General features: G+C 68.8%; 47 protein-coding genes and 7 pseudogenes (1 of these 54 only partly in view). 23 read left to right on the forward strand and 31 right to left on the reverse strand.

The genetic code is table 11. The features are described from left to right. The first annotated feature begins 96 nt into the window (after window positions 1–96). From ltrA to NF20_RS25930, 6 genes and pseudogenes are all read left to right on the forward strand, one after another. The gene (gene ltrA, locus NF20_RS03295; protein ID WP_007168383.1) at window positions 97–1545 is read left to right on the forward strand and encodes a group II intron reverse transcriptase/maturase; all 1449 of its coding nucleotides are present in this window, start codon (window positions 97–99) and stop codon (window positions 1543–1545) included. A gap of 107 nt (window positions 1546–1652) precedes the next feature. Then, window positions 1653–2129 (forward strand): annotated as a pseudogene (locus tag NF20_RS25920) (IS3 family transposase); the annotation flags it as partial. Between the two features lie 4 nt (window positions 2130–2133). Next, window positions 2134–2388, forward strand: coding sequence for a hypothetical protein (locus tag NF20_RS03305; RefSeq protein WP_076221078.1), 255 nt, complete (start codon window positions 2134–2136; stop codon window positions 2386–2388). Window positions 2389–2726: 338 nt separating this feature from the next. Next, window positions 2727–3020 carry a hypothetical protein gene (locus tag NF20_RS03310; protein WP_033711214.1) on the forward strand — a complete coding sequence of 98 codons (294 nt, stop codon included), beginning with the start codon at window positions 2727–2729 and terminating at the stop codon, window positions 3018–3020. Further along, the gene (locus NF20_RS25925; RefSeq protein ID WP_076221080.1) at window positions 3021–4112 is read left to right on the forward strand and encodes a hypothetical protein; all 1092 of its coding nucleotides are present in this window, start codon (window positions 3021–3023) and stop codon (window positions 4110–4112) included. After that, a complete protein-coding gene (locus tag NF20_RS25930; protein ID WP_076221082.1) occupies window positions 4076–4546 on the forward strand; it encodes a hypothetical protein in 471 nt (156 codons plus the stop codon). Before NF20_RS25925 ends, NF20_RS25930 begins: the two co-directional genes overlap by 37 nt. 147 nt (window positions 4547–4693) lie before the next feature. Here NF20_RS25930 and NF20_RS03315 read toward each other — a convergent pair whose 3' ends face one another. The 9 genes and pseudogenes from NF20_RS03315 to NF20_RS03355 form a co-directional block, all read right to left on the reverse strand. After that, window positions 4694–4906, reverse strand: a complete 213-nt coding sequence (locus NF20_RS03315; RefSeq protein ID WP_033711216.1) for a hypothetical protein — start codon at window positions 4904–4906, stop codon at window positions 4694–4696. Window positions 4907–5045: 139 nt separating this feature from the next. Beyond that, entirely contained in the window at window positions 5046–5270 is a 225-nt protein-coding gene (locus NF20_RS27960; RefSeq protein WP_033711218.1) for a hypothetical protein, read from the reverse strand. Then, window positions 5254–5828: pseudogene (locus tag NF20_RS03325) on the reverse strand (DUF222 domain-containing protein). Before NF20_RS03325 ends, NF20_RS27960 begins: the two are co-directional and overlap by 17 nt. Beyond that, a pseudogene (locus tag NF20_RS03330) lies at window positions 5749–6810 on the reverse strand (M24 family metallopeptidase). The pseudogenes NF20_RS03325 and NF20_RS03330 overlap by 80 nt, the downstream one beginning before the upstream one ends. Beyond that, the gene (locus NF20_RS03335; protein ID WP_033711221.1) at window positions 6810–7895 is read right to left on the reverse strand and encodes an IS630 family transposase; all 1086 of its coding nucleotides are present in this window, start codon (window positions 7893–7895) and stop codon (window positions 6810–6812) included. Before NF20_RS03335 ends, NF20_RS03330 begins: the two are co-directional and overlap by 1 nt. Window positions 7896–8024: 129 nt before the next feature. Beyond that, on the reverse strand, window positions 8025–9254 hold the full coding sequence (locus tag NF20_RS03340; RefSeq protein ID WP_023861711.1) for a M24 family metallopeptidase: 1230 nt from the start codon (window positions 9252–9254) through the stop codon (window positions 8025–8027). 70 nt (window positions 9255–9324) lie between these two features. Continuing rightward, window positions 9325–10273, reverse strand: a pseudogene (locus tag NF20_RS03345) (SDR family oxidoreductase). Continuing rightward, window positions 10267–11496, reverse strand: a complete 1230-nt coding sequence (locus NF20_RS03350; protein ID WP_033711225.1) for a cytochrome P450 — start codon at window positions 11494–11496, stop codon at window positions 10267–10269. Before NF20_RS03350 ends, NF20_RS03345 begins: the two are co-directional and overlap by 7 nt. Continuing rightward, window positions 11493–12227 (reverse strand): TetR family transcriptional regulator, encoded by a 735-nt coding sequence (locus NF20_RS03355; RefSeq protein ID WP_023871318.1) that lies wholly within the window; start codon window positions 12225–12227, stop codon window positions 11493–11495. Before NF20_RS03355 ends, NF20_RS03350 begins: the two co-directional genes overlap by 4 nt. A gap of 184 nt (window positions 12228–12411) precedes the next feature. Here NF20_RS03355 and NF20_RS03360 point away from each other — a divergent pair, with 184 nt between their 5' ends. Next, window positions 12412–12888: a nitroreductase family deazaflavin-dependent oxidoreductase gene (locus NF20_RS03360; RefSeq protein ID WP_019733502.1), complete on the forward strand. Its 477-nt coding sequence runs from the start codon at window positions 12412–12414 to the stop codon at window positions 12886–12888. 11 nt (window positions 12889–12899) lie between these two features. Here the strand turns inward: NF20_RS03360 and NF20_RS03365 are convergent, their stop codons facing one another. The 3 genes from NF20_RS03365 to NF20_RS03375 form a co-directional block, all read right to left on the reverse strand. Further along, window positions 12900–13391 (reverse strand): DUF2231 domain-containing protein, encoded by a 492-nt coding sequence (locus NF20_RS03365; protein ID WP_019733501.1) that lies wholly within the window; start codon window positions 13389–13391, stop codon window positions 12900–12902. A 25-nt stretch (window positions 13392–13416) separates the two neighbouring features. Then, window positions 13417–14052 carry a hypothetical protein gene (locus NF20_RS03370; RefSeq protein ID WP_031348006.1) on the reverse strand — a complete coding sequence of 212 codons (636 nt, stop codon included), beginning with the start codon at window positions 14050–14052 and terminating at the stop codon, window positions 13417–13419. Between the two features lie 126 nt (window positions 14053–14178). After that, entirely contained in the window at window positions 14179–14988 is an 810-nt protein-coding gene (locus tag NF20_RS03375; RefSeq protein ID WP_019733499.1) for a SigB/SigF/SigG family RNA polymerase sigma factor, read from the reverse strand. 730 nt (window positions 14989–15718) lie between these two features. On the opposite strand from NF20_RS03375, the gene NF20_RS03380 reads away from it, so the two are divergent. Continuing rightward, window positions 15719–16618 (forward strand): SDR family NAD(P)-dependent oxidoreductase, encoded by a 900-nt coding sequence (locus NF20_RS03380; protein ID WP_023861708.1) that lies wholly within the window; start codon window positions 15719–15721, stop codon window positions 16616–16618. A gap of 33 nt (window positions 16619–16651) precedes the next feature. On the opposite strand, the gene NF20_RS03385 is transcribed toward NF20_RS03380, so the two are convergent. Both NF20_RS03385 and NF20_RS03390 read right to left on the reverse strand, forming a co-directional pair. Further along, window positions 16652–17299 carry a cutinase family protein gene (locus tag NF20_RS03385; RefSeq protein ID WP_031345033.1) on the reverse strand — a complete coding sequence of 216 codons (648 nt, stop codon included), beginning with the start codon at window positions 17297–17299 and terminating at the stop codon, window positions 16652–16654. A 223-nt stretch (window positions 17300–17522) separates the two neighbouring features. Beyond that, complete coding sequence (locus tag NF20_RS03390; RefSeq protein ID WP_009977106.1) at window positions 17523–18197, reverse strand: TetR/AcrR family transcriptional regulator; 675 nt, start codon at window positions 18195–18197, stop codon at window positions 17523–17525. A 184-nt stretch (window positions 18198–18381) separates the two neighbouring features. Here NF20_RS03390 and NF20_RS03395 point away from each other — a divergent pair, with 184 nt between their 5' ends. Further along, window positions 18382–20148, forward strand: a complete 1767-nt coding sequence (locus NF20_RS03395; RefSeq protein ID WP_033711230.1) for an N-acyl-D-amino-acid deacylase family protein — start codon at window positions 18382–18384, stop codon at window positions 20146–20148. A 36-nt stretch (window positions 20149–20184) separates the two neighbouring features. Here NF20_RS03395 and NF20_RS03400 read toward each other — a convergent pair whose 3' ends face one another. Further along, a complete protein-coding gene (locus NF20_RS03400) occupies window positions 20185–20790 on the reverse strand; it encodes a TetR/AcrR family transcriptional regulator (protein ID WP_023899889.1) in 606 nt (201 codons plus the stop codon). A 96-nt stretch (window positions 20791–20886) separates the two neighbouring features. On the opposite strand from NF20_RS03400, the gene NF20_RS03405 reads away from it, so the two are divergent. Next, complete coding sequence (locus NF20_RS03405; RefSeq protein WP_019734396.1) at window positions 20887–21462, forward strand: SAM-dependent methyltransferase; 576 nt, start codon at window positions 20887–20889, stop codon at window positions 21460–21462. 8 nt (window positions 21463–21470) lie between these two features. Here NF20_RS03405 and NF20_RS03410 read toward each other — a convergent pair. Then, window positions 21471–22836, reverse strand: a pseudogene (locus tag NF20_RS03410) (DEAD/DEAH box helicase). A 356-nt stretch (window positions 22837–23192) separates the two neighbouring features. Here NF20_RS03410 and NF20_RS03415 point away from each other — a divergent pair. Then, complete coding sequence (locus tag NF20_RS03415; protein WP_003877871.1) at window positions 23193–24044, forward strand: enoyl-CoA hydratase-related protein; 852 nt, start codon at window positions 23193–23195, stop codon at window positions 24042–24044. A gap of 32 nt (window positions 24045–24076) precedes the next feature. On the opposite strand, the gene NF20_RS03420 is transcribed toward NF20_RS03415, so the two are convergent. The 8 genes from NF20_RS03420 to NF20_RS03455 are packed head-to-tail and all read right to left on the reverse strand — an operon-like array spanning window position 24077 to window position 32800. Further along, window positions 24077–25822, reverse strand: a complete 1746-nt coding sequence (locus NF20_RS03420) for an FAD-binding protein (RefSeq protein ID WP_033712519.1) — start codon at window positions 25820–25822, stop codon at window positions 24077–24079. Next, window positions 25819–27204, reverse strand: coding sequence for an aromatic ring-hydroxylating oxygenase subunit alpha (locus NF20_RS03425; protein ID WP_023861700.1), 1386 nt, complete (start codon window positions 27202–27204; stop codon window positions 25819–25821). The genes NF20_RS03420 and NF20_RS03425 overlap by 4 nt, the downstream gene beginning before the upstream one ends. An 18-nt stretch (window positions 27205–27222) precedes the next feature. Then, complete coding sequence (locus tag NF20_RS03430; protein ID WP_033712518.1) at window positions 27223–28746, reverse strand: acyl-CoA synthetase; 1524 nt, start codon at window positions 28744–28746, stop codon at window positions 27223–27225. A 9-nt stretch (window positions 28747–28755) separates the two neighbouring features. Next, window positions 28756–29628 (reverse strand): enoyl-CoA hydratase-related protein, encoded by an 873-nt coding sequence (locus NF20_RS03435; RefSeq protein WP_033712516.1) that lies wholly within the window; start codon window positions 29626–29628, stop codon window positions 28756–28758. 51 nt (window positions 29629–29679) lie between these two features. Next, complete coding sequence (locus NF20_RS03440) at window positions 29680–29916, reverse strand: biotin/lipoyl-containing protein (RefSeq protein ID WP_023861697.1); 237 nt, start codon at window positions 29914–29916, stop codon at window positions 29680–29682. Further along, on the reverse strand, window positions 29909–30919 hold the full coding sequence (locus NF20_RS03445) for an alpha-ketoacid dehydrogenase subunit beta (RefSeq protein ID WP_023869267.1): 1011 nt from the start codon (window positions 30917–30919) through the stop codon (window positions 29909–29911). Before NF20_RS03445 ends, NF20_RS03440 begins: the two co-directional genes overlap by 8 nt. 11 nt (window positions 30920–30930) lie before the next feature. After that, the gene (locus NF20_RS03450) at window positions 30931–31923 is read right to left on the reverse strand and encodes a thiamine pyrophosphate-dependent dehydrogenase E1 component subunit alpha (protein ID WP_033712514.1); all 993 of its coding nucleotides are present in this window, start codon (window positions 31921–31923) and stop codon (window positions 30931–30933) included. Window positions 31924–31927: 4 nt separating this feature from the next. Beyond that, a complete protein-coding gene (locus tag NF20_RS03455; RefSeq protein ID WP_019732374.1) occupies window positions 31928–32800 on the reverse strand; it encodes a mycofactocin-coupled SDR family oxidoreductase in 873 nt (290 codons plus the stop codon). Window positions 32801–33062: 262 nt separating this feature from the next. Here NF20_RS03455 and NF20_RS03460 point away from each other — a divergent pair, with 262 nt between their 5' ends. Then, window positions 33063–34295 carry a CaiB/BaiF CoA transferase family protein gene (locus tag NF20_RS03460; protein ID WP_033712513.1) on the forward strand — a complete coding sequence of 411 codons (1233 nt, stop codon included), beginning with the start codon at window positions 33063–33065 and terminating at the stop codon, window positions 34293–34295. A gap of 286 nt (window positions 34296–34581) precedes the next feature. Beyond that, window positions 34582–34869 carry an ANTAR domain-containing protein gene (locus NF20_RS03465; RefSeq protein WP_003876458.1) on the forward strand — a complete coding sequence of 96 codons (288 nt, stop codon included), beginning with the start codon at window positions 34582–34584 and terminating at the stop codon, window positions 34867–34869. A gap of 231 nt (window positions 34870–35100) precedes the next feature. On the opposite strand, the gene NF20_RS03470 is transcribed toward NF20_RS03465, so the two are convergent. Next, on the reverse strand, window positions 35101–36954 hold the full coding sequence (locus NF20_RS03470) for a DUF4407 domain-containing protein (RefSeq protein ID WP_033712511.1): 1854 nt from the start codon (window positions 36952–36954) through the stop codon (window positions 35101–35103). 231 nt (window positions 36955–37185) lie between these two features. Between NF20_RS03470 and NF20_RS03475 the strand changes: the two genes are divergently transcribed. Together NF20_RS03475 and NF20_RS03480 are read left to right on the forward strand one after the other, a co-directional pair. Beyond that, on the forward strand, window positions 37186–37746 hold the full coding sequence (locus NF20_RS03475) for a hypothetical protein (protein WP_003876460.1): 561 nt from the start codon (window positions 37186–37188) through the stop codon (window positions 37744–37746). A gap of 73 nt (window positions 37747–37819) precedes the next feature. Further along, window positions 37820–38275, forward strand: a complete 456-nt coding sequence (locus NF20_RS03480; RefSeq protein ID WP_023861693.1) for an SRPBCC family protein — start codon at window positions 37820–37822, stop codon at window positions 38273–38275. Here NF20_RS03480 and NF20_RS03485 read toward each other — a convergent pair. From NF20_RS03485 to malQ, 5 genes are all read right to left on the reverse strand, one after another. Continuing rightward, on the reverse strand, window positions 38256–38546 hold the full coding sequence (locus NF20_RS03485; protein ID WP_023861692.1) for a hypothetical protein: 291 nt from the start codon (window positions 38544–38546) through the stop codon (window positions 38256–38258). The two genes, NF20_RS03480 and NF20_RS03485, sit on opposite strands and share 20 nt — an antisense overlap. A 112-nt stretch (window positions 38547–38658) precedes the next feature. Then, entirely contained in the window at window positions 38659–40401 is a 1743-nt protein-coding gene (locus NF20_RS03490; RefSeq protein ID WP_033712510.1) for a molybdopterin-dependent oxidoreductase, read from the reverse strand. 346 nt (window positions 40402–40747) lie between these two features. Next, window positions 40748–41218, reverse strand: a complete 471-nt coding sequence (locus tag NF20_RS03495) for a nuclear transport factor 2 family protein (RefSeq protein WP_033712509.1) — start codon at window positions 41216–41218, stop codon at window positions 40748–40750. Further along, a complete protein-coding gene (locus NF20_RS03500) occupies window positions 41215–42108 on the reverse strand; it encodes an LLM class F420-dependent oxidoreductase (RefSeq protein WP_033712508.1) in 894 nt (297 codons plus the stop codon). The genes NF20_RS03495 and NF20_RS03500 overlap by 4 nt, the downstream gene beginning before the upstream one ends. Before the next feature lie 25 nt (window positions 42109–42133). Beyond that, the gene (malQ, locus tag NF20_RS03505; protein ID WP_033712507.1) at window positions 42134–44275 is read right to left on the reverse strand and encodes a 4-alpha-glucanotransferase; all 2142 of its coding nucleotides are present in this window, start codon (window positions 44273–44275) and stop codon (window positions 42134–42136) included. A 426-nt stretch (window positions 44276–44701) separates the two neighbouring features. Here malQ and eccB point away from each other — a divergent pair, with 426 nt between their 5' ends. Both eccB and NF20_RS03515 read left to right on the forward strand, forming a co-directional pair. After that, the gene (gene eccB / locus NF20_RS03510) at window positions 44702–46219 is read left to right on the forward strand and encodes a type VII secretion protein EccB (protein WP_003876467.1); all 1518 of its coding nucleotides are present in this window, start codon (window positions 44702–44704) and stop codon (window positions 46217–46219) included. Continuing rightward, the gene (locus tag NF20_RS03515; RefSeq protein WP_003877884.1) at window positions 46216–50385 is read left to right on the forward strand and encodes a type VII secretion protein EccC; all 4170 of its coding nucleotides are present in this window, start codon (window positions 46216–46218) and stop codon (window positions 50383–50385) included. The genes eccB and NF20_RS03515 overlap by 4 nt, the downstream gene beginning before the upstream one ends. A 43-nt stretch (window positions 50386–50428) precedes the next feature. Here NF20_RS03515 and NF20_RS03520 read toward each other — a convergent pair whose 3' ends face one another. Continuing rightward, window positions 50429–51592, reverse strand: a complete 1164-nt coding sequence (locus tag NF20_RS03520) for a cytochrome P450 (RefSeq protein WP_019732454.1) — start codon at window positions 51590–51592, stop codon at window positions 50429–50431. A gap of 271 nt (window positions 51593–51863) precedes the next feature. Here NF20_RS03520 and NF20_RS03525 point away from each other — a divergent pair, with 271 nt between their 5' ends. From NF20_RS03525 to NF20_RS27965, 6 genes and pseudogenes are all read left to right on the forward strand, one after another. Then, window positions 51864–52058 carry a ferredoxin gene (locus NF20_RS03525; RefSeq protein ID WP_003876470.1) on the forward strand — a complete coding sequence of 65 codons (195 nt, stop codon included), beginning with the start codon at window positions 51864–51866 and terminating at the stop codon, window positions 52056–52058. 507 nt (window positions 52059–52565) lie between these two features. Continuing rightward, on the forward strand, window positions 52566–53786 hold the full coding sequence (locus tag NF20_RS03530) for a PPE family protein (RefSeq protein ID WP_372585585.1): 1221 nt from the start codon (window positions 52566–52568) through the stop codon (window positions 53784–53786). A 122-nt stretch (window positions 53787–53908) separates the two neighbouring features. Continuing rightward, a pseudogene (locus tag NF20_RS03535) lies at window positions 53909–54004 on the forward strand (PE family protein); the annotation flags it as partial. A 7-nt stretch (window positions 54005–54011) separates the two neighbouring features. Continuing rightward, window positions 54012–55235, forward strand: coding sequence for a PPE family protein (locus tag NF20_RS03540; RefSeq protein WP_033717210.1), 1224 nt, complete (start codon window positions 54012–54014; stop codon window positions 55233–55235). A gap of 521 nt (window positions 55236–55756) precedes the next feature. Further along, the gene (locus NF20_RS03545; protein WP_033717212.1) at window positions 55757–57016 is read left to right on the forward strand and encodes a PPE family protein; all 1260 of its coding nucleotides are present in this window, start codon (window positions 55757–55759) and stop codon (window positions 57014–57016) included. A 330-nt stretch (window positions 57017–57346) separates the two neighbouring features. Then, window positions 57347–57671: pseudogene (locus tag NF20_RS27965) on the forward strand (PPE family protein) (it continues 894 nt past the right edge of the window).

The following is a 57671-nucleotide window of genomic DNA, read 5'->3' on the forward strand; positions in this document are numbered from 1 at the left end:
CGGAGGAGCCGTAGTAGTCCGAGGCCGGGAAAGCCGGTCGCATGGCAAAGGGCTCCAGCGGGTTCGCGGCGAGTACGCAGACTGTGGAGGTCACTTGTGAATACGAGTGCTTTGTGGCCCGACCCGGACACGGCCGAGCTGCGGGTACGCAGGATGCAACGCAAACTGCACCATTGGGCGGTTGATGAAAGCGACCGCTGTTTCGATGATTTGTACAACCTCGTTTATGACCCCGCATTCCTCACCCTCGCGTGGGAGCGGGTGCGGACGAACAAGGGTGCGCGCTCAGCCGGTGCCGATGGGACCGCACCGCGGTCTGTCGGTGCGGCAGAGGCGGTCGGACTGCTTCAGCGGCTCCGCGAGGAACTCAAGGAGCGGATATTCCGGCCGGATCCGGTGCGGGAGGTGATGATCCCGAAGGCGAACGGCAAGCTCCGCCGCCTGGGTATCGCGACCGTCGCCGACCGGGTCGTGCAAGCTTCGCTGAAGCTGGTGCTGGAGCCCATTTTCGAGGCGGACTTTCATCCGTGCGCATATGGGTTCCGGCCGGGCAGGCGAGCCCAGGACGCCATCGCTGAGATCCATCACCTCGCCAGCGGCTCACGGGCCTATCACTGGGTTTTCGAGGGAGACATCACGGCGTGCTTCGATGAAATCTCGCATTCGGCCCTTATGGGCCGGGTGCGGCGACGTGTCGGGGACAAACGCGTTCTGGCCCTGGTGAAGTCGTTCCTCAAAGCCGGGATTCTCTCGAAAGATCTCGGCTACCGGGACACCATCACCGGCACTCCGCAAGGCGGAATCCTCTCACCACTGCTCAGCAATGTCGCCCTGTCCGTTCTCGACGAGCACTTCGCCGCGAAGTGGAAGGCGCTCGGCCCGGAATGGACACGTGCCAAGCATCGACGCGCCGGAGTTCCGACCATGAAAATCGTCCGCTACGCAGACGATTTCTGTGTCATGGTCCACGGCACTCGCGCTGATGCCGAAGCGCTTTGGGACGAGATCGCAGCAGTGCTCGCGCCGATGGGCCTGCGCCTGTCGGTCGAGAAGAGCAGGATCTGCCACGTCGACGAGGGGTTCGAGTTCCTCGGCTTCCGCATCCAACGGCAGATCAAAAGGGGCACGACCAAGCACTACGTCTACACCTGGCCGTCGAAGAAGGCACTTATGTCCATCACCGACAAAGTCAGGAATCTGACGCGGCGACACAAACATCGAACGCTCGCTGATCTGCTGCGCCAACTCAACCCCGTCCTGCGGGGATGGTGCAATTACTTCCAGCACGGGGTGTCCAAACGCACCTTCGACTACCTCGACCACTTCACATGGTGGCGGGTGGTGACTTGGATGCGCAAACGGCACCACGGGCTGGCGTGGGGCGTCTTCCATCGACGGTTCCTGCCCAATTGGCAAATCCGCGAAGGCAAGACGGCGATGTTTCGGCCGCAGAAGGTAGAGGTCACCCGATACCGCTACCGGGGCACGAAAATCATCACCCCTTGGACAGCGAGGCCGACGGACATCACTGCACCAGTGGCCTGAATCCGTGGAGAGCCCGTTGCGGAGAAATTCGCTCGGCGGGTTCGGAGGGCGGGCCGGGGAAACGGATCGGTAGAAATGCCGACACCGCGCCCCGGTCCGACCCCTACACCTACTTGCGTACCGGTCAGGGCTGGCTGTACTTGTGCGCGGTACGGGACGGCTGTAGCCGGCGGGTGATCGGCTGGGCCATCGATGAGCACCTGCGTACTGACCTGGTTGAGTCGGCGCTGTCGATGGCAGTCGCGCTGCGTGGCGAGCTGGCCGAGCAAGTCATCTTCCATGCCGACCGTGGCTGCCAGTACACCTCGGCACAGCTGGCGCGGTTCGCTCACCGGCACAATATGGCCCGCTCGGTCGGGCGCACCGGGGTGTGTTGGGACAATGCTGCAGCCGAATCATTTTGGGCCACACTAAAAGTCGAGTTCTACGACCGCCACCTATGGCCCAGTCGAGCTACGGCCAAGATCGCCGTCGGAGACTGGATCGAACGGGTCTACAACCGACGCCGCCGTCACTCGGCCCTCGGTATGATCAGCCCCGTCGACTACGAGAATAGATTCACTCAGACGGCACAAGCCGCCTAACCCTGTGTCCACCAAACGGGGTCAAGCCCAGGCCGGACTCGCGCGAGCTGTCTTGCAACGGCACGACTTCGCGGCCGGCGAGGCCCGCTACGACGTGTACGCAAGCGTCGGTGTCGACCTCGGGTCGTGCGGTGACCACGCCAGGCTGTTCGACGCGGCGTCGGTCCTCATGCAGTCCGGCAACGCGCTGCGCTCCGCGCAACGCCGCCAGGCGATCGACGCGGCCAAGCAGCGCCACCCCGCAGGGCGTGCACTGTGAGCCGCCGTAGCTGGCCCGAACGCATCGCCGCAGCGGTTGCAGTGACCGCCGCAGTGACCTTCTGCGCGGCCGTCTATGTCGCTGCGGCGGTCGGTCTCGCCGCCGGCGCGATAACCGCTGTCCTGTTCGGCGCTGTGCTGCTGGGCCAGTACTCGGGGAGCGGAACCGATGATCCGCTGGTGGCTGGCCGGCGTCGCCGCGATGGCCGCCGTTTGTGTGGTGGCGCCGGCCGCTGCCGCCGCCCCCCGCCCGCTACCGCCGGCGCCGCCCCGGGGTACGTGTCGCCAGCCGCCTTGTGCATAGCAATCCACCTGTGACCCGCATAAACTCAGGCGGTTATGGGGCAAGGTTCAATGCAGGTTCTCCCGCCCGAGCTGGTAGCTACAGCCGGCCAGTGGGAAGCGCTCACCTCCCAGCTCGTGGGGGCGCCGCCGTCGCCGGGGCAACCGTTCCAGGCCACGACGGCGGCCGTGAACGCCGTCAACGCGGCGATCGGTGTCACCGCAGCGGCCTTCACCGCGCGGACGCAGGAAACGGTCGGCGGGGTCACGACCGCGGCCGACGGATACACGGCGCAGGAGGCCACCTCGGCGGCCGACATGTCCAACATCGCCGGAGTGACGGTGGTGTAGATGCCAGCAACCCTGTCGCAAATCCAGGCGTGGAGCACCGAGCACCTCATCGACGCGGCCGCCTTCTGGACGCAAACCGCCGATCGCTGGGAAGACGCCTTCCTCACCATGCGTAACCAGGCGCAATCCATCACCTGGCACGGCGCCGGCGGCGACGCGCTGCGGCAACGCACCGGAGCCGACCTATCTGTCGTCAGTGGCAAAGCCGACCTGCTACGGCAGGCAGCTGGGATAGCCCGTAACGGCGCCAGCGACATCAGCGCGGCCCAACGGCGAGTCCTGTACGGCGTCGAAGACGCCCAGAACGCGGGATTCACTGTCGGAGAAGACCTTTCGGTCACCGATACCCGCAGCACCAGCCCGACAGAACGCGCCGCACGCCAAGCCCAGGCCGAAGCGTTCGCCGCTGACCTCCGGTTGCGCGCCGAGCAACTCGACGCGGCGGACACCAAGGTCTCAGGCCAACTCACCGCCGCTACCGCTGGTCTCAGCGGCGGCGGCTTTGCGCCGACACCGGGCTCCGGCCACGCCACACCGGCCGACAACCGCACCACGCCGGGATCGAACCGCAACAACGGCGCGAAGTTAGTCGATTACTTCAAACAAGACGGAGGACCGCAGCCGCAACCCGCGGGACCGCAGCCGCAGCCGCAACCCGCGGGACCGCAGCCCAGCTTCTTGGACCAGTACAAGCAAGCTCTGACGTCACCCGGCCAGCAAGCGCAGCCGTCTGCCACACCTATGCCGGCATTCGGTCCGCGACCAGACTCCGGTCCTCAGCCAGCGCCAGGACCGATGCCTAGCGTGCCGCCTCAACCGAGCTTCGGGCAGTGTGTAGGGGGTCAGGTGAAAGCTAACGTCGGCAAGGACATGGTTAAAGGCGGATTCGAGACAGGCATCAAGGGTGCGATCGTCGGTGCGGCAGGTGGCGGAATAGCCACTCCCGAGTTCGCCGGCGCAGGGGCGTTGCCCGGGGCCGTCCTCGGCTTTGTCGGCGGGTTCGCGAAGGGGGTAGAGGAAGCCCCTGTCAAAGCGGCCCTAGAAGGCGCAGCCGAATGCGCCGATGTACCGATACCGGGGTGGATGAAGTGATTAACATGAAACGGGCCGTGCTCATTCTGCCGCTGTATGTCGCCGCGCTTACTGCCGTCGACATGGTGTTCCATTCAACTCGCCTCAACCCCAGCAAGTCTGTTCCAGTCTGGATAGTCGTCGGTTTTATTGCCTCTGCAATAGCCGTAGTTGCCGTAGGGATCTGGTACTTCACTCAACGGGCTAGCGGCAAGATTTCACAGAAACGCGAGCACGCTTACATAGCGCTTCTCGTCGGCGTAATGGCGTCCCTTTTCGCCGGCGACGTACTGGGTAGCATGGCATCACTTCTTTTAGGCGGCAGGTCGGTGTGGGCCATGGCGCCAAGCTATGCACTCTCATACGTCGTCTTATTGTGGGCGATAGCGTGGACGTCGAAAGCGCTGGATAGTCGCGCTGGCAACGCAGATGACCGCAGCGGCACCCCACGCTAAACACTTCACTTCCAGCGGAACCCGCTGCTCCCGCCTACGCGCACGATCACCGGCCGCTGCTGTTCCAGCGCCGTGACCCGCGCCTGACGGCGGCCAGGGCCGCCGCACCGACCCGCCACCGCAGCCGCCACAACCACCGCAGAATGGTCATACCTTAAGGTATTCGACCATTTTGGAGCCGTCGTCCGGCTCGAATATGACGGTGTCATCGGGCCGCAGCACCGCGACGTAGAAACAGGTGGCGTTCCGCGCATTCTCGGTATTGCGTGTCCCGACCATGCCGCGGACAGCCTCCGGGAGCATCCACCCGGGCACGTCCGTCGGTTCGCCCGCGCGCAGCGCGTCGAGGATCCGCTGCAACGGGTATGGGTAGTCGGCGGAGTCAACCGACCACCCGGCGATGCGCTCGGCGTGGAGGCGGGCGTCCCCCCGACCGCCGCGCGGACAGCCTGGTAAACGCCGCCTTGGCGGTTGTTTCCATCGCTCACCACAACAGGCATCAGGCCGTCCCCTTCCGTCCGCGGTACACGCCTTCCCAGCGCTTCTGGCCAGCCGCCACGTGCTGCGGCGACTTCAGCGGCGCAAACTCCTCGAGCTGCAACCACTTTAGGTGCTCGGAAACCTTGTCGTCTTGCAGCCGACGCTCAGCCAGGTATTTCACGATCAGCGAACCATTGCCCTCGCCGGCGCGCTCAGCCTCGATCCGCTCATCGAGCAGCTGCACGGCGTCGGCAGCTCGGCAGGCAGCGTCGATGTGCTGTTGCTCGCGTTCGTCCCACCGGATGGTTTCGCCGCGCTTGACGCTTTCGCGGGCCAGCGCGGCGGCGAGCGCGGCGCGTAGCTGTTCCCCTGCTGTCATCCCTCACCAACTGGTGGCAGAACTTGCGGATCACCGCCACCTGCTCGAGACCCAACCACCCCGCGCGTTGCGCGGCCGCGGTGGCCGCCAGCAGCGGAGGCAACGGCTCGCCGGTCAACCCGACGCGGGGCCCAGGTCAGCGGCGGTGTGTACCCGCCGGGCGGCCTCGGCGCGGCTGATCAGGGTGGCCTCGGCGATCGCATGCGAAAGCCGGCCACCCAACTCCGCCGGGCTGGCTTGCCGCGCAACATGATTGATCAGCTGATGCTCGGGGACAGGCAGGCGTCGGCGCACCGTCTCGCAACGCTGCAACAACGATAGACACTCGCGCGGTGTCAACGCGTCAAAACTCAACTCGCCCAGGCGGTCGACCGCAGCATCCAGCGCATCGAAGACCTCGACGATCTCTTCCCTGCACCCCACCCTCGGTGATGTGGACGGTGTCGCGGCGGAACACCGCGCCGATCCCGCGCTGCCACACGTAGCCGGTGATCGCCAACACCATGCCGGCCTCCAGCCGATCCCGTTCTCCTCAGGCCGCCAGTGTTTCGGACACCACCGGCGGATCGAAACCGAGGCCCAGCCCGTGCGCCACCGGCATCGGCGGTACCGGCTCATCGACAGCGCGATAGGCGGCGAGCAGATCACCGGTGGACGCACCGGGGCGGCAGGCGGCAAGCATCCTGTCGTACAACGCATTCGACCGGCCGAACAGCGCGCGAACCTGACCGCCGACCGTATCACCGGCCGGCCAGGTGCGGCCCACCTCGGCCACATAACCGTCGGCCAGCGCCCCGGCGGCGAACGCCACCAGGTCACCCGGGCGCACCTCGCCCGAAAAGGCCCGCCGCCACAGCCGTTCCCGCGACGTCACCCACGCGGCATCCTGGGTGGCCGGCGTGCTGACCCCACCCGCGGCCATCGCCCCCATCATGGCCCCGGCCAGCGTCCGCTCCGCCACGCCCGGCGCCAATTCGGCCAGCGCAGCAGCCAATCCGTGCTCGGCGACGCGCAGCGCCGCACCCATCGCGGTGATTTCGTCGGGCGTCTTGATGCGCAGCGCCGCACGCATCGCCGGCTCGGCGTCCACGAGTTCGGCATTGGGGAACGCCTCGGGCAGCAAGGCGGCGAAAGTCGGTGTGAGCGCGTCGGTTCCGACCCGCCGCGCCGATTCGGCGCCCTCGACCTTCCTGAGCACGTCGATCAGCGTCACCGGATTCCAGGCCAGGCCGTACAGGTGATCGTGGTCGATCTCCTCCGGGACACCCTCGTCGTCGGTGCTGTTCAGATAGATGTCCCCGGTGGCGCGCACCAGCACGCACATCGGGCCGAACGGTCGCGTTCCGGCTATCCAGAGCTGCGGCGCGCCGGTGACGTACCGGACGTTGGCCTGCCGGCCGAGCACTAGTGTTGTGAGTCGTTAATCCGCTTGCAGTAGTTGGCGATGGATTCCAGGATTTGATCGGCGGTCTTGGTCCAGACGTAGGGGCGCGGGTTGTCGTTCCAGGTTTGGATCCAGGTGCGGATGTCGGTGTTGAGTTGGCGCACCGAGGTGTGGGTGCCGCGGCGTAGTTTTTTGGTGGTCAGTTCGGCGAACCAGCGTTCGACGAGGTTGAGCCAGCTGGAGCTGGTCGGGGTGAAGTGCAAGACGAAGCGTGGGTGCGCGGTCAGCCAGCGTTTGACCTGCGGTGTTTTGTGGGTGGAGGCGTTGTCCAGTACGACGTGGCAATCCAGGTCGGCGGGGACATGAGCGTCGATCTTTTTCAGGAAGGCCAGAAATTCTTGGGCGCGGTGGCGCGAGTGCAGGGCGCCGATGACCTGGCCGGTGGCCAGATCCAGGGCGGCATACAGGCTTGAGGTGCCATGGCGGACGTAGTCGTGGCTGGCGCGCGCCGGGGTGCCGGGCAGCATCGGGAACACCGGTGCGGTGCGGTTAAGCGCCTGGATCTGGGTTTTCTCATCCACGCACAACACCACCGCGCGCTCGGGCGGATTCAGATACAACCCGACGACGTCACGGACCTTCTGGACGAACAGCGGATCCTTGGACAGCTTCCACGAATCCTGTTTGTGCGGAGCCAATCCGAACGCCCGCCACACCCGCGAGACCATCGACTGGCTCAACCCCAGATGCTCGGCCATCGAGCGCGTCGACCAGTGCGTGGCATCAGGCGGTGTGGTCTCGAGCGTCGCGGTGATCAACGCTTCAATCCGCTCATCACCGACCACCCGGGGCCGGCCCGGGCGCGGCTGGTCGAGCAGCCCCTCGATGCGGTCAGCGGCAAAGCGATTACGCCACTTGGTCACCATCCCCCGCGTGATACCCAGATCACGTGCTATCGCGGTGTTACTCGAATCCCCTTCGCAGGCAAGCACAATGCGTGAACGCAGGGCCAACGCCTGGGCGCTCTTCGGACGTCGCGCCCACCCCTGCAACTGTTCACGCTCGTCATCGGTCAACACCACAGGCACAGCAATCGGACTCGGCACAGCCCAAGTCTACCCAGTGATCGCGGATTAACAACTCACGACACCAGCATGTCGAGGCCGTGCTCATCCATCGCCGCCAGCGCCCGTTGCCGGCGTGCCAACCGCAGCGCCGGGGCATCGGGCAGAACCTCAGTCGCCATAGGGCGCATAGGGGTAGTCGGTGATCGGCAGGTAGCCGTCCTCGGTGATCACCACGATCTCCTCACTGCGATAGCCTCCGGTCCCGTCCTCCCACACCACGGGTTCCAGCACCAGAACCATGCCCGGGGGAAAGACGAAGTTGTCGTCGAACTCCTCACCGAGATCCGTGCCGATCATCGGGGCTTCGGCGGGATAGGTGCCGATGCCGTGGCCCAGATAGAAATGCGGCAGCCACGGTTTGCGCCCGCCGTTCGCGGCGATCGCCGCACGCGCCAGATCACCCGACGTGACACCGGCTTTGGTCACCGCCAGCACGGCGTCCAGGATGTCGCGCCAGCGGTGGAACTGGTCCTGTTGCCGCGGCGTGGGCTCCCGGCCGACCACCCAGGTCCGGCCGAAGTCTGAACAGTATCCGGCGTAGGTGATGCTGATGTCGGTCCACAACACATCGCCGGCGGCCAGTTCCCGCTCGGTGGGCAGCAGCGGAAGCGCCAGGTCGCCATGCGTCGTCCATACCCCGGCTTCCCGCGAACTCGGCATCACCTGCCAGATCGCCTCCAGCATGTTGGTGGTGGCGCCCAGTTCGAATGCGCGGCGGACGAAGGTGGCCGAAAGGTCGATCTGCCGTACCCCCGGCCGCAGCGCCCGCTGCACGTCGACGATGGCCTCTTCGGTGATCCGGGCGGCCCGGCGCAGACACGACAGCTCGTCGCGGGTCTTCACCAGTTGCGCGGCGCCGAGCACCGTCGCCGCATCCGTCGGCGGGCCGGACGGAAACAGGGTGGCCGCGGCCCGGCGCATCGCCCCGGTGAGTTCGTCGACGGCGATGCGCCCCCGTGGCGGGACGAGATCGGCCAGCGTCCGCGCGAAATCCTGGACGCCGTGGTCGAATTCGAGATAGGCGGATCCGTGCAGGTGGTCGTCGGGTACCGGTGATTCCGCGGATGCGCCGCTGCGGAACGGCATGAACAGGTGCGGATGCTCGTCGTCGGCGAGCACGACGGCGACCGGGCGCTCCACGTGGGACAGGCCCGCATCCAGCAACGGCCAGCTGGCTCCCGTCGCATATCCCACGTAGCCGTTCATCAGCAGGATCAACGCGTCGACGCCGTGGTCGGCCATCGCGCCGCGCAACCGGGCCCCGGTCTCGGCGCGCATCCGCGCCCAGTCCGGCTCGTCGGGGATGTCGATCACCGATCCGCGCGCTGAGGCCGTCACGCTGAAATCCCCAGGAATTGCTTTCGCCCCGGCATCAACACCATCGTCCCTTCGTGGTCGTTGCTGCGGTTCAGCCGGGATAGTCGACGCCGCTGAGCTGTTCGGAGAGCCGCCACAACCGCGCCATCTCGGGCTCGCTGCGCGCCAGCGGCGGCACGCGCGCGAAAGTCACGCCGCCCCTGGCGGTTTCGTAGAACCCGCGCGGGCCATAGTAGCGAGCGCCCTGCGCATCCGGTGACACCGCGGCATACAGCGTCGGCTTGACGGCCTCGTCGATGTCGAGCCACATGAACGGCAGCAGCCGCCACGTCAGCCGGGTGAGGCGAGCCTGCAATGTCGGCGCGCTGCGGCCGTAGGAGGCGCCGCTGAGCAGATTGGTCTTGGCCAGTCCGGGGTGCGCGGCGTTGGACATCAGACCCCAACCGCCGAGCCGGCTGCGCCGGTCCAGCTCCACGGCGAACATCAGCTGTGCCAGTTTGGCCACCCCGTAGCTGTACATGGGTTGGTAGACGTGTTCGGCGTTCACGTCGGCGAAGTCGAGTTTGCGCTGGGTGGCGGCGATACTGCTGACGGTGACCACCCGGGCGGAGTCCGCGGCGCGCAGCAGCGCCAGCAGCCGTCCCGTCAACGCGAAGTGCCCGAGATGGTTTGTGCCGAACTGTAATTCGAATCCGTCGCTGGTCTGCTGCCGCCGGGGCGGGGCCATCACGCCGGCGTTGTTTGATCAAGATGTCGATCGGACGCCCCTCGGCGGTCAGCTGTTCACCCAGCGCGGCCACGCTGCGCAGCGACGACAGGTCCAGCTGGCGGATCGTGAACTTGGCCTGGGGGACCTCCCGCCGGATCGCGGCCACCGCCTGGTCGCCCTTGGCCGGGTCGCGGACCGCCAGCACCACCTCGGCGCCCGCGGCCGCAAGCCGCTTGGCCAGCCCGAACCCCAAGCCGCTGTTGGCCCCCGTCACGACGGCGAATTTGCCTCGCAGATCGGGGATTTCGAGGGTCAGGTTGGGCTTCACCATGTCACGGGCAGCTCGTAGAGGCCGTAGGCCAGTGCGTCGTGTTTGAACGGCAGTTCGTCCAGCGGCGCGGCGAGGCGCAGTGTGGGGACGCGGCGCAGCAACGTGGGCAGGACGATCTGCAGTTCCATCCGGGCCAGCTGCTGACCCACGCATTGGTGGCGACCGTAACCGAACCCGACGTGGGGCCCGTCTTCGCGGCGCAGGTCCAGCCGGTCCGGGTTGGGGAATTGGCGGGCATCCCAATTCGCGGGAGCGACGTCGAGGATGATGCCCTCGCCGGCCCGGATCGTCTCACCGCCGATCTCGATGTCCTCGATGGCGATGCGCCGCTGCCCGGTCTGGATGATGCTCAGGTAGCGCATCAGCTCTTCGACCGCGGTGGCGATGACCTTGGGGTCGTCGGTGTCGCACAACAGCGCACGCTGGTCGGGATGCTCGAGCAACGCCGCCACACTGAGGCTGATCATGTTCGCGGTGGTCTCATGGCCCGCGATCAGCACGCCGGTGGCCAGCTGCGCGGCCTCGCGCACGCTGATCTCTTCGGCGTTGACCCGCTCCGCCAGGTCGGACACCAAATCCTCTGAGGGACTTTGCATTTTGGCCCGGACCAGGTTGGCCAGATACTTCGCCAACGAGGCCGCGCCCTGAGCGGTGTCCTCCTCGGTCGCGTACCGGCCCATGCCGCGCTGGGCTTGGGTCTGGAAGAACTCCGCGTCCTCGTACGGCACCCCCAGCAGTTCGCTGATGACCAGCGAGGGGACCGGCAGCGAGACGGTGCTGACGATGTCGCCCGGGTTCGGACCCCTCAGCAGCGCGTCGATGTGGTCATCGGTGATCTTCTGCACCGCCGGCCGCAGCGCCTCCACCCGCTTGAAGGTGAACGGTTTGGACAGCATCCGGCGAAACCTGGTGTGCTCCTCGGCGTCGGAGGTGAACACCGAACGCGGCCGCTTGTGCACCGTGGCGAGCATGCCCTCGTTCCAGTGCGGATAACCGGGCAGGCGGTCGTCCACACTGGTGCGCGCATCGGCGAACAACGCGCGGATCGCCTGGTAGCCGTGGACCAGCCACGGGGTGCTGCCGGCCCAGATCCGCACCCTGCTCAGCTGCTTGTCGGCGTTGAGCTGCAACACCTTCGGTGGCGGGGCGAACGGGCAGCCCGGGGCCCGCGTCATCGGGAAGTCCGGAATGTCGGTGTCGGCGTCGGTCGACGGCTGCGTCATCGTGCTCCTCGGTGATCGGTCTGCCCGGTGGCCGGTGCCGTGGTCTGCCCCGTGGGACCGGCCGCGGCCGCCACGTGCACCGGCGCTCGCCACAGCCCGACGATGGCGTCGATCAGCCCTTCCGCGGCGACCGGCCACGCCGACCGGGACCGCGGCCCGTGTTCGGCCAGCGCGCCCTCGTGCTCGGCGCAGGTGTGCATGAGAAGGTTGCGCACCATGACCGTGCGCTCGGCCCGCACCCGCCGGGGCAGCTCGGGAAGGCAGCGGTTGATGCCGTCGAGGGTGCGCACCAGCAACGGCGAACTCAGCGCGTCCTTGGTGACCACGTGGCGGTAGCTGGGATCGGCCATGGCCTGGGCGGCGAACCGGGCATACCAGCTGGGGGTGCCCAGCGCGGACAGGTGGTCGGTCAGCGGGCGCACCAGCGTGCCCACCCAGTCGCGCAGCTCGGTGGAATCGCCGACGGCGGCCAACATCTGCGCGCGCAGCTTCTCGATCGGCTGGCGGTGCTTGCCCTCGATGGCCCGGAGCAGATCGACCCGGGTGCCGAAGTGGTAGCAGGCGGCGGCGTTGTTGCCCTGCCCGGCGGCTTCGCTGATCTGCCGGTTCGACACGGCGTACATCCCGCGCTCGGCGAACAACACCTCGGCGGCCGACAGGATGGCCTCTCGGGTGCCCGTCGATCTGTCGGAACGAGCGATGCGCTCGGCGGTCATCGCCTCAGTGAACACCCACCCTCGTGTTAAATCAAGCAATTTATTTACCGTCGCACCGCGGGCGAGGGCAGGCGTCGCACCGCGGGCGACGCCAGGCGGACCCGGGTGGGGCCGGGCTGCCTCGGTCAAAGGTGGGCGCGTCGACGGCATTTCATCGCGCTGACGCCTGCAGGCGGCTCACGGCGAATACAGTCGTGGCATGAATTCGCTGCAGCGGTTGGCCCGCAGCCGGGCGGTCTACCGCCTGCTGATGGGCTGCGGGCGGCCGATCGTCGAGGGTCTGGAGGCGCTGCTGCGGTTCGCCACGAAGGGGCGGCTGGGAGTGCTCGACCTCGCCGGTCTGCCGAATGTGCGGATCACCGTCTCGGGACGCAAGACCGGTCTCGCCCGAAGCGCGACGGTGCAGTACGTCCCTTTTCGTGACGGTCTGTTGTTGGTCGGTTCGAACTGGGGACGCCGGCGGCACCCGTCGTGGTCGGCGAATCTCGAAGCGGCACAACGGGTCACGGTGCGCAGGCGGGGGCATCGTTTCGTCGCGGCGGTGCAGCTGCTCAGTGGACAAGAGCGCGACGCGGCCTGGGCCGCCGCGCTGGCGCACTGGCCGAATTACGGTCTGGCCCAAGAACTCGCGGGTGCGCGGCGATTTCGGCTGTTTCTGCTCACCCCGACCGGCTGATCCGGGGACCGTTATCCCGGGTGCGCCTTTTTCAGGTGCGCTATCTCGCCGCCCCAAACCGATTGGGCCCCAGCGTCACCCACCCGGTAGATCTGGACCATCGAGGCGATGCCGATGCCCAGCGCCAGGACCGCGACGACGCCGCGGGTCAGCAGACGCCGCTTGTCCGACCGGCGTTCGATCAGGCCCAGCAGTGCCAGCACGATCGCGACCGCCAGCAGGGCGGCGGAAAAGTAGGTCATCGCACTGCCCAGGGTGGCGTGCTCCTGCAGGATGGGGCTGGGGTTGGCCCGCTGGTCGTACAGCCATCCCCCGGCGTCGATGGTGATCGGCGTCAGCGCCATCGTGACCACGGCCAGGATCAGCGTCAGCAGCATCAGCTGCCCGCGCCGCGCCGCCGGCCAGAGCCCGCACACGATGTCCAGCAGCGCCGTCAGCGGCACCAGCACCAGCACGAAATGCACCAGCAGCGCATGGGCCGGCATCCCGTTGATGACGTTCACGTCGCGCCCCCTCCGCAGCCGCGAGCTAGCCGCCCAGCCCCTTCTTGATGGCCGCGTCCTGCTTCTGGCCGACGTCGTTGACGAATTCGGGCGGGGCCAGCGTGTCGGTGGGACCGTCGAACTCCAGCGTCGCCAGCGCCTTGCCCTCGGTGAACAGCAGTACCACCACACCCTTGCTGCGGTCGGGTGCGTTACCCATCAGCATCGTGCCGCCGCTGCCGATGTTGGACGGCTGCGTGCTGGGGTCTTTGACCACGGCGCCCTGCTGGCCCTTCGCCGCGTTCAACGCGTTGGTCGCGGCGCCGGGGTCGTCGTAGATGCCGATGGTGATCTTGATGGCGTGGCTGCCGTCCTCGTCTTTGAAGGTGGTGGACACGCCGGGCTGGCCGTTGGGGTTGTCGGTCGGTGGAGCGCCGGTGAAGGGGACCGGCGCGTTGATGTCGCTCGCCTGGATGAGCAGCTTGGCGTACTCGTTGGGCGTCGCCGGCGCCGGCGACGAGGGCGGTGCCGCGGCGGGGCTGGTGGCCGAGGTCGACGAGGTGGCGGATCCGGTCTTCGACGTCGAAGGCTGCGACCTGTTGTTGCTGCCGCACCCGGCGACCGACACGGCCAGCGCCGTCGTCGCCGCCACCCCCGCGATCACCGCACGTGAAGTCCTCATCGCATCGAGCTCCCTTCCAGGCTTCCTGGCGACCTTCCCGGCGACACAGTCGGGTTCGTCTTCCGCATCGCACAGTACAGTGCTCCGCGGCAGCGAATGCCGCGGAGCACTCCTGGTATGAACGGTTTACTCGAGTTGGTCGCGCAGGCAGCGCAGGGTGTTTGCCAGGATGCGGGAGACCTGCATCTGCGAGACGCCGATCCGCTCGGCTATCTGGCTCTGCGTCATGGATTCGAAGAACCGCATCCGCAACACCTCGCGTTCGCGGTGCGGCAGGGTGGCGACCAGGACCCGCAGCGCTTCCCGGTTGGTGATGTGCTCGATCTGCGGGTCGATGTCGCCCACCGAGTCGGCCACCGAGCGCGGCGTCCCGGAACTGTCCGCACCCTGCGGCGCATCCAACGAGTCGAGGCGATAGGCGTCGCCGGCGACCAGGCATTCGACGATCTCTTCCCGCGGAACCTCGAGCACCTGCGACAGCTCGCCGGCGTTCGGCGCCCGGCCGAGCTGCTGGGCGAGGTCGGCGGTCGTCCTGCTGATCTGCACGTGCAACTCGCGCAGCCGCCGGGGCACCCGCATCCCCCAGCTGTAGTCACGGAAATAGCGGCGGACCTCGCCCATCATGGTGGGCACGGCGAACCCGATGAAGCTGGGGCCCTTCGCCGGATCGAAGCGGTTGACGGCGTTCATCAGCCCCAGCCGCGCGACCTGGACCAAGTCGTCGAGACCCTCGCCGCGGCGGGCGAAATGGCTGGCCACGTGATCGGCCAGGGGCAGGCATCGGGCCACGATGCGCTCACGCTGACGGCAGTACTCGTGCGATTCCGCGGGCATCCGGCGCAGTTCCAGGAACATCTCGACGACGTCTTCGTACGAATCGTCGGATTGGGTGGTGGGCCGGGCAGTTGTAGGTGTCGGAGCGATTGCGTTGGTCATAGGCTGGCGCACCTCTTCACTCGACGAATCGGGTAAACAACTGCGCGGGAACAAGTTTGCATTGCTGACTCACTCCTCGAGTCGTGCAGCGGGACCTCGCAGCGATGCGCACGGTCGCCTCCACTGCATCCTTATCCGCCGGACGGTCGATTACCCGTCGCACGGACTAGCAGGAAGGTGACTCGGATCGTGGATCGCCGGAGCCATACCAAGCTCAGTAGCCGTGCGGCTGACTGGGCCGCTTTTAGCTAAACGGCGACGCGTCCATAACGGACTTCAGTGGCGACTATACGCCCCATCGCCGCACCCGGCGATCGCTCACGGCAGCAGATTGCGGGCTTTTCTTAACAGTTTCCGACGTGTATCAGCGCCGGCCCAGCAAGGCCCGGGGATGGCCCGGCGGCCGCGTCACCAGTGCTCCGTGCCGTCCGGATTGGCCGTGAGCAAACAGCGTCGCAGCCTGGTGTGGGGTCCCGACGGCCCTCGGTGACCCGTTTCACGCCGGTGTGCGCGGGGGCGTATCCGTTCGGATTTTCGGCGCGGCCGCGCACCCGGCAGTCGCGTAGGTGCCCGACCATCCGGTTGGCCGGCAGCGCCGGTTCTCATTTTCGCGACGGCTGGGTACTGTTCGGCTAATGTTCGACATCCCTGCCGGGCGGCTCGCCGGCATCCAATCGCGAAAATCATTCGCGCGCAAGGTTTTACCTCGCCCGCAAGCCGGCGCTGGGCGGTGGCCGCGGTGAGCGGCGCCGACGCGTTACTGTCCGGGCGCGGCGCGGTGGTGTCGGGCGGCAGCCGCGGCATCGGGCGCGCGGTCGCCGAACTGCTGGCCGGCCTGGGCGCCGGGGTGGTCGTCAACGGCCGCGACCCGCAGGCCGTGCAGGAGACGGTTGCGGCGATCACCGCGGCCGGGGGGCGGGCCACCGCGGTGGTGGGCGCCGCCGACGACGAGCGCATCGCCCGAAGCCTCGTCGACGAGTGCATCGGCGCGTTCGGGCGGCTGGACGCCTTGATCAACTGCGCCGGCATCGCCGAACCCGCGGGCTCGTCGATCCTGAACATCACCGCCGACGAATTCGACCACCTCATCGGCGCCCACCTGGGCACCGCTTTCCACACCTGCCGGGCGGCCGCCCCGGTCATGGTCGAGCAGCGGCACGGGTCCATCGTCAACACCAGCTCGGTGGCGTTCCTGGGCGACTACGGCGGGACCGGCTACCCGGCGGGCAAGGGTGCCGTCAACGCTCTGACCATGGCCATCGCCGCCGAATTGAAGGCCTACGGCGTCCGGGCCAACGTGGTGTGTCCCGGCGCCCGGACACGGCTGTCCACCGGCGCCGACTACGAACGACACATCGAGGACCTGCACCGTCGCGGGCTGCTCGACGACATGACCAAGCAGGCCTCGCTGGACAGCGCCCCGCCCGCCTTCGTGGCGCCGGTCTACGGTTACCTCGTCAGCGACTTGGCGCGCGACGTCACGGGCCAGATCCTTGTCGCCGCAGGCGGTTTCGTGGGCAGCTTCGACCGTCAAACACCGCGCCTGCTGGGCTACCGCGATCATCATCGGGCCGGGCCGTGGTCGATCGAGGAGGTGCACACGATGATCGGCGCGGCGGCGACGCCATGACCCGCCGGATCCGGACGTGCCGACGATTGCGGCCTACACCCGGCCGGCGGTGAAGTCGACCGCCTGATCGACCATTCCCGCCTCGACGTACTGCCGATGCGCGGCCGGGTTCACCGCCCCGGAACAGATCGGGTCGCCCGGCACGCACAATTCGATGGTCTTGGCGGCATACAGCGGCCCGATGGTGACCGGCGGCTCGTTGATGATGCTCATGAACTGCGCCGACGGCTTGCCGAACAGGGCAACGGCCGCCACGTGGTTGGCGACGGCCGCCGGCATCGGCTGCAGCGACTGCACCAGCTGGACCCCGTCCGGCACCGCACTTTCGGTGACGAAGCCCATCACCGCGGCGCCCTGGGAGTAGCCGCCCAGCACCATCTTGGTCCGGGGGCAATTCGCGGCCATCTGCTGAACGTGGGCGCCGGCATCGCTGATGCCGTCGGCGGCGGTGGGGAAGTCGGTGGTGGCGGGGTAGTTGACCGGGTAGACGCCCACGGACTTCGCGCCGAGGCGCGACCGCAGCGTGTCGACGAAGCTCTGGCCGATCCGTCCGACGCCGGGAGGTTCGGAGGTGCCGCGAGCGAACACCACCTCGACGTCAGGGCACGAATCCGCGGCCGCCGGCGCGGCCGGACCGACGAGCGCCGGACCGAGGAGCAGCGCCGAAAACGGCGACAGCACAGCACAACTCAAGCCAGCGAGGAGACGCGCCTTCACATCGCGATCCTGCCACAGCACGGCCGCCGGCGCGCGCCGGGCGATCGTGCTGTGACGAAGACAACCACCGGCCGGCCTCGCGGGCACCCGGGACGGACATATTGGTGCACATGTATGGTCACCGCGCCGGGGCCTTGGGGGCCTTGGGGGCCTTGGGGGCCTGGGCCTGGAATGCCGGCGTGGGTGCTCAGGACGCTTTCGACGCCCGCCGGCGGGGGCGTTGCTGCGGCTCGGCGGCGCCCAGCGCGTCCATCGCGCGGAGCAACTGCGGGTAGGCGATCGCCGGCCCGATCCAGCGGGTCAGGTAGCGCCGCAGATCCGCGCCGGTGCGCGGCGGACGGCCCGGGTCCGTGAGGAAGGAATGCAGCACCCGCAACGAGAACTCGTTCAGCTCTTCCAGCCCGGCTTCGTCGAAACCGTAACTCTCCCAGTCGATGTCGTAACGGTGTAGCATGGATCGGCCGAACGCCAACGCGGTGTCGGAGATGATCGACACCTTCTGGCCGCCGCGGTGGCGCTGGTTGAGGACGAACTCGACCTGGTGGTCGGAGGCCAGCTCCTCGACGGCGAACGCCATCCCCTCGGTGATCGCCACCACCGGATCGGTCACGCCGTCGAGATGGGCCGCCATCCGGTCCAGGAAGCCGTCGGCCGACCGCATCGCCGAGGCCACCAACAACGCCTGCGTCCCCGGGAAGTAGCGGTAGACCGTCTGCCGGGTCACGCCCAGTGCCCGCGCCACGTCGGCGATCCGCAACGCCGACCCGCGTTCGGCGATGATCCGGTCGGCGGCGTCGAGGATGCGCTCGATCGCCTCCGCATCGGATGCCGGCGTGTTTCCCGCCCAGCCATGACTGCGCATGATTACCCGATGGCAAACTCGTAGCCGGTGATCCCCACAGCTGGATCTTAGCCTCCGTCACCGCCGGATCGTCGCTGGCTAACCCACGCGTCGGGGCGCCCGCAACCCGGCAAGACACTATCCCCATTGTGTATGATCACTGCGAATCTCTTCCGGCGTGCCGGCTGGACAGAAAGGCCGACCGATGGGCTACGACACCGTGATCACCAACGGGCGCTGGTTCGACGGGACGGGCGGACCGTCGGCAATGCGGGACATCGGCGTGCGCGACGGCCGCGTCGTCACGATCGCCGCGGGGCCGCTGGACACCGCCGGCGCGACCGTCATCGACGCCTCCGGCCAATGGGTGATCCCCGGCATCATCGACATCCACACCCACTACGACGTCGAAATACTTTGTGAGCCGGAGCTTTCCGAGTCGTTGCGGCACGGTGTGACCACGGTGCTGCTGGGCTCGTGCTCGCTGTCGACGGTCTACCTGGACAACGTCGACGCGGGTGACATCTTCGGCCGGGTGGAGGCGATCCCGCGGCGCTACGTCATCGAGCACCTAAAGGCGGCCCGGTCCTGGACCAACCCCAAGGAGTACGTGGCCGAACTCGAACGGCGCAATCTGGGCCCGAACGTCGCGGCGTTCATCGGGCATTCGGACATGCGCGCCGCCACCATGGGACTGGACCGGGCGACCCGCAAGGACGTCCGGCCGTCCGCGGCCGAACTGGCCCGGATGGAGACGATGCTCAACGAGGCACTCGACGAGGGGTTCGTCGGGATGTCCTCGCAGCAGCTGTTGTTCGACAAGCTCGACGGCGAGGTGTGCCGGTCGCGCACCCTGCCCTCGACCTACGCCGCGCCGCGCGAGCTGCGCCGGCTGAACTCGATCCTGCGGCGGCGCGACAAGATCCTGCAGTCGGGGCCGGACATCACGAATCCGCTGTCGGTGCTGTCGCAGCTGATGACGTCCCTCGGGATCGGCCGGCCGCGGCTGAAGACCAGCCTGCTGTCGGCGGCCGACATCAAGGCCATACCGTTCGTGATCCACGTGATGGACCGGCTCGCCCGGGTCGTCAATGCCCTTGGCGGCGACTTCCGCTGGCAGCACCTGCCGGTGCCGTTCGAGGTGTACGCGGACGGGATTTCGCTGGTGGTGTTCGAGGAGTTCGGTTCCGGCGCCGCGGCCCTGCACCTGCAGACCGAGATCGAGCGCAATCGGCTGATGCGGGACGAAGGATACCGGCGCCGGTTCCGCAAGGACTACGACAGCAGATTCGGGCCCCGGGTGTGGCACCGCGACTTCTTCGACGCCGAGATCGTGGCCTGCCCCGAGCAGGCCGTCGTCGGCAAGTCGTTCGGGCAGGTCGGCCTGGAGCGCGGCGCCCTTCACCCGGTCGACGCGTTCCTGGACCTGGTCGTCGAGCACGGCGAGCGGCTGCGCTGGCGCACCACGATCTCCAACCATCGCCCCGAGGTGCTGCGGAAGATGGCCCAGAGCCCCACCGTTCAGATGGGGTTCTCCGACGCCGGGGCGCACCTGCGCAACATGGCGTTCTACAACTCCGGGCTGCGGCTGCTGCGGCACGCGCACGACGCCCAGAAAGCCGGTAAGCCCTTCATCTCCATGGAGCACGCCGTGCACCGGCTCACCGGCGAACTCGGGCGGTGGTACGGCATCGACGCCGGCACCCTGCGCGTGGGCGACCGCGCCGACATCGTCGTCATCGATCCCGCCAGACTCGACGAGTCGCTCGACCGCTATGCCGAGCATCCGGTTGCGTCCTACGGCGGGTTGTCGCGGATGGTGAACCGCAACGACGACACGGTCACCGCGGTGCTGGTGGCCGGGAAGCTCGCGTTCGGCTCCGGTCGGGCCGCGCCGCAGCTGGGCAAGCAGCGATACGGTCAGTTCCTTCGCGCCGGCCGGCCGTCGCGCACCCTGGTCAGCACCGGCTAGCGCGAACCAGCCTGCAGGACAGTCGATTTCGTGTGTTCATGACGCCCGCGCGGCGCCCAGGATGAGGCCGACGGCCTCGTCGAGCTGTCCGGAGATCTCGGCGAAGCTGACGAACCGGGCTGTCATCAGCGCACCCGAGAAGGTCATCTGCAGGGTGGACTTGACGGCGCGCGGCCAGCCCGGCCCCAACGCGGCCGCGATCCGCCGGGACACCTCCTCGCCGATCTGCTCCCGCAGCGGCTTGACCGCCGGATCGTCGGCCATCAGCGCCGCACCGCAGGCGGCGGTCAACTCCGGCTCATCGGCGACCACCACCGCCATGTCCCGCAGCGTCGCGCTGACCCTGCTCTGGGCCGTCTCGTTGACGTCGGTGTGCACCGGCAGGTCGCGCAGAAAGCGCAGGTACACCGCCGCCACCAGGGCGCTCTTCGACGGAAAGTAGGTGTAGGCGCTGGCCGGTGATACCCCGGCGCGGGTCGCCACGGCGCGCATCGTCAAGCCGGCGTAGGACGATTCCCGCAACTCCTGCAACCCGGCGTCGAGCACTTTGCGGATCGTCTGTCCGGGCCGGCGGTCGGATCGACGCGCCGGTCCGGTGGGGGCGCCGCCGGCGATGACCGGCGATGACGCATCTTCGGGCACCCGTCGAGTGTAGGAATGAGCCCGCCGCCGACAGCGAGTGCCGTCCGGTCAGCACGCGGCGGCCGGGCCTAGAGTGGCTGGGCGGAGGAGATGCGGATGGGCGAAGCCGACCGGCATCGCTGGGACGAGCGGTACGCGGCGAACGGCCCGCCGCCGCTGAGTTCGGTTGCGCCGCCCGGTGTTTTCGCGCGCCACGCGGACGTGTTCCCGGCCGCAGGGCGGGCGCTGGACCTGGCCTGCGGGCAGGGGACCTCGGCGGTGTGGTTGGCGTTGCGCGGGCTGCGCGTGCTGGGCCTGGACGTCTCGCCGGTGGCGATCGGCCAGGCGCGGGACCTGGCCCGGCGCGCCGGGGTGGGCGAGCGGTGCCGCTTCGACGTCGCCGATCTCGACCGCGGGCTGCCGGTAGGGCCACCCGCCGACGTCATCGTCTGCTGCAAGTTCCGCGACCGCCGCCTCGACCGGGCCATCGTCGAACGGCTGGCGCCGGGCGGGCTGCTGGCCATCGCCGTGCTCAGCGAGGTGGGAGCCGGCCCGGGCCCGTTCCGCGCGGCGCCCGGCGAACTCACCGCCGCGTTCGCCGATCTGGAGCCGATCGCCGCCGGAGAGGCGGACGGCCAGGCGTGGCTGCTGGCCCGGGCCTGTCAATCCGAGCCGATGGTTGAGAGGCGTTGAGCCGCAGCCTATCCCGCGCTGCCCTGGGCGCGGCTGGCGCGGCGACGGTCGGGTCGCCGGCCGGTGCGGCGGCCGGTGCGGGACGGCGGCGTGCGCCGCGGTCGTCCTCGCCGACCGGCCGCTGCGCCGGCGCCGTTGTCCCGCGGCAGCCGGCCGATGCGGCCCGGCCGGGTGCGACGGCACACCGGCGGCCGCGGGCGGCTTCGGGGGCGCGATCGGGCCGACGAGTGCGTGCACCGCCTCCGAGCCGGCGGTCACCCGCTGGGGTGCGACGTCGATACCGGCCTTGCGCATCAGCGCCCGGGTGTGTTCGCGCTGCTCGGGCAGCACCACCGTGACGACGTCGCCGGCGCTGCCGGCCCGCGCGGTGCGCCCGGACCGGTGCAGATAGGACTTGTGCTCGCTGGGCGGGTCGATGTGCACGACGAGCTCGACCTCGTCGACGTGCACGCCGCGCGCCGCGATGTCCGTCGCGACCAGCACCCGGGCGCTGCCGGCGGCGAACATGGCCAGGTTGCGCTCCCGCGCGGGCTGGGACAGGTTGCCGTGTAGGTCGACCGAGGGAACCCCCGATTCGGTGAGTTGCCTGGCGAGCTTGCGCGCTTGATGTTTGGTGCGCAGGAACAGGATTCGGCGCCCGGTGCCCGAAGCGAGCCGGTGCACCAACTCCTTCTTCGCCTGCACGCTGTCGACATGGAACACATGATGGGTCATCTCGGACACGGGCGAATTGGCCTCGTCGACGGAGTGCAGCACCGCGTCGCGGAGGAACCGGGTGACCAGCTTGTCCACCCCGTTGTCCAGCGTCGCCGAAAACAGCAGCCGCTGGCCATCATTGGGCGTGGCGGCCAGAATCCGGGTGACGCCGGGCAGAAAGCCGAGATCGGCCATGTGATCCGCCTCGTCGATCACGGTCACCCGCACCGCCTCCAGGGTGATCAAACGCTGCCGCATCAGATCCTCGAGCCGGCCGGGGCAGGCCACCACGATGTCCACTCCGGCCTTCAGCGCGGCCACCTGGCGGTGTTGCGAGACGCCGCCGAAGATCGTGCTGACCCGCAGGCCAGCCGCCGCCGCCAACGGCTCGAGCGTCGCGGTGATCTGCGTCGCCAGCTCCCGGGTGGGTGCCAGCACCAAACCCGTTGGCCGGGCGGGACGGCGGTTTCCGGTGGACAGCCGGCCGACGAGCGGAATCGAGAACGCGAGCGTCTTGCCGCTGCCGGTTTTCCCGCGGCCCAGCACATCTCGCCCGGCAAGGGTGTCGGGCAGGGTTTCGGCCTGGATGGGGAACGGGCTCGTGATACCGCGCGCCGTCAGCGCATCCACGATCCGGGCGGGCACGCCGAGATCGGCAAAAGTCTTGGGGGTGGTCACTTTTCGGTGCCTTTCAGGCAGCGCCGGGTGGGAGACGAGGACGTCCCGCGGACCGGCGCGAGGTGGCGAGATTGCCGGCTGGCAAAATCGATCGCCGCGAGACAAGCCAGTGCGGGATGCACGGATCATCCGGGTGCCGGGCGCGGTCTACGGCGCCGGCACCGGTGGGATGAGAAACTTTCCACGACGGGTTGGCGGTTCATGTCAGTGTTCATGACTGTGCTCGTGACAGTGACGCCAACGTTGCGACCAGCCTAGCCTATCGCCGCCCCGGACCGCTAAACGGCCGCAACCCGAGCACGGTGAGCAGCGCAAAGCCGATTTCGGCCGGGCCGGTCTCCGGTAATGTCTGCCTGATGGAGCGGCGCGTCCTGGAAGCGGTCATCTACGAGCGGGAACCGCCGATCGCGCGGATCGTGCTCAATCGGGTCGACAAGGCCAACACCAAGGACGCGGTGCTGGTCACCGAGGTCGACGACTGCCTGCACGAGGCCGACCGGGACAAGGACATCAAGGTCGTCATCATCAAGGCCAACGGCAAGGGATTCTGCGGCGGCCACGTGGCCCGGTGGGGCCCGGACGAAAACCCGTATCCCGATTTCGGGGAGACCTTCGAAGACCTCTACAAGGGCACCGCCGACCTGTTCTTGTGGCCGACGCTGTATCTGTGGGAGTTTCCCAAGCCGACCATCTCCCAAATCCACGGCTACTGCATGGGCGGTGGAATCTATCTCGGCTTGCTGACCGACTTCTGCGTCGCCTCCGAGGACGCGTATTTCCAGATGCCCCTTGCCCAGAGCCTCGGCGAGCCCGGCGGGCACACCATGATCGAGCCCTGGCTGATGATGAACTGGCACCGCACCATGGACTGGTTGCTGCTGGCGCCGACGCTTTCCGCGCAACAGGCCCTCGACTGGGGGCTGCTAAACAAGGTGGTGGCGCGCGACGACCTCGAGGACACCGTCGAGGAGATGGCCCGCAAGATCGCCCGGATCCCGTTGACCACACTGATGGCGGTCAAGAACAACGTGAAGCGGGCGTGGGAGTTGATGGGCATGCGGGTGCACCTGCAGGTCAGCCACATCCTGACCAACATGGTCGGCGCCGCCTCCGACGTGCAGGCGCGCCGGGCCGAGCTGATGCGGTCGGGCATGAAGCCGCGCGAATTCGTCGACAAGCCGGACGAAAAGGGTTCTCCGCCAACGTGAAGTTAGTTTCACGCTCGCGACCGAGCGTGAAACTAGTCGCACACTCGGCGCGGAGGCACGCCGGCGATGGCGCGTGGAGGCGTGCCGGCGATCCTGCGGCCGGCCGCGTGCCGGGCGGCGACGTACCCGAACACCATCGAGTTGGCGATGCTCGCCCCCGCACCCGGATAGGTGCGGCCCATCACGGTCGCGGTGGTGTTGCCGGTGGCATACAAGCCCTCGATCACCCGGTCTTGTTGGTCGAGCACCTGCGCGTACTCGTTGGTGATCACGCCGCCGCACGTGCCCACATCGGCGGGGAACACCCGGGTGGCGTAATACGGCGCGGTGTCGAGGGGTCCGATCGCGGCGTTGGGCCGATACCCCGGGTCGCCCAGGCAGTCGTTGTAGGCCGACTGGCCGCGGCCGAAGTCCGGGTCCAGGCCCTTGGCCGCGAACCGGTTGAAGCGTTCGACGGTGCGCGCGAGTTCGCCTGCGGGAAGGTCGGTTTCGCCGGCCAGCCCGGCGATGGTCGCGGCACGCTTGACGGCGCCGGACTCGATCAGCTCCGCCGGCAGCGGCTGGTGGCGCCGCAGGGTTTTCAGCGGGTTCGCGCTCGTGACGTACCGGCGCACGTAACCGTCGTCGAAGATCATCCAGCACGGCACCGCCTTGTTGGCGTACATGGCCTTGCCGACCTCGACGTATGAGTTCGACTCGTTGCAGAACCTCCGCCCGGTCGAGTCGACATAGATCGCGCCCGGCCGCTGCCGCCCCGAGCCGAGCGAGGCAGCGACCGCCCCGCCGTTGGCGATGAAAACCGAAGGCAGCCACCAGGCTTCGTCCATCAGGTCGGTCTTGGCGCCCAGCCGCATCGCCGCTTCGAGCACCTCACCGGTGTCGCCGGCGTTGGCGATCGACCATTGCCCCTCATTGGGCTGGTCACCGCTGTAGCGCCGGCGCATCTGCTTGTTGTGGCCGAAACCGCCCGCCGCCAGCAAGACTCCCTTGCGCGCCTCGACGGCGCACGCCCCGCCGTCGCGCAGGATGCGCGCGCCGACCACTCGGCCGTCCTCGACGACGAGCTCGGTCAGCGCGGCATCCGTCCACAACGGTGGTTGCCCGTCGCTGAGGTCCAGCAGCGCCTTGAGCATGTGCGCGATCAGCGAAGCGCCGTTGGTGAGCAGCTGCCGGCGCCGCATCCGCGCCGCCGCGGTGCGGGCGAACACCCGGGCCGCCACGGCGAACGTGCGCGCCGAGCGGTTGAAGTACTGCACCGAACGCAATTCGTTGGTCAGCACCACGTATCCGTAGTTGCGGGCCAGCGGCGGCTGCACCCGCCCGCTCCAGCTGCCCAGCTTCGCGGCATCGAACGGGACGGCCTCGACGGCGCGGCCGGACGCGTTGCCGCCCTTGTGATTCGGGTAGTAGTCGCTCCAGCCGGCGCAGCGGATCAGCGCGACGCCCCTGCGGGTGAGGAAATTGATCATTTCGTGGCCCGCGGTGAGGAACATTTCACGTCGCTCGGGGGAGGACGCCGCACCGACGTCGCCGACCACGTCGGCCAGGTACGCCAGCCCGTCCTGGTGCGAGTCGGCGACGCCCTCGGCCCGCATCAACGGGTTGTTCGGCAACCAGACGATGCCGCCCGAGAGTCCCGTCGAACCGCCGACCAGCGACTGCTTCTCGACGATCAGCGGCTCGAGCCCGCTGTCCAGCGCGGCCAGCCCGGCCACCATGCCGCCCCCGCCGCTGCCCGCGATGAGCAGATCCACCGAGCGGTCCCACGTCACGCTCATCGCGCCTCCACGGCGCCGAAGCCGAGGTCGACGACCGGCACGTCGATGGTGGTGTTGGTCTTGTGGATGGCCGGCAGCAGCGCGTCGTAGCGCAGCCCGGCCAGGAAGCCGTCGATGACCCGCTCGAAGTTGGAGATCAGGCCTTCGATCCGGTCGGACAACCGCATGAACTCGAAGCTCTTGGAGTGCAAGCCTTTCTGCTGACGCGGCAGGTTGGAGAAGTCCTGGGCGGGGATCGGCGGCCAGCGCGGGTCGTCGGGCGCCATCGGTTCCGGCGGTGTCGGTTTGCCGGCCGAGGCGTCGCCGGGCAGCCGGGTCAGCGACCAGATCTCGAACAGGGTTTCCTCGGGCCCCAGCGGCCGGATGCGATACGACGATGCGCTGCTGTAGGTCGGCAGGATGAAGTGGTGCGGGAAGGCGAATCCGATCGCATCGGTGATCCCGCGGCGGTCCAGTTCGTTGAGATCGGGCATGCCGCTGCCCCGGGCGCGATGCCAGTCGACGACGGCGTCGTTGAGGGCGCTGCGCCACGCCGCCATCGCGGCGGCCGGGTCGGACGGCAGCCGCATGGTCTGCAGGCCCTCGGCGATGCGGATGTCGTTCTGGTGCGTCATGCCGGCCATGCCCTCGCCCAGCGTGCGCATGAAGTACAGGCTGCTCGCGACGACGGGATGTACTGCGGCCGAAGGCTCGCCGGTCTGGGCGCCCGGCAGCAGCTGAGGATGGGTCTGCGGCACGTGGTAGCCCTCCATGAACGCCGCCGTCGCCAGTTTCCAGTTCACCGGCAGCCGGCACGATTGCCACCACTCGACCCGCAGCGACTCGACCCGCCAGGCGTCGTAGGTCGACGCGAACGGCTCCATCCAGTCGCGCAGCGCCGGCGCATCGTCGTCGAAGTTGATCCACGCGCAGCCGCCCCACAGTTCGCAGCGCACCGACACCAGTCGCAGGTCGGCGGCCGCCAGATTCTCCTGCGCGAAGGTCTCGGGCCGCAGCACGAACGTGTTGCGCCCGTCCAGGCTCCAGCACCATCCGTGGAACGGGCACACGAAGGTGCGCCGATTCCCGTTGCCTTCCACCAGTTTCACGCCCCGATGCCGGCAGGCGTTGTGGTAGGCGCGCACGGTCTGGCTGTCCAGCCGCACCACGATGATGGACTCGTTGAGAATCTCGTATTCGACGAAATCGCCGGGCTTGGGGATCTCCTCGAGCCGGCACGCCATCTGCCAGACCCGCGGCCAGAACATCTCCTTCTCCAGCGCGTAGAACTCCGGGTCGTAGTAGCGCTGCTTGGGGATCCGGTTGGGGGTCTGCACCGCCCACGGCACCGGCAGCGGCGTCGCGTTCACGCCGGTGTGCGGCTTGCTCGTCTCTACAGCCATCTCGCCATCCTCGTCAGGTCACACGATCCGGGATTCCCGTCCCTGCCAGTAACGTTCGCGGATACGCCGCTTGTACAGCTTTCCGTTCGGGTCGCGGGGAAGGGTGCCGAACTCGACGGTGCGCGGGCACTTGTAGCCGGCCAGGTGGGCCCGGCAGTATGCGATGAGCTCGGCGGCCAGGTCGGGTCCGGGCGGCACGCCGTCGGCGGGCTGCACGACGGCCTTGACTTCCTCGCCGAATTCGTCGTTGGGAACCCCGAATACCGCCGCGTCGAGAAGTTTCGGGTGCATCACGAGCAGGTTCTCGACTTCCTGCGGATAGATGTTGACCCCGCCGGACACGATCGTGAACGTCGAGCGGTCGGTGAGGTAGAGGTAGCCGTTCTCATCGAGATGGCCCATGTCGCCCAGCGAGCGCCAGCCGCGCTCGTTGTACACCGACGCGGTTTTGACGGGGTCCTTGAAGTACTCGAAGTCGGGCCCGCCTTCGAAATACAGCTCACCGGTCTGGCCGACCGGGACTTCCCGCCCGTCCTCGTCGAGCACGTGCACCGGTGCGAGCGGGACGCCGACCGAACCGGGGTGGGCGAGCCATTCCTGCGGGCCGATGGTGGTGCCCGCGAAACCCTCGGTGCCGCCGTAGTATTCGTGGATGATCGGGCCGAACCAGCGCATCATCCGGTGCTTGACGTCGACCGGGCAGGGTGCGGCGGCGTGGATGACGCAGCGCAGGCTCGACACGTCGTAGCGGTCCCGCACCGCTTCCGGAAGCTTGAGCATGCGCACGAACATCGTCGGCACGAACTGGGCGTGCGTCACCCGGTGCGTCTCGATCAGCCGCAAGACCGTCTCGGCGTCGAACTTCCTCATGATGATCGACGCGGCACCGACCCGGTTGACGGCCATCGTGTAGTTCACGCCCGCGGCGTGGTAGAGCGGTGCGGGGGACAGGTAGACGCTGCGCTGCGTCATGCCGTACTTGTGGATCAGCGCCAGCTCCAGCACCGACTGCGCCCAGGACCCGTTGCCGTCCTGGGGAAGTGGCCGCCGGACCGCCTTGGGCCGGCCGGTGGTGCCGGACGAATACAGCATCTCCGACCCGTCCGACACCGGTGGGGCATCGCCGGCGGCGCCGAGTACTCCCTCGTAGTCGCGCCAGCCGGCCAGCTTGCCCCCGACCGCGATGTGCACCGCCGGGTTGGCGTTGCGCACCCGGGTGGCGATTCCGGGCAGCGACGCGTCGACGAACACCGCCTTGGCATCCGAGTCGTCGATGACGTAAACGACCTCGTCCGCGGTGAAGTGGGTGTTGACCGGCGTGTAGTATAGGCCGGAAAGCTGGCAGCCCCAACTGATTTCGAGGAACTCCGGCCGGTTGGGCAAGACCAGGGCCACACCGTCGCCGCGGCGCAGCCCCAGCTCGTGCAGCGCCGCGGCCACCCGCCGGCTGCGGTCGTGCAGTTCGCCGTACGAGATCGTCCCGCCGTCGGTGATCAGGGCCGGCGACTGTGCGGCCGCGAGCGCGTGCTCGGCGATGTTCACCCGGCCGGCCTAAGTCGTTGCGGCGCCGTCGGTCTGGGCAGCGGCGGCGGCCTGGCGGCGGGCCTGCTCGGACGGCAGCACCTTGGCCTTGAACACGGTCTGAATCAGCTCTTGGACATCCTTGCTGATCGAGGCGAGCGCGACGAGGTCGTTGGAGCTCTGCCAGTGCACCCGCATGCCCATCAACTCCCAGGCCCGTTTCAGGTTCGCCTTGGTCGCCAGCAGGGTCGTCATGGGCGCCTGCGCGATGTGGCGGGCGATGGCCTCGACCCGATCGTCGAGCTGGTCGCGCGGCACCACCTCGTTGACCAGCCCCACCTCGAGCGCCTTGCGGGCGTCGATCACCTCGGCCAGGTACAGGTAGTAGGCGGCGCGGCGCCAGTTCATGAAAATCCAAGGCTCGATGGAACATTCGCCCGACGGCATGCCGAAGCCCTGCAGCGGCGGGTAGGAGAAGTAGGCGTCCTCGGCGGCGATGACGATGTCGGTGGTCAGCCCGTAATGGGTGCCGCCGCCGACGCAGTAGCCGTGCACCTGGGCGATCGTCGGTTTGGAGAACTCCCACAGGTTCAGGATCGGCTTGACGAACAGATCGGTCTGCGGCTTCCACGGGGTGCCCATCACCTTCGCGCCCTCGACGAACGCCGGGTAGTCGACCGCGTTGTTGCCGATGGCGTGACCCGAGCAGAAGCCCTTGCCGTTGGCCTTCATGATCAGCACTTTGACGTCGTAGTCGCGGTCGGCGTCGGCCAGCGCCGCGTCGACCTCTTCGGCCAGCTTCTGGTCCTGGGCGTTGGCCTTCTCCGGCCAGTTCAGGGTGACGCGGGCGATCGGGCCTTCCTTCTGGTAGATGATTCTCTCGCGGGTCTCGTTGAGATCCATACGCGTTCAACCTTTCCTGGTATACGTTGGTTCACCTTGGTTCATGTCGGTTCAACCAGTGATGACCCCGATTTCGGCGCCGATCTGGTAGGTGGTCCCGACCTGCCCGGTCCACCGCACCGTGCCGGATGCTCCCGCCTCGATCTCCTGCTCGACCTTCTCGGTGGCGATCACGTAGATCGGGGTGCCCGCCTCGACGTGCTCGCCGGCGCCGACCAGCAGCCCGGTGAGCTCGGCCTCCGACACCGCCACCGACACCCGGGGAATGCGAATGACGAAGTCAGCCATGCGCCGTGGCCCCCGTCAGCGTCCTGCCCAACGTCTTCAGCGCCGCCACCGCGATGCGCTCCGGGGACGGGTACACCTGCGCCTCCAGCGCGGCCGCGGCCGGATTGGGGACGAACCGGGCGGCGACCCGTTCGACGGGCGCGGCCAGCTCCGAAAACAGCCGCGAGTGCAGGATCGCCGCGACTTCGGCTCCGGGACCGGCGAATTGCACCGCGTCGTGCACGATCACGGCCCGGCGGGTGCGCCGCACGGACGCCACGACGGTGTCGACGTCCAGCGGCACCAGGGTGCGCAGGTCGACCACCTCGGCGCTGACGCCCTGGTCGCCCAGCATCGCCGCGGCGGCCAGCGCGTCGTGCACCGGGCGCCCGTAACCGATCAGGCTGACGTCGGTGCCGGGCCGCTTGATGTCGGCCTGGCCCAGCGGGATGCGGAAGCCGGGTTCGACGGGGACCGGGCCCTTCTTGCCCTGCAGCCGAATCGTCTCGATGAACAGGCACGGGTCGGGGTCGAAGATCGCCGAGCTCAGCAACCCCTTGCCGTCGCGCGGGGTGGCCGGCACGATCACCTTCAATCCCGGGATGTGCATGAACCATGCCTCCAGGCTCTGCGAATGCGTTGCGCCGGTGGATAATCCGGCATACACCTGGGTGCGCACGGTCAGCGGCGCCGACGTGCGTCCGGCCGTCATGAATCTCAGCTTGGCGGCGTTGTTGATCAGCTGGTCGGCGGCGATGCCGATGAAATCCATGATCATGATCTCGGCGACCGGCAGCAGGCCGTCGATGGCGGCGCCGATCGCCGCCCCCACGATCGCCGCCTCCGAGATCGGTGTGTCCAGCACCCGGTCGCGGCCGTATTTCGTCGACAGACCCGCGGTCGGTCCGGAAGCGCCGGGATCGGCAATGTCCTCGCCCAGCAGGAAGACTCGCTCGTCGGCGGCGAGCGCCTGATCCAACGCGAGGTTGAGCGCCTCGCGCATCGTCATCTCTTGGTCGGCCATCGCACGCGTCCTCAGGTCGGGAAGGGGATCGGCGCCGCGTACACGTCCCGGTCGAGTTCGTCCGCCGCCGGCGAATCCGCGCCGAGCACGGTCCGCAGCGCCGCCTCCACGGTGGCCGCCGCGTCGTCGTCGATGCGGGCGAGTTCCGCTTCGCCGCACACCCCCGTCTCGGCGAGCCGCCGCCGGAACCCGGGCACGGGGTCGGCTGCCAGCGCGGCTTGCAGTTGATCGGCGGGTATGTAGGGCATCCGGTCCCCGAAATAGTGGCCGCGGAAGCGGAACGTCTCGCATTCCAGGAAGGTGGGGCCGCTGCCGGCGCGGGCGCGCCGCAGCGCGTCGTCGAGCGCGGCCGTCACCGCGAGCGGGTCGTTGCCGTCGACCCGGACCCCGGGCATGCCGTAGCCCGCGGCCCGGTCGGCGACGTGCTCGAGCTTCATGGTGTCGGTGGTCGGCGTCATCTCGGCGTACCGATTGTTCTGGCACACGAACACGATCGGCAGGTCCCACAGCGCGGCCATGTTGGCCGCCTCGTGGAACGACCCGGTGTTGGTGGCGCCGTCGCCGAAGCTGACCACCGTGACCCGATCGAGCCCCTTGCGTCGGGCGGCCATCGCCAGCCCGACCGCCACCGGTGGCCCGGCGCCCACGATGCCGGTCGAAAGCATCACGCCGACTTCGGGTTTGGCGATGTGCATGGTGCCGCCCTTGCCCCGCCCGGCGCCGATGGTGCGGCCCATCATCTCGCCGTAGATCTCCTCGAGCCCGACCCCCTTGCCGATCAGGTCGTGCAGGCCGCGATAGGTGGTCACCAGCTGGTCGTCGGGCCGTAGCGTCACCCCCATCGCGGCGGCGATCGCCTCCTGGCCCCGCGACGGCCAGTAGACGCAGAGGAACTCGCCGGTGCCGATGCCCCGCGACAGCCGGTCGTCGGCCGTCTTCATCAACACCATCAGCGCGTAGAGGCGACGCTGGATGTCGGGGGAAGGCTTGGCGGACGGCGTCATTCGGCTACCCGCCCGACCAGGGTTTGACCTTGAGGAAGCCGCCGGCGTCGACGCGCAACTGCTGCCCGGTGATGTAGCGGGCCGCATCCGAGGCCAGGAACAGCACCGCCTCGCTGATGTCCTCGGGTTCGACGTAGGGCACCGGCATCGCCTGCACCAGTGGGAACACCGGTTCGGCGTCCTCGCGGGTGGGGGCCGGCAGGTCCGGCCGGAAGGCGCGGTACATCGGCGGGCTGTGCAGCATGTCGGTGTTGACGTTGGTCGGATGCACCGCGTTCATCCGGATCGAGAACGGGGCGAGCGCCAGGGCGAAGTCGTTGACGTAGTGCGCGGCAGCCAGTTTCGCGAACGCGTATCCGGCGCCGCCGGGTCCGCCGATCCCGCTCCCGGCGCCGGAGGTGTTCAGCGACGACATGAAGGCCGCGTTGGAACCGATGACGATGATCGACGCGCCGGCGCGGAGGTGTTTGAGGCTGGCGTGCACCAGATTCAGCACCCCACCCAGGTCGACGTCCACGGCGTCGGCGAACGCCTGCGGTGGCAGGCCGGCGGTCAGCGGGCAGATGCCGGCGTTGGCGACCACGATGTCCAGATGCCCGAACTCGGCGACACCGGCGTCGATGGCCGCCGACAGGGCCACCCGATCGCGGACGTCGGCGACCGCGGTGATGGCGCGCTGCCCCTCCTTCTCGACCAGCCGCGCCGTCTCGTCCAGATCCTCCGGACGGGCCAGCGGATACTCATTGGTCTCGATGTCCGCGCACAGATCGACCGCGATGATGTCGGCGCCCTCGGCGGCCAGCATCCGGGCGTGGGACCGGCCCTGACCGCGGGCGGCCCCGCTGATCACCGCCACCTTGCCCGTCACCCTGCCCATCGCCCGTTACCTCGCGACTCCTAGTGGGGCCCAATGCCATTCGGGCGTCCGGCGGTCGCGGTGACGGGTCGGCCGGACACCAGGCCGCGCTGTGACGGGGCGCCCGGCCACCGCAGCGGGCGCCGGACTCAGACCAACGGTCGGCTCCATCGCGTCTCTTCCCGGAGAAACTGCGCTGACCTGCAGATGGGCTATCACTACGCCCAAGACTAACTAGAATATCTAAAATAGCAAGGAATGGCCGCGACCGAGGGGATTGGCGATGTCAGGCGTGCACGGTGGTGTCCTGCGGGGCGTGCGGGTGGTCGAATTGGCGTCCTGGACCTACGTCCCCTCCGCCGGTGCGGCCCTGGCGGACTGGGGCGCCGACGTCATCAAGGTGGAAGGCGTGAGCTCCGGTGACCCGGGGCGGGCGCTGGTGGTCAGCGGGTTCACCCGGGAGGCGGCGCGGCCCGACGCCGACTTCATCCTCGAATTGGGCAATCGGGGCAAGCGCAGCATCGCCATCGACATCAAGTCGGAAACCGGCCGTGAGCTGTTCGGCCGGCTGCTGGCCAGCGCCGACGTGTTCCTGACCAATTGGCTGCCGGGCGCCCTGGAGCGGGCCCGGCTGACCGTGGCCGACATTCGCGCCTTCAACCCGCGCATCATCGTCGCCCGGGGCACCGGTCTGGGCGTGCGGGGCCCGGACCGGGATCGGGGCGGGTTCGACGCCGCCACCTACCTCGCGCGGGGCGGGGCCGCATACACCCTCACGCCGTTCGGCAGCGAGACACCCGCCGTGCAGGGCCCCGGTTTCGGTGACCTGCAAGCCGGCGCCACCCTCGCCGGCGGAGTGTGCGCCGCCCTGTTCCATCGCGAACGCACCGGTGAGCCGACGATCGTCGACTCCTCGCTGCTGGCCCAGGCGATGTGGTCGATAGCACCGTCGATCTCGGCGGCCGACTTCTTCGACATCGACGGCATCCCGGGGGCGCCGCCGGGCCTGGCCATCAACCCGCTGGTCAACCGGTACCGGACCAAAGATCGCCGGTGGATCCAGCTGGTGTTCCTGCAGCCGGACAAGTACTGGGCGGGCTTCTGCCGGCGCATCGGCCTGGCCGAACTGGCCGACGACGAGCGTTTCGTCCCGTCGAGCAACCTGATCGCCAATGCGGCCGCGGCGACCGAGCTGCTGGCGAACACGTTCGCCCGCCACGACCTTTCGCACTGGCAAACCGTGCTGGCGGACGAACCGGGGGTATGGGGCGCGCTCGCGACACCACGGGAGACCCTCAACGATCCGCAGGTCGAGCCCAACGGGTACGTGGTGACCAATGTCGACGACCACGGTGAGAAGTACCGGATCGTCGCCGCGCCAGTGCAATTCGACGAGACACCACCGGCACCGGCGCGTGCGCCCGAACACGGTCAGCACACCGAGGAGATCCTGCTGGAGCTCGATGTCGATTGGGACGACATCGCCGAGGCCAAGGCGCTCAAGGCAATTCTGTAACGACCCGGGATCGGGTTGCACAGCTATCGCCGATGCGTGCCTAATTGCGTTTCACCGCAACCTGATTCGATACCACGCGTCGCGGATTGCTTGGTGAGCAGCCGATCCCGAAACGGTCACAGGCGCATATCAATCCCGGTAGCGGTCTGGCAGATCGCCACCGATCGACAAATCATGGCACAGGGCGCTTTGAGGTTTGCGGCCGCGACGATGCGTAGCGCAGGAATTCCTCGCCCGCTGCCTCCGGCGGCGGATTCGGTAGGGCGCCGCAGGAGGTATCCACGTCATGACATCGAACTGGGTCCCCACCCAGACTTCGTGTGGCCCGCACTCCGGCCGCATCCTCGACACCGCACGGGGCATTTTGATCGGCCTTCGCCGTTGCCCCTCCGAGGCCGCCCTGGACGAATTGCACAGCGCGGCATTGCGTCACAAGGTGCCGGTGTTCGCGATGGCATGGGCTCTGGTGCACCTGGCCGGTGCTGGGCAGCAGACACCGAGCTTCGTCGATGCGCAATCGGCGGCCCGGCGCGAATGGGGACCGCTGTTCGAGTCCGCCGCAGTGCCCTGTTGAGCGGGCATCAAGACGTTGGGACGGCCGAGTTCTCGCGGGGTAACCCGGCCGTCTCCAACCACCTCGAGACCCCGGCGGGTCCCCAGGCGTTAAGGCTCGAATTGCGCTGGCCGACCCGGAGGCGGGGTGCACGCCGGCGCAGGCGTGCGGGCACCCCGCCCAGACCCGAGACCGACTTCGGCATCAACCTGGTCCGCTGATCGCTGCGCTGAATTGCGCGCTGGTGCGCGGCTAGTGCGGAGGCGCAGGCGGCAGCTGGCGCGGGCCGTCGGGCGGCTCCAGTTCCGCCGGCCCGTCCCGCTGGGTCAATTCGGCGCGGTCATCCGCGGCCGAGGGCACCGACAACTTGCCCGCATCCGGTGCCGACGAGCGCGGCAACGACGAGCGCGCGTCGCGGCCGGTCATCCGCCGGTGCGCCCGCGGCCCCGGTTGCTGCCGCGTGGAGGTGACGAAACCCGGCCCGGCGGCGCGGCTTTCGGTGCGGCTTTCGGTGTCTTCGGTCGGGTCCGCTGACGCGGTCTGGGTGGCCTGCGAATTGACCGTGACCTTGCGGGTGCGGCGCAGCGCGAAGGTGATCTCTTCGGTCTCCTCGACGACGCCTTCGAACACCTGGCGCGCGGTGCGCAGCGGATGGGTCAGCCGATGGGTCGTCGTGTCCATCATCCGCGCCACCAGCGGCGGCACCAACGGGCGAATCCAGCGGGCCGCGGCCTTGGTCGCGTCCGGGATCGACGGGATCAACGGCGTGCTCCGATCCTGCTCGACCGCGTCGTTCGGCGGTGGGGAAGACGGCAGCTGCTGCGGGCCGGGGTCGCATTCCATGCGCGGTTGCGGCGCCTGGGTGATGGCCCGGCTGGCCGCCTCGGCCTCGGCGGCGATCGGCAGATAGACGTCATCGCGGGCCGGCTCGGATGTCAGTTCGGATGTGAGTTCGGATGTCGGTTCAAAGGCCCGCGGCGACGGCGGATCGGCGACGGCGTCCAACACGCGGCGGCGCTGGTGTTCCCGGTCGATCTCGGTCTGCGCCTCGATGGCCAGCCGCGCCTGCGTCAATTGGTGCTCGGCCCACATGATTTCGGCTTCGCGGCGAACCTCGGCCCGCTTGATGGCGATCGCGGTGTCGGCGTCGAGTTCGGCGCGCTCGCGCCGCGCGCGCGCCGCGGCGCGGCGATCGTGACTCGTCTCCCCGCGCCACAGCCCCAGGATCAGGGGCGTCAGGTACAGCAGCACGCAGCCCCCGATCGTCAACAGCCGCAAGGTCAATGCTCCGGCGTTGCCGGCGGTGACGTCGTTCATCGCGATCCAGCGCGCGCCCGGGCCCCGGCCGGCGTCCGCCATCGCGGCGCGGCGGGCGTCGGCCACGGCCCGCTGGGCCCGCGAGACCGCGGCGTCCAATTCGGGTGCGCGGCTGTCGCGGGCCGCCAGCGCCTCGTCCAGCTCGCGCTGGGCGTCGGCGAGAAGCTCGTTGGCCGTGCGGGTTTCGGGGCCCGGGCCGGGGACACCGGTGATCCGGGTCTGCGGACAGCCCGGAGTGGGGTGATATTCGCAGCGGGCCACGACCAGCGCCCTGTCCTGGCGGTCGCGCGCCTGCGCCACCGCGCCGTCGAGTGCCGCCCGCGCCTCCTCGGCCTGCCGCAGCGTCGCCGACGCCGTGACGACGGCCGGGGCGGAATCCGCGGTGCGCGATGCCTGTTCGTCCAGACGCTGGTCGATGGGGCCGGAAAGGATGACCAGGGCGGCGAGTTCACCGACGACGACACCGACCGCCGCCGCGACCGCGCCGCGTGCCACCGGACGGTTCGCGCCGGCGGCCGGCGCGGCGGTGCCGCGGACGATCGCGCCCACCAGCAAGCCGAAGACCAGCGTCGCCGGCACCAGCGCCGGCAGCGGCCAACGGCCCGCCGCCGCCAGCCCGGCGACCAGCCAGGCCAGCGCGGAACCCAGCAGCACCACCGCGCCGGCCACGGCGTGCGCGGACCGCTCGTGGCGTTCCCCGGGCTCGCCGGCTTCCCCGCCGCCCAGCCAGATGAGCACTCCCGCCACCCGGGCCGGACCCGGGCGGGGCTCAGTTACGTCTTGGGGCATGAACCGAAAACACCTCCACCGTCGAGCACCGTCCAGCCTCCCAGGCCACCGCCCGACACATCGAATCCAAGCCACCGCCTGTGGTGTGCTTCACAGCACCGCGTGATCGGCGCAGCTCATCACCGTCCGGCGCGGGTGGGCCGGGGCCACGGTCGGGATCCGATGCGCAATTCCTGCGACGCGAGCGGATCAGCGGCCGTTCGGGCAGGTGACGTGAGACGGTATAAGCCTATGTCGAACCACGATTATGTCACCTACGAAGAGTTCGGCCGCAGATTCTTCGAGGTTGCCGTCACCCCCGAACGGGTCGCCGCCGCGTTCGCCGACATCGCCGGCAGCGAGTTCGCCATGGAGCCGATCGCCCAGGGGCCCGGCAAGATCGCCAAGGTCAGCGCGAACGTCAAGATCCACGAACCGCGCGTCACCCGGCGCCTCGGTGACACCATCACCTTCGTCATCCACATCCCGCTGTCGATCGACCTGCTGGTCGACCTGTGGCTGGACAAGCAGCGCTTCGTGGTCTCCGGCGACATCGCCCTGCGCGCGACGGCGCGGGCGGCCGAACCGCTGCTGCTGATCGTCGACGTCGCCAAGCCGCGACCGTCGGACATCACCGTCAACGTCTCGTCGAAGTCCATCCGCGGCGAGGTGCTGCGCATCCTGGCCGGGGTGGACGGCGAGATCCGCCGCTTCATCGCCCAGTACGTCGCCGACGAGATCGACGCCCCGCACTCGCAGGCCGCCCAGGTGATCGACGTGGCCCAGCAGCTGGAACAGGCCTGGCCCGGCTGAGCCCGGGGCCACGAATAGCTCCGCGGCGCTGCGGGTATCCAGCCGGGAACCCGGGGAGAAGCGGAGGATCACGTTGGCTCGAGTAGATGTGTCGGTGTCGTCGGAGTTGGAGCCCGAAACCGCCTGGAAACTGGCCTCGGACCTGGATCGGTTCGGCGAGTGGATGACGATCTTCGCCGGCTGGCGCGGCCCGGTCCCCGACACCATCGGCGAGGGCACCCGCGTCGCCTCGTGCGTCAAGGTCAAGGGATTCCGCAACGTCATCCATTGGACCGTCACCCGCTACGACCAACCGAAATCGATTGAGCTGCAAGGCCGCGGCCGGGGCGGGATCCGGCTCACCGTGGCGATGACCGTCACCGACGACCACCCGGGATCGGTCTTTCACCTCACCGCCGACATCGACGGCGGCGTGCTCAGCGGCCCGATCGGGGGACTGGTCGCCCGGGTGCTGCGCTCGGACGTGCACAAGTCGGTGCACAACCTCGCGGCGCTGCAGCCGAGCGGGCCTAGCGCGCCGGGCGGCTGATCGTCCAGTCGCGCTGTTCCTGGCGAATCCGCCTGCGGTCCATGGCAAGCCACGCCAGCCCGGCGCCGAACGCGAGCATCGCCACGATCGCCGCCGTCACCCCGGCCCCGGCATGCCCCAACGCGAAGTTGGCCACGCACACCACGAACGCCACCGCTGCGATCCCGACCGCGGCGAGGCCCGACGTGGCCGCCGCATCCCGCGCCGACGGGTACCTGATCGGTTGGCCCCGCCCGACGATCCGGGCATGCTGCACAGGGTTGTGCCTCATGGGCGTCTCCTCTGCTGTCGCTTGGCTCGCGCCGATTCCTGGGTGCTACCCAAAAAGCCGGTCGGACAAACGACTTCGGGCGGCGCGGCCCGCGTGTGCGGCCGGGAGCGCCTCAGAGCGTTTGGTGGCGCCCGAAATACTTGTGGTCTTCGCTGTAGCCGCCGTAACCGCTTCCGATGTCGCGGTAGTCGGCGACGAACTCGATGCCCTTGATCCACTTCACCAATTTGAAGCCGTGCTGCAGCTCATTGCGCAGCCGCAGCGGCCGGCCGTGCATGTAGGGCAGTTGCTGGTCGTTCATCTTGTAGGCCAGCATCGTCATGTGATGGTCCATCTGGCCGATGTGGTGGGCGTTGTAGTAGATGCCGCCCGTGGCGCCGAGACCCATCGAGTAGAACACCGCCCATTTGGCCTCGGGCAGCGGCTTGACGATGTCCATGATCGTTTTCATCTGCACGCCACCCCATTTGGCGACACCCGACCAGGCCTGAATGCAGAAGTGCTGGCTGATCTGCTCGTGGTAGGGCAGCGCCATCAGGTCCTCGAGCGAGAACTCCATCGGGTGCTCGACCAGCCCGTAGACCTTGAGCCGCCAGTCCTTGAAGTCGTTGGCCTCCAGCTCCTTGTACTCGACCGTCTCGGGCAGCCGGCCGTTGCGCCAGTGGTGCGGCGAGATGTCCTTCTCGGTGAAGGCGCCCGGCTTGGGATCCAGCTGCTCGAGCATCCGCTGGAACGGGCCGACCAGCGCGTAGCCGACCCGCTGCACCACCCGCGGATGGCGGATGGTGAAGGGAGTGGCCCAAACCCACGCGATCGCGGTCAGCACCATGGCCGCGGAGCAGATGCCGAAACCTATCCAGCTGTTGTCGTCGCGGGCGGCGAACATGTGGTTGAGGTTTCGCAGCGCACTGGTGGTCAGCACCATGGTGACGTGCACCAGGATGAAGAACAGGAAGTAGACCAGCACCAGGAAATGCAGCGACCGCGCGTGCTGGATGCTCAGCCGCTTGCTCAGCCAGTGCACCCGCTGCGACAGCGCCGGTGACATGCCCAGCCCGGTGATCAACGCGGCCGGGGCGGCGATGAACACCGTCGTGAAATACGACAGCAGCTGCAAGCCGTTGTAGGCCACCCAGCCGTTGTCGGTGGGCCAGTCCAGCGACAGGTACTGCACGGCCACCGACGCGGCGTTGGGGAAGACGTCCCAGCTGGTCGGCACGATGTGGCGCCACTGCCCGGTGGCGAACAACAGCACGTAGAAGACGGCCCCGTTGAGCAACCACAACACGTCGACGCCGAGGTGCCACCAGCGGGCCAACCCGATCGAGTGGCGGAACCCGGGAAGCCCGAATTGCGGTGGCAGGGCGACGGTGTCGGCGTTGGCGGTCCACAGCTCGTCGTCGGGAACCGGCGGCCCGACCCGCAGCCACTCGTCCTTACCGGGGGTGGCGTTGCGGCTGAAGTAGAGCCGGGGATGGTCGCACAGGATCTGGATGCCGGTCCTGATGATGAACATCATCATGAACAGGTTGAAGAAATGCGTCCAGCCGATCCACGCCGGCAGGCCGGGCGGGACATCGGCGCTGTCGGTGCCCGGGTAGCGCTGGATGAACGACTGCACCGCCGGCATGTTGTGCAGGCCTTTGCCCACCGCCACCCCCGCGATCAGCAGGGCAAAGCCGATGGGGATCAACCACAACAGGTTGAACCACCGGTCGCGGCCGACCCGCAGCTTGGGGGCGGTCGCCCGCCGGGTGAGATCGAAGCCGCCGCCGTATGCCTCCACGTCGATGACGTCTTCGGCGGTGTGTATTTCGTTGCGGTAGTCCGGAATGGAGGTCAGCGGCGTGCCCACTGCCAGTGCCGATGCGGAGCCGCCCGGTGCCGCCCGCCCTCCGCCGGTGCCCGCGGAATCAACGGTGTTCGTCACGCGCCCGAAAATACACGAACACACTTGGATAAATTGGATCGGATCGGGAAAGGACCGGGCGGCTCGCGGGGCGGCCGGGCGCGGCGTTCGGCGGGCGGCGCGGGGCGCGCAAAATTCGCGCCGGCGTCGGCGAGGTTAGCCGCACCTGCCAGACGAAAGCCGGCCATGCCGCCGCAACTGCGTCACCCCGGTGCTAGCTGTGAGTCAGCGCATAATCTGCTGCCAGCGTGCTTCCGGCGGGGTTCGGAGGGTCGCGCGCGGCCGGGCGGCGCTAGGCGGGGTCGTGCGGCAGCAGCCGGCGCGCCGGGTGCGTCTCGATCGCGGTGACCGTCAGCGCCCGGCGGCTGATCCGCCAGCCGTCACCGGTCGGCTGGTAGCTGTCGTCGTAGCGCAGGTGCCACACCACGTCGACCAGCTCGTCACCGCGCTCGCTCCAGTGGTGCGCGACGCACGCGATGCGGCCCCGCGCGGCGCCGGGGGGCGCCGTCGCGTCGTATACCTCGCCGACGATGGCGTGCTCGGTGCGCGCCACCGCGGCGACGGCCGCGACGGCGGCGGCGATGGCCGCCCGGCCGCGATGGGTGTGCACGGGCCGCAGCTCGGCCGGCGGCGCGGGCACCACCAGCTCGGCGTCGGCGGTGAAAAGCTCTGCGACAGCATCGAATCGGCGATCGTCGACGCCTGCCGCGTAGCGGTGCACCAGATCGCTGAGCGCGCCGCGGTCGTCGGCCGAAAGCGTCACGGCCCGCTCACCGGGCGCAGCGACAGCCGCTGCGCGCACGCCGACAACATGTCCTTGGCCTGCTCGATATCGGAGGTCGGCGGCATGGCCAACACCAGCCGGTCGGCGCCCTGATCGGCCAAGCGGGCCGCGCGCTCGGCGTCGATCTTCGAAACACTATGGCCCAGAGACACTTCCAGGGCGGCGGGATCGCGGCCCGCCGCGACCGCCTCGTCACGCATCAACCCGATCAGCGACGCCAGCCGTGCGCCGGTGACGCCGAGCGGCTGGAAGCCGTCCCCGAACCGGCCCGCCCGGCGCGCGGCCGCCCGGCTGTGGCCGCCGATATGCACCGGAAAACACTCGGCGGCAACGGGTTTCGGATAACACATGACGTTGTCGAAGGTGAAGAATTCGCCGTGGAACGACGCCCCGTCCGGCCGGTGCGCCCACAACGCCCGCAGCACGGCCAGCTGCTCGTCGGCCCGCCGGCCGCGGTTGTCGAAATCGGCGCCGCAGGCCCGCAGCTCTTCCTGCAGCCAGCCCACCCCCACGCACAGCCGCAGCCTGCCGCCCGACAGCGCGTCGAGCGTGCCGACCCGCTTGGCCAGCACCACCGGATGGTGGTTGGGCAGCACCAGCACCCCCGTCGCCAAGCCGAGGCGGGTGGTGTGCCCGGCCAGGAACGCCAGCAGATCCAGCGGGTCGGGGATCGGGCAGTCCGGTGCTAGCCCGACGCGCCCGGAGCTGTCGTAGGGGTAGACGCTGTCGTACCGGGTGAGCAGGACGGTGTGCTCGACGGCCACGATCGATTCGAACCCGCACGCCTCGAGGTGACGGGCGAAGGCCACCATCCAGTCCGGGTCCGCGGTGACGCCGTCGGCAACCGGGGCCACGACTGAGACCTTCATGGCACCCGAAGCTAACAGGTGGCGGTCACGGCGCGATGGCGGCGCGCACCGCCTCGGCCAGGGCGGCGGCCCGACGATCGGTGAACACGTCTTCCAGCAGCACCGGCCGCCCGTCCGGACCGGTCAGCGGAACGCGCCAGTTGGGGTACTCGTCGGTGGTGCCGGGCTGGTTCTGGGTGCGGCGGTCGCCCACGGCGTCGGTCAGCGCCACACCCAGCAGCCGCGACGGCGTCCGGCCCAGGTAGCGGTAGAGCGCCAAAATGACTTGCTCCGAGTCGGTTTCGCCGTCCGCGAGCAGCCCCACCCGGCGCAGCTCGGCCATCCACGCCGCCAGGTCGGCGCGGTCGGACTCCAGCTCGTCGGCCACCGGCCGGGTCAGCAGGCCCAGCGAATCGCGCAGCCGGACATGGTCGGCGGCCAGATAGCCGGCGGTCGGCGGCAGGTCGTGGGTGGTGACCGAGGACAGGCAGTACTCCCGCCACCGCTCGGCCGGCAGCGGGCCGCCGTTACCGTCGCGGTCCAACTCGAACCACAGGATCGAGGTCCCCAGCAGGCCGCGCAACAACAGGTAGTCGCGCACCCACGGCTCGACCGTGCCCAGGTCCTCGCCGACCACCACCGCCCCGGCCCGATGCGCCTCCAGCGCGACGATGCCGATCATGGCCTCGTGGTCGTAGCGCACGTAGGTGCCCTCGGTCGGGGCGCTGCCGCGCGGGATCCACCACAGCCGGAACAGCCCGATGATGTGGTCGATGCGCACCCCGCCGGCATGTCGCAGCACCGCGCGGATCAGGGCGCGGAAGGGCCGGTACTCGTGCTCGTCGAGCCGGTCCGGTCGCCACGGCGGCTGCGACCAGTCCTGGCCGAGCTGGTTGAACTCGTCCGGCGGCGCGCCGGCGGTCACCCCCAGCGCCATCACATCCTGCAGCGCCCAGGCGTCGGCGCCGTTGGGATGCACACCGACGGCCAGGTCGTGCATGATGCCCAGCGACATCCCGGCCCGGATCGCCTGGGACTGCGCGGCGGCCAGCTGCTCGTCCAGCTGCCACTGCAGCCAGCGATGGAAATCGACTGCCTCCGAATGCTTTTCGACGAAATCGGCGACCCCGGGGGCGTCCGGGTGCTGGAGCGTCTCGGGCCAGGAATGCCAGTCCGGGCCGTATTCCTCGGCCAGCGCGCACCAGGTGGCGAAGTCATCGAGCGCCCGGCCCTCGCGGTCGCGGAAGGCGGCGTAACACAGTTGCCGGCCCGCCGAGCGGGGCTGTTGGTGCAGCCACTGCAGCGCCGTGCGCTTGGCCGCCCAGGAGCTGTCGCGGTCGACGGCGTCCAGGCCGGCGGCGTGGGTTTGCACGTCCGCGCGCAGCCGCCGGACCCGGCTGCGCTTGGTCAGTTCGGCGAACTCCGGGATCGCCTCGACGTGAAGATAAATCGGATTGACGAAGCGCCGCGAGGTCGGCAGGTAGGGCGAGGGTTCCATCCGGTTGGCGGGGCCGGAGAACCCGGCCGCGTGCAGGGGATTGACCAACAGATAGTCGGCGCCGTGACGGAAGGCCGACCACACCGCGAGGTCGGTGAGATCGGTGAGATCGCCGACGCCCCAGGACTGCCGGGACCGCACGCTGTAGAGCTGAACGGCCAGGCCCCAGGCGCGCCGGGCGCCCAGGCGTTCCGGCAGGCCGAGCCAATCCGGCGTGACGATCAGCGCGGCGCTGGCCTCCGATCCGCCCGAGCGCAGCCACACCCGGTGATAGCCGAGCGGCAGGTCGGTGGGCAGCACGAAGCTCGCCTCGCCGACCCAGCGGCCGTCCAGGTCGAACGGCGGGGTGAAGTTGTCGACCTGTTCGACGCCGTCGCGCACGGTGTCGTCCTCCAGCCGCACCCACACCTCGGCGGGGTCGCCGTGGGTGACGTGCGCCCAGAACCGGATCTGCTCACCGGTCCGCCCGACGATGGTCGCGGGCAACCGGCGCGCCCAGTACGCGCGCAGCTTGGCGGTCAGCGCGTCGTTGCGTTCCTGCTCGGTGCCGGCGGCCACGCCGAGCGCGGCCAGCACCGCCGTGAGGGTGGTCTCGGGCACCCGCACCCGGCGGCCGGTCCAGTCCTCGTAATCCGTCGCGATGCCGTATCTGCGGGCGAGTTCGATCAGCGACGGCGCGAGTTCTGTCATACCGCCATCTTGCTGCCCGGATTCGTCCACCGGCGACCTGGCTGCGGCACCCGTTCGCGTCGTGTTTGCTGAACGGCCGCCGACCGTTCACCCGGCCGGGCCGCGGGCGGGCCCGTCGTCGTTCGACAGGACGAGACGCCCGCGGCCCATTACGATGCGGTGGAGGAGACTGACGAGAATCCGGTCGGCCGATCCGTGGGGGAGGGAATACCGCCAGCGCAACCGCACCGTCGGCCGGTGGTGCGGCGGTGGATCGGGCACGGTGACCGGCACCGGATTCGGGTGCATGAACAGATGTGGAACTGAGTGCGCTTCGGCGCCGCGTGGCGAGGTCCGTGCAGGTGCCTTACCGTTGTCACGGGTGGTCGGAAGTAATTCGCGAGATGGACAATATCCAGGCGTGTTAGCAAACCGGATGGTGAATTAGTGGCGGAAGAGAGTCGCGGGCAGCGCGGGTCGGGTTACGGCCTCGGGCTGTCGACGCGGACGCAGGTGACCGGCTATCAGTTCCTTGCCCGCCGGACCGCGATGGCGCTGACTCGCTGGCGGGTGCGGATGGAGGTCGAGCCGGGGCGGCGGCAGAACCTCGCCGTGGTGGCCTCGGTGTCGGCGGCGCTCGTGATCTGCCTGGGCGCGCTGCTGTGGTCGTTCATCAGCCCGGCCGGTCAGGTCGGGGACTCGCCGATCATCGCCGACCGCGACTCGGGCGCCCTGTATGTGCGGGTCGGGGACCGGCTGTATCCGGCGCTGAACCTGGCGTCGGCGCGCCTGATCACCGGCCGTCCCGACAACCCGCACCTGGTCAAGTCGAACCAGATCGCCAGCCTGCCCCGCGGCCCCATGGTGGGCATCCCGGGCGCACCGTCCAACTTCCATCCCACCGGCCCGTCCACCTCGTCGTGGCTGGTCTGCGACACCGTGTCCAACTCGACCGGCGCCGGCGCGCCGTCCGGGGTGACGGTGACGGTGATCGACGGCGCCCCGGACCTGAGCAACCACCGCAAGGTGCTGACCGGGTCCGACGCGGTGGTGCTGAACTACGGCGGGGACGCCTGGGTGATCCGCGACGGCCGCCGGTCCCGGATCGATGCCACCAACCGTTCGGTGCTGCTGCCGCTGGGGCTGACGCCCGAACAGGTCAGCATGGCCAAGCCGATGAGCCGCGCGCTGTACGACGCGCTGCCGGTGGGCCCCGAACTGACGGTGCCGCAAATCCAGAACGCCGGTGGTGCGGCCTCCTTCCCCGGTGCGCCCGGACCCATCGGCACCGTGCTGGTCACCCCGCAAATCAGTGGGCCGCAACAGTATTCGCTGGTGCTGGCCGACGGTGTGCAGACGCTGCCGCCGCTGGTGGCCCAGATCCTGCAGAACGCCGGGCCGGGCAACACCAAACCGGTGACCGTGGAACCGTCGGCCCTGGCGAAGATGCCGGTGGTCAACAAGCTGGACCTGTCCTCTTACCCGGACGCGCCGCTGAACGTGATGGACATCCGGGAGAACCCGGCGACGTGCTGGTGGTGGCAGAAGACCTCCGGTGAGAACCGGGCCCGGGTCCAGGTGGTGTCCGGCGCGACCATCCCGGTCGCGCAGAAGGACGTCAATAAGGTGGTGTCGCTGGTCAAGGCCGACACCACGGGCCGCGAGGCCGATCAGGTCTTCTTCGGGCCCGACTATGCGAACTTCGTGGCGGTCACCGGGAACGATCCCGGCGCCAAGACGACCGAATCGCTGTGGTGGCTCACCGATGCCGGCGCCCGGTTCGGGGTCGACGACACCCGCGACGTGCGAGAGGCGCTGGGCTTGAAGACCAAACCCAGCGTGGCGCCGTGGGTGGCGCTGCGGCTGCTGCCGCAGGGTCCGACCCTGTCGCGCGCGGATGCGCTGGTGCAGCACGACACGCTACCGATGGACATGTCCCCTGCAGAGTTGGCGGTACCCAAGTGAAACGTGGATTTGCCCGGCCCACACCGGAAAAGCCCCCGGTGATCAAGCCGGAGAACATCGTCCTACCCACCCCGCTGAGCATCCCGCCGCCGGAGGGCAAGCCGTGGTGGCTCGTGGTGGTCGGCGTCCTGGTGGTCGGCCTGCTGATCGGCATGGTCGGCATGACCTTCGCCAGCGGCTCGCACGTGTTCGGCGGCGCCGGCGCCATCTTCCCGATCTTCATGATCGGCGGCGTCGCGATGATGATGTTCGGCGGCCGGTTCGGCGGCCAGCAGCAGATGAGCCGGCCCAAGCTGGACTCGATGCGCGCCCAGTTCATGCTGATGCTGGACATGCTGCGCGAGACCGCGCACGAGTCGGCCGACAGCATGGACGCCAACTACCGCTGGTTCCACCCCGCGCCCACCACGCTGGCCGCCGCGGTCGGGTCGCCGCGGATGTGGGAACGCAAGCCCGACGGCAAGGACCTCAACTTCGGCGTGGTCCGGGTGGGCGTCGGCATGACCCGCCCCGAGGTGACCTGGGGTGAGCCGCAGAACATGCCCACCGACATCGAGCTGGAGCCGGTGACCGGCAAGGCGCTGCAGGAGTTCGGCCGCTACCAGAGCGTCGTCTACAACCTGCCCAAGATGATCTCGCTGCTGGTCGAGCCCTGGTACTCGCTGGCCGGAGACCGCGAGCAGGTGCTGGGATTGATGCGGGCCATCATCTGCCAGCTGACCTTCTCGCACGGGCCCGACCATGTGCGGATGATCGTGGTCAGCTCCGACCTCGACGAGTGGGACTGGGTGAAATGGCTGCCCCACTTCGGTGATCCGCGCCGCCAGGACGCCGCGGGCAACGCCCGCATGGTGTACAGCTCGGTGCGCGAGTTCGCCGCCGAACAGGCCGAATTGTTCGCCGGCCGTGGATCATTCACGCCCCGGCACGCCAGCTCGTCGGCCCAGACCCCGACACCGCACACCGTGATCATCGCCGACGCCGTTGACCCGCAATGGGAATACGTGATCAGCGCCGAAGGTGTCGACGGGGTGACATTCTTCGACCTGACCGGTTCGTCCATGTGGAGCAGCGTCCCGGAGCGCACCCTGCGGTTCGACGACAAGGGCGTCATCGAGGCGCTGCCCCGCGACCGCGACACCTGGATGGTGATCGACGAGAAGCCGTGGTTCTTCGCCCTGACCGACCACCTCAGCGTCGCCGAGGCGGAGGAGTTCGCGCAGAAGCTGGCCCGCTGGCGGCTCGCCGAGGCCTACGAGGAGATCGGCCAGCGGGTGGCGCACATCGGCGCCCGAGACATCTTGTCCTACTACGGGATTGAAGACCCCGGCAACATCGACTTCGATGCGCTGTGGGGCGGCCGCACCGACACCATGGGCCGGTCGCGGCTGCGCGCCCCGTTCGGGGTGCGCTCCGACAACGGCGAGCTGCTGTTCTTGGACATGAAGTCACTGGACGAGGGCGGCGACGGCCCGCACGGCGTCATGTCCGGAACCACCGGTTCGGGTAAGTCGACCCTGGTGCGCACGGTGATCGAATCGCTGATGCTCAGCCACCCGCCCGAGGAGCTGCAGTTCGTGCTGGCCGACCTCAAGGGTGGGTCGGCGGTCAAGCCGTTCGCCGGGGTGCCGCACGTCTCGCGGATCATCACCGACCTGGAAGAGGACCAGGCGCTGATGGAACGCTTCCTGGACGCGCTGTGGGGCGAGATCGCCCGGCGCAAGGCCATCTGCGACAGCGCCGGCGTCGACGACGCCAAGGAGTACAACGCGGTCCGGGCCCGGATGCGGGCCCGCGGCCAGGACATGCCGCCGCTGCCGATGCTGGTGGTGGTCATCGACGAGTTCTACGAGTGGTTCCGCATCATGCCGACCGCCGTGGACGTGCTCGACTCGATCGGCCGGCAGGGCCGCGCCTACTGGATCCATCTGATGATGGCCTCGCAGACCATCGAAAGCCGCGCCGAAAAGCTCATGGAGAACATGGGTTACCGGTTGGTGCTCAAGGCGCGCACCGCCGGTGCCGCCCAGGCGGCCGGGGTGCCGAACGCGGTCAACCTGCCCGCCCAGGCCGGCCTGGGATACTTCCGCCGCAGCCTGGAGGACATCGTCCGGTTCCAGGCCGAATTCCTGTGGCGCGACTACTTCCCCCGCGGCATCAGCGACGACGGGGAAGAGGCTCCGGCGCTGGTGCACAGCATCGACTACGTCCGCCCGCAGCTGTTCACCAACTCGTTCACCCCGCTGGAAGTCAGCGTCGGGGGACCCGACGTCACCGTCCCGGCCATCCCGGCCGCCGGCGCCGACATGCCCGAGATCGAGGGGCCGGACGACGACGACGTGGAAGGCATCCGCACGCCCAAGGTCGGCACGGTGATCATCGACCAGCTGCGCAAGATCGACTTCCAGCCGTACCGGCTCTGGCAGCCGCCGCTGGACCAGCCGATCGCCATCGACGAGCTGGTGAACCGGTTCCTCGGCCACCCCTGGCAGCAGGACTACGGCACCGCGCGGGACCTGGTGTTCCCGATCGGCATCATCGACCGCCCGTTCAAGCACGACCAGCCGCCGTGGACGGTCGACACGTCGGGGCCCGGCGCCAACGTGCTGATCCTGGGCGCCGGCGGCTCGGGGAAGACGACCGCGCTGCAGACGCTGATCTGTTCGGCGGCGCTGACCCACACCCCCGAGCAGGTCCAGTTCTACTGCCTGGCCTACAGCAGCACCGCGCTGACCACGGTGGCCCGGCTGCCCCATGTCGGCGAGGTGGTCGGTCCGACCGACCCGTACGGCGTCCGCCGCACGGTGGCCGAACTGCTCGCGTTGGTGCGGGAGCGCAAACGCAGCTTCCTCGAGTACGGGATCCCCTCGATGGAGGTGTTCCGGCGGCGCAAGTTCGGCGGCGAACCCGGCCCGGTCCCCAACGACGGGTTCGGCGACGTCTACCTGGTGGTCGACAACTACCGGGCGCTGGCCGAAGAGAACGAGGTGTTGATCGAGCAGGTCAACGTGATCATCAACCAGGGCCCCTCGTTCGGGGTGCACGTGGTGGTCACCGCCGATCGCGAATCCGAGCTGCGGCCGCCGGTGCGCAGCGGCTTCGGCTCCCGGGTCGAGCTGCGGCTGGCCGCCGTGGAGGACGCAAAGCTGGTGCGGTCCCGGTTCGCCAAGGACGTTCCGGTCAAGCCGGGTCGCGGCATGGTGGCGGTCAACTACGTCCGCCTGGACGCCGACCCGCAGTCGGGTCTGCACACCCTGGTGGCCCGGCCCGCGCTGGCCAGCACGCCGGACAACCGGTTCGAGTCCGACAGCGTGGTGGAAGCCGTGAGCCGGCTCGCCACCGGCCAGGCGCCGCCGGTGCGCCGGTTGCCGGCCACGTTCGGCCTGGACCAGCTGCGCGAGCTGGCCGCCCAGGACACCCGCCAGGGCGTCGGTGCGGGCGGAATCGCTTGGGCCATCTCGGAATTGGACCTGTCGCCGGTGTACCTCAACTTCGACGAGAACGCACACCTGATGGTGACCGGCCGCCGCGAATGTGGGCGCACCACGACGCTGGCCACCATCATGAAGGAAATCGGCCGGCTGTACGCGCCCGGAGCGAGCAGCGCGCCCACGCCGCCCGCGGGCCAGCCGTCGGCGCAGGTGTGGCTGGTGGACCCGCGCCGCCAGCTGCTGACCACGCTCGGCTCGGACTACGTCGAGAAGTTCGCCTACAACCTGGACGGTGTGCAGGCCATGATGGGCGAACTCGCCGCGGCGCTGGCCGGCCGCGAGCCGCCGCCGGGGTTGTCCGCCGAGGAGCTGCTGTCGCGCAACTGGTGGAGCGGGCCGGAGATCTTCCTGATCGTCGACGACATCCAGCAGCTGCCGGCGGGATTCGACTCGCCGCTGCACAAGGCCGCGCCCTGGGTGACCCGGGCCGCCGACGTCGGCCTGCACGTCATCGTCACCCGCACCTTCGGTGGGTGGTCTTCGGCCGGCAGCGACCCGATGCTGCGGGCGCTGGCCCAGGCCAACGCGCCGCTGCTGGTGATGGACGCCGACCCCGACGAGGGATTCATCCGCGGCAAGATGAAGGGCGGTCCGCTGCCCCGCGGCCGTGGCCTGCTGATGGCCGAGGACACCGGCGTGTTCGTTCAGGTCGCCGCGACCGAATTCCGCAAGTAGTTCGGCAAGCAGGGACGGTGCCGCTGCACCGGGGCGGGTCTTTTCAGCCCCAGTGCAGCGGCAACTCCTTGAGCGCGAAACTCTTTGAGGGGTAATTGATCACCGGCTCGTAGCCGTCGGGCAGCTCGAAATCCGGGATCTGGGTGAGCCACTCGGCGACCACCACGGTCAGCTCGATGCGGGCCAGGTGCGATCCCAGGCAGCGATGCGGGCCGCCACCGAAACCCCAGTGCCGGTGCACTTTTCCGTCCATGTTCAGTTCATTGGTGGACATCGAGTCGCTGTCGTCGCGGTTGACCGCGGCCATGCACAACCGCACCGAGGTGCCCGGTGGCAACGTCATGCCGCCCACTTCGACGTATTCGGTGGTGATCCGCGGGGCCACCGGCGCCGACGGCTCCAAGCGGACGATCTCTTCGATGAAAACCCTTGTCTGCTTTGGGTTGTCGCGAAGTTCCTTGCGCAGCTGCGGCCGGCGCGCCAGCTCGAACAGCGAAAAACCGATCGCCGCGGTTACGGTGTCCAGCCCGGCCAGGATCAGCAGGTGGCTCATTCCCAGCAATTCGATGTCGGTGAAGTTGCCCTCGCCGCTCATCACCTGCGACAGCATGTCGGTGCCGGGGTGCTGCCGGCGCTGGGCGATCGCGTCCGCGAGATAGGCCAGCAGTTGCTCGGACTTCTCGACGTCGGACTGGGTGACGAACGGCTTCTCGCCGACGACGGCGTTTTTCCAGTCGAGCAGGCGGTCGCGATCCTGCAGCGGCAGGCCGTAGAGGTCCATGAACACCTGGAACGGATACAGGTGCGCGAAATCCGCCATCACTTCGCACTCGCCACGGTCGGCCAGCGCGGCGATCATCTCTGCGGCATGGCGCTCCAGCACCGGCCGGGACTTGCTCAGCGCGTGCGGGCTGAAATACGGCTGCAGGATTTTGCGATAGCGGGTGTGCTGCGGCGGGTCAAATGCCAACGGCAGCACCGGCAGCGGATGCCCGGGAGGCTGCAGCACCGTCGACGAGAACACCTTCGGGTTGCGCAGCGCCGCCAGCACATCCTCCCGGCGGGTGAGGTAGTAGTGGCCGTTCATGAACACCACCGGTCCGGCGTCGCGCAACGTCTTCCACCCCAGACCGCGATCGACGCTCATCGGCAACGTGGCAAAATCCAGCCGGGGTAGGTGGAAGGTGCCGTATTGGCCTTCGCTCATGCGCTCGGATCTCCGGTCATCTGTCGGGGTGCATGTCCATATTGCCTGCGCGGCAACCCAACACGAATTCGCCTGCCCGAACCAATTCGAGGCATTCGCGCACCCGGTCCGGGTCGGCCAAACACCTTCGCCACTTTACCGGCCGACTAACCTTGATATCGGACATCGATATCGGGCGCCGATATCGGAGCGCCAAGCGCATTGTCAGTCGTTCGCAAAGTCCCGATCGGCTCGCCAAAGCTCGCCGAAGCTCGCCAAAGGAGGAAGGCCCGTGAGGGTTCGTCTGGAGCAGTCCAAATGTGTGGGCCACGCGCAGTGTTACGCCGTCGACCCGGACCTTTTTCCCATCGACGAGTCCGGCTACTCGATTCTGGCCGAGCACGAGGTCAAACCCGAAGACGAGCAAGCGACCCGGGACGGCGTCGCCTCCTGCCCGGAAATGGCGCTGATTCTCGAAGAAGACTGACCACAACGCCGGTCGCGAGGCCCGTCGAAGGCAAACGGAAAATGAACAATCCGTTGCCCCGTATGAACTCCTGCCGACCGGGAATGAACAGTGGCTGGCCATTGATGAACAGATGCCTTTGCGTGTCGGAGTTCGCCGCAGTGCCGAGCGGCAGTTCGGGCACACAAACGGGCTGTCGCTCGGTTGCTGATGACGGGATTGGCCGAGGCAGAAGGTGCATGTCGTTCCTGACCAGACGTCGCAGAAGCGTGGTGGCCCACCACCTTTGCGGACGCAGCCACTTGGTCAGCATGCGCCGGCCGGCTCGACCGATGGGGGGCGGACCGCTCCTGCCGCGGGCTGGTTCCGGGGGCAGCGACCGACCGGTGGCGTCGCTTACAGAGCCGTGACCACGGCCACCACTGATTCCCATGCGCCAGCCGAGATCGCCTGCGATCACGGCCGACTGAGGAGGACGACACGGTGTTTGACTTCGGAGCGTTACCGCCCGAAATCAATTCTGGTCGTATGTATGCGGGTCCGGGGTCGGGGCCGTTGATGGCTGCGGCGGCGGCGTGGGATGAGGTTGCCGCGGAGTTGGGGATTGCGGCCAGTGGTTATCACTCGGTGATTGCGGAGTTGACCAGTGGGCCGTGGGTGGGTCCGGCGTCGTTGTCGATGGTGTCGGCGATTACTCCGTATGTGGGGTGGTTGAGTGCGGTGGCGGCCCAGGCTGAGGAGACGGCTAGTCAGGGTCGGGCGGCGGCGGCGGCGTTTGAGGCGGCGTTTGCGATGACGGTGCCGCCGCCGGTGATTGCGGCGAATCGGGTGTTGTTGGCGACGTTGGTGGCGACGAATTTCTTTGGGCAGAACACGCCGGCGATCGCGGCCACTGAGGCGCAGTACATGGAGATGTGGGCTCAAGATGCTGCGGCGATGTATGGGTATGCGGCGGCGTCGCAGGCTGCGTCGACGTTGAGTCCCTTTGCGGCACCGCCGAATACGACCGCACCCGAGGGCGAATCCGACCAGGCCGCCGCGGTGAGCCAGGCGGTGGCCCAGCCCGCGGGTAACACCGCGCAGACCGCGGCCAACACGTCCTCGCAGCTGGCCACGCCGCAGGCGTTGTCGGCGGGCACGTCGCAGGCGGCGACGCAGGCCTCGAGCAGCAGTGCCTCGCAGACCGGGCCGTTCACGTGGCTCACCAGTGCGTTGCAGAACCTGCAGCAGTCCGGGCTGCCCACCCCCACCAACAACTACCTCGGACTGAGTCCGACCTTCTACACGGTGATGCTCAAACAGACCTCCGGGCTGGGTTACTTCTCGAACGGCATCACGGCGTTCTGGTCGCAGCTGGCCCAGCAGCTGGTGTCGGGTCCCGGTGGTAGCACGGCGGGTGCCGGGGGTGCGTGGTATCCGACGCCGCAGTTCGCCAGCTTGGGGTTGGGCAATCTGGGCAGTGTGGGCGGGGCGAGCCATGTCAGCGCGATCTCGGCCGGCGCGGGTCGGGTGGGGGCGTTGTCGGTGCCTCAGCAGTGGGCGACGTTGACCTCGGCGGTCAGCCCGGCGGTCTCCGAGGAGGGCAGCGCGGTGCAGGCGGCGGCCGGCGGGGCCCCGGGGGGTGCGGCCAACGGGTTGTTGCGCGGCATGCCGGTGGGGGCGCTGGGCCGGCGCGGCGCGGCCGCGGGCTATGTCAACAAATACGGCTTCCGCTACAGCGTCCTGACCCGCCCACCCTCGGCCGGATGACGCCCATGCCCACCTCAACACGACCGAGTCCACCCGCACACCACTCCGGCACGGGCGCCGGGCCGCATCGAAAGGCAGGAACCTCAATGTCATTCGTCACCACAGCGCCCGAGGCGCTGGCCGCCGCGGTGGTCCACGAAGTGTTCGTCCACACCCTGAGCACCAGCTCCGGGTCCTACGCGATGACTGAAGCGGCCAACGCGGCCGCGGCTGGTTAAGGAGTCAATGATGTTGGATTACGGAACGTTTCCGCCGGAGTTCAATTCGGCGCGGATTTATTCGGGTCCGGGGTCGGGTTCGTTGGTGGCTGCGGCGTCGGCGTGGAGTTCGTTGGCGGCGGAGTTGAATGCGGCGGCGTTGAGTTATGACAAGGTGGTCACGGCGCTGGCCAGTGAGGAGTGGTTGGGGTCGGCGTCGGCGTCGATGGCGTCGGCGGTGGCGCCGTATGTGGGGTGGATGAGTACGACGGCGGCGCAGGCTGAGGAGGCGGCCAGCCAGGCGCGGGCGGCGGCGGCGGCGTATGAGGCGGCGTTGGCGGCGTCGGTGCCGCCGCCGTTGATTGCGGCGAATCGGATGCAGGTCTCGCAGTTGCAGGCGACGAATGTGTTGGGGCAGAACACGCCGTTGATTGCGCAGTTGGAGGCGCAGTATGGGGAGTATTGGGCCCAGGATGCGGCGGCGATGTATAGCTATGCGGGGCAGTCGGCGTCGGCGAGTAAGGTGACGCCGTTTCAGAAGGCGCCGCAGGTGACCAATCCGTCGGGGCAGGCTGCCCAGAGTGCGGCGGTCAGCACTGCGACGGCCAATTCCACCTCGACCAACACCACCAAGGCGTTGCAGTCGCTGGCCCAGCCGGCGTCGAGTTCGACCACGGCGACCAAGGCGGCCACCACGGCGGCCTCGACCACCAGCACCGATCCGCTCTCGGAGATCTGGTTCCTGCTCACCGGCCAGACGACGTTGCCGACCAGCCTGGGTAGTGCCGTCAACGGCTACAGCCCGTTCGCCAGCCTGTTCTACAACACGGAGGGGTTGCCGTACTTCAGTACTGGTATGGCCAACACGTTCACCCAGATCGCCAAGTCGGTGGGGGCCATTGGTGGGGCGGCTCCGGCGGCGGCCAAGGCGTTGCCCGGCCTGGGTGGGTTGGGCGGCATGCTCGGTGGTGGTGCGGCCGCGGCGCATCCGGTGGCGGCGTTGGGCGGTGCGGGTTCGATCGGGGGCAAGTTGTCGGTGCCGGTGGCCTGGTCGGGTGCCCCGGCCGCACCGGCGTTGGGGCATGCCATTCCGGTCAGCAGCATCAGTGCGGCGCCCGAGGCGGCCGGGGGACCGGGCAACCTGCTCGGCGGCATGCCCCTGGCGGGTGCCGGGGCGGGTGGCCACGGTGCCGCCGGACCCAAATACGGCTTCCGCCCCACCGTCATGGCCCGACCACCCTTCGCCGGATAACCCACCCACCGGCGCCAACCGAAACGCGCCGTGCCCGCGAAACACCCTGCGGCAGGGCGCGTTTCGGTTCTCCAGCATCCCGCGCACCGGTTGCCGGCCAGCCGGCGGCAGCCACCCCCGCCAGCGGATGACCGCCGCGCGCGAGCACCCGCGTCCCGGCTTTATCTGCGACCGGATTTTTATCCCGCGCCGCGGCGTCCGGCCCCGCGGGCCCGCCCCCGATCCGCCCGTCCCAGCGGGACCGTGAGCCGGCGACGGACTCCGCCCACCGGGTATTGCCGCAGGTAACCCGGCATCCCGGTGAGGTCGCGGCCCGCGGCCGGCCGCGCCGACGCCGAACCGCGACACCCGCAATCGAAACCCCGCGCACCCCACCGGCGGCCACGCCGGCAAGCGGCGACGGGGCGTGCGGCAATTTAGCCTTCCCAAGCAAGCAAATGCAGCAAGCAAATGCCGACGGTCATTACCGAAAAACCACCTGCGAGGGGATACATGTCGTTCGAGTCTGGTGCTGGGTAGCCATGGACTTCGGGGCATTACCACCGGAGGTCAATTCTGGTCGTATGTATGCGGGTCCGGGGTCGGGGCCGTTGATGGCTGCGGCGGCGGCGTGGGATGAGGTTGCCGCGGAGTTGGGGATTGCGGCCAGTGGTTATCACTCGGTGATTGCGGAGTTGACCAGTGGGCCGTGGGTGGGTCCGGCGTCGTTGTCGATGGTGTCGGCGATTACTCCGTATGTGGGGTGGTTGAGTGCGGTGGCGGCCCAGGCTGAGGAGACGGCTAGTCAGGGTCGGGCGGCGGCGGCGGCGTTTGAGGCGGCGTTTGCGATGACGGTGCCGCCGCCGGTGATTGCGGCGAATCGGGTGTTGTTGGCGACGTTGGTGGCGACGAATTTCTTTGGGCAGAACACGCCGGCGATCGCGGCCACTGAGGCGCAGTACATGGAGATGTGGGCTCAAGATGCTGCGGCGATGTATGGGTATGCGGCGGCGTCGCAGACTGCGTCGACGTTGAGTCCCTTTGCGGCACCGCCGAATACGACCGCACCCGAGGGCGAATCCGACCAGGCCGCCGCGGTGGCTCAGGCGGCGGCCGAACCGGCCGGCAACAGCGCACAGACCGCGGCGCAGGCGAGCTCGCAGCTGGCGACCTCACAGGCGGTGACCACCGGTTCCCAGGCGGTGGCGCAGGCGTCGACGACGACCGCTTCGCAGCCCGGGCCGTTCACCTGGCTCACGAGCGCGTTGCAGAACCTGCAGCAGTCCGGCCTGCCGACTCCGACCAACAACTGGCTGGGCCTCAATCCCAGCTTCTACACGGTGATGCTCAAACAGAACACCGGTCTTGCCTATTTCTCCAACGGCATCACCAGCTTCTGGTCATCGATCGCCCAGCAGCTGGTGTCGGGTCCCGGTGGTAGCACGGCGGGTGCCGGGGGTGCGTGGTATCCGACGCCGCAGTTCGCCAGCTTGGGGTTGGGCAACCTGGGCAGTGTGGGCGGGGCGAGCCATGTCAGCGCGATCTCGGCCGGCGCGGGTCGGGTGGGGGCGTTGTCGGTGCCTCAGCAGTGGGCGACGTTGACCTCGGCGGTCAGCCCGGCGGTCTCCGAGGAGGGCAGCGCGGTGCAGGCGGCGGCCGGCGGGGCCCCGGGGGGTGCGGCCAACGGGTTGTTGCGCGGCATGCCGGTGGGGGCGCTGGGCCGGCGCGGCGCGGCCGCGGGCTATGTCAACAAATACGGCTTTCGCTACAGCGTCTTGACCCGCCCACCCTCGGCCGGATGAGGACGCCACCGCACATGAACGCCATCACCTTTACCCGCGGGCGGATTTTATTCCCGGCGCGCCCGCACCGGGGCCGCCCGGCGCCGACGCCGCGTTCCTGTGCGCGCCGCGACCCGGTTGCTGCCCGGGCCCGTTTGCGCAGCTCAATCCCGGTGTTGGCGGAGGCGGCGGGGCCAAGGGGCGGGGTGCAACCGCCGGCCCCGACGGCCGGCCCGGCACCGCGGCAGCACGCCAGCGTCGCGCCGGCCGGCGAAGGGGCCGCCACCAGCGCATTACCGTCTTCAGCAACTCGACGCATCGATTCGCACATCACAGATTAAGGGGCCATTCGTGGTGGATTATGGGGCGTTTCCGCCGGAGTTCAATTCGGCGCGGATTTATTCGGGTCCGGGGTCGGGTTCGTTGGTGGCTGCGGCGTCGGCGTGGAGTTCGTTGGCGGCGGAGTTGAATGCGGCGGCGTTGAGTTATGACAAGGTGGTCACGGCGCTGGCCAGTGAGGAGTGGTTGGGGTCGGCGTCGGCGTCGATGGCGTCGGCGGTGGCGCCGTATGTGGGGTGGATGAGTACGACGGCGGCGCAGGCTGAGGAGGCGGCCAGCCAGGCGCGGGCGGCGGCGGCGGCGTATGAGGCGGCGTTGCGGCGTCGGTGCCGCCGCC

The sequence above is a fragment of the Mycobacterium sp. MAC_080597_8934 genome (assembly GCF_000523975.1).
Lineage (GTDB): Bacteria > Actinomycetota > Actinomycetes > Mycobacteriales > Mycobacteriaceae > Mycobacterium > Mycobacterium avium.

Bases quoted from the DNA above. Each gene is read 5' to 3' on its own strand.
- NF20_RS03445 (WP_023869267.1), bottom strand. From the start codon at position 30,919: ATGGCCGACCAAGAGATGACGATGCGCGAGGCGCTCAACCTCGCGTTG.
- NF20_RS03375 (WP_019733499.1), bottom strand. From the start codon at position 14,988: ATGACCAACGCAATCGCTCCGACACCTACAACTGCCCGGCCCACCACC.
- NF20_RS03460 (WP_033712513.1), top strand. From the start codon at position 33,063: ATGTCAGGCGTGCACGGTGGTGTCCTGCGGGGCGTGCGGGTGGTCGAA.
- NF20_RS03485 (WP_023861692.1), bottom strand. From the start codon at position 38,546: ATGAGGCACAACCCTGTGCAGCATGCCCGGATCGTCGGGCGGGGCCAA.
- NF20_RS03415 (WP_003877871.1), top strand. From the start codon at position 23,193: ATGGAGCGGCGCGTCCTGGAAGCGGTCATCTACGAGCGGGAACCGCCG.
- NF20_RS03425 (WP_023861700.1), bottom strand. From the start codon at position 27,204: ATGGCTGTAGAGACGAGCAAGCCGCACACCGGCGTGAACGCGACGCCG.
- NF20_RS03310 (WP_033711214.1), top strand. From the start codon at position 2,727: ATGGGGCAAGGTTCAATGCAGGTTCTCCCGCCCGAGCTGGTAGCTACA.
- NF20_RS03500 (WP_033712508.1), bottom strand. From the start codon at position 42,108: ATGAAGGTCTCAGTCGTGGCCCCGGTTGCCGACGGCGTCACCGCGGAC.
- NF20_RS03520 (WP_019732454.1), bottom strand. From the start codon at position 51,592: ATGAGCGAAGGCCAATACGGCACCTTCCACCTACCCCGGCTGGATTTT.
- NF20_RS03405 (WP_019734396.1), top strand. From the start codon at position 20,887: ATGGGCGAAGCCGACCGGCATCGCTGGGACGAGCGGTACGCGGCGAAC.
- NF20_RS03455 (WP_019732374.1), bottom strand. From the start codon at position 32,800: ATGGGCAGGGTGACGGGCAAGGTGGCGGTGATCAGCGGGGCCGCCCGC.
- NF20_RS03475 (WP_003876460.1), top strand. From the start codon at position 37,186: ATGTCGAACCACGATTATGTCACCTACGAAGAGTTCGGCCGCAGATTC.
- NF20_RS03530 (WP_372585585.1), top strand. From the start codon at position 52,566: ATGTATGCGGGTCCGGGGTCGGGGCCGTTGATGGCTGCGGCGGCGGCG.
- NF20_RS03435 (WP_033712516.1), bottom strand. From the start codon at position 29,628: ATGGATCTCAACGAGACCCGCGAGAGAATCATCTACCAGAAGGAAGGC.
- NF20_RS25925 (WP_076221080.1), top strand. From the start codon at position 3,021: ATGCCAGCAACCCTGTCGCAAATCCAGGCGTGGAGCACCGAGCACCTC.
- NF20_RS03440 (WP_023861697.1), bottom strand. From the start codon at position 29,916: ATGGCTGACTTCGTCATTCGCATTCCCCGGGTGTCGGTGGCGGTGTCG.
- NF20_RS03395 (WP_033711230.1), top strand. From the start codon at position 18,382: ATGGGCTACGACACCGTGATCACCAACGGGCGCTGGTTCGACGGGACG.
- NF20_RS03350 (WP_033711225.1), bottom strand. From the start codon at position 11,496: ATGACGCAGCCGTCGACCGACGCCGACACCGACATTCCGGACTTCCCG.
- NF20_RS03540 (WP_033717210.1), top strand. From the start codon at position 54,012: ATGATGTTGGATTACGGAACGTTTCCGCCGGAGTTCAATTCGGCGCGG.
- NF20_RS25930 (WP_076221082.1), top strand. From the start codon at position 4,076: ATGCGCCGATGTACCGATACCGGGGTGGATGAAGTGATTAACATGAAA.
- NF20_RS03465 (WP_003876458.1), top strand. From the start codon at position 34,582: ATGACATCGAACTGGGTCCCCACCCAGACTTCGTGTGGCCCGCACTCC.
- NF20_RS03450 (WP_033712514.1), bottom strand. From the start codon at position 31,923: ATGACGCCGTCCGCCAAGCCTTCCCCCGACATCCAGCGTCGCCTCTAC.
- malQ (WP_033712507.1), bottom strand. From the start codon at position 44,275: ATGACAGAACTCGCGCCGTCGCTGATCGAACTCGCCCGCAGATACGGC.
- NF20_RS03390 (WP_009977106.1), bottom strand. From the start codon at position 18,197: ATGCGCAGTCATGGCTGGGCGGGAAACACGCCGGCATCCGATGCGGAG.
- NF20_RS03420 (WP_033712519.1), bottom strand. From the start codon at position 25,822: ATGAGCGTGACGTGGGACCGCTCGGTGGATCTGCTCATCGCGGGCAGC.
- NF20_RS03470 (WP_033712511.1), bottom strand. From the start codon at position 36,954: ATGCCCCAAGACGTAACTGAGCCCCGCCCGGGTCCGGCCCGGGTGGCG.
- NF20_RS03545 (WP_033717212.1), top strand. From the start codon at position 55,757: ATGGACTTCGGGGCATTACCACCGGAGGTCAATTCTGGTCGTATGTAT.
- NF20_RS03360 (WP_019733502.1), top strand. From the start codon at position 12,412: ATGAATTCGCTGCAGCGGTTGGCCCGCAGCCGGGCGGTCTACCGCCTG.
- NF20_RS03370 (WP_031348006.1), bottom strand. From the start codon at position 14,052: ATGAGGACTTCACGTGCGGTGATCGCGGGGGTGGCGGCGACGACGGCG.